Origin of the sequence: Thioclava atlantica (assembly GCF_000737065.1) — a bacterium.
Classification (GTDB): domain Bacteria; phylum Pseudomonadota; class Alphaproteobacteria; order Rhodobacterales; family Rhodobacteraceae; genus Thioclava; species Thioclava atlantica.
Genome location: NZ_AQRC01000003.1, coordinates 54,968 through 110,118 on the forward strand (window position 1 = coordinate 54,968; position 55,151 = coordinate 110,118).

The 55,151-nt window shown below is 66.5% G+C and carries 53 protein-coding genes and 1 tRNA gene (2 of these 54 running past the window's edge); 24 read left to right on the forward strand and 30 right to left on the reverse strand.

The window, feature by feature from the left end; translation table 11 throughout:
- The 4 genes from DW2_RS04525 to DW2_RS04540 form a co-directional block, all read left to right on the forward strand.
- On the forward strand, positions 1-383 hold the final stretch of the coding sequence (locus DW2_RS04525) for a UDP-glucuronic acid decarboxylase family protein (RefSeq protein WP_038144471.1). It extends 604 nt beyond the left edge of the window; 383 of the gene's 987 nt are visible here — the last part of the coding sequence; the start codon falls outside the window, past its left edge; its stop codon occupies positions 381-383.
- Positions 383-2,197 carry a glycosyltransferase gene (locus tag DW2_RS04530; RefSeq protein WP_051855414.1) on the forward strand — a complete coding sequence of 605 codons (1,815 nt, stop codon included), beginning with the start codon at positions 383-385 and terminating at the stop codon, positions 2,195-2,197. Before DW2_RS04525 ends, DW2_RS04530 begins: the two co-directional genes overlap by 1 nt.
- A gap of 34 nt (positions 2,198-2,231) precedes the next feature.
- Positions 2,232-3,143 (forward strand): glycoside hydrolase family 26 protein, encoded by a 912-nt coding sequence (locus DW2_RS04535; RefSeq protein WP_051855417.1) that lies wholly within the window; start codon positions 2,232-2,234, stop codon positions 3,141-3,143.
- Between the two features lie 244 nt (positions 3,144-3,387).
- On the forward strand, positions 3,388-3,690 hold the full coding sequence (locus DW2_RS04540; RefSeq protein ID WP_156102884.1) for a hypothetical protein: 303 nt from the start codon (positions 3,388-3,390) through the stop codon (positions 3,688-3,690).
- Positions 3,691-3,730: 40 nt separating this feature from the next.
- Here the strand turns inward: DW2_RS04540 and DW2_RS04545 are convergent, their stop codons facing one another.
- The 8 genes from DW2_RS04545 to DW2_RS04580 all read right to left on the reverse strand — a co-directional run bounded on the left by DW2_RS04545 (position 3,731) and on the right by DW2_RS04580 (position 16,450).
- Positions 3,731-7,123 (reverse strand): error-prone DNA polymerase, encoded by a 3,393-nt coding sequence (locus tag DW2_RS04545; RefSeq protein WP_081874854.1) that lies wholly within the window; start codon positions 7,121-7,123, stop codon positions 3,731-3,733.
- Positions 7,120-8,598 carry a Y-family DNA polymerase gene (locus DW2_RS04550; RefSeq protein ID WP_038144146.1) on the reverse strand — a complete coding sequence of 493 codons (1,479 nt, stop codon included), beginning with the start codon at positions 8,596-8,598 and terminating at the stop codon, positions 7,120-7,122. The genes DW2_RS04545 and DW2_RS04550 overlap by 4 nt, the downstream gene beginning before the upstream one ends.
- A gap of 95 nt (positions 8,599-8,693) precedes the next feature.
- Positions 8,694-9,920: a glycosyltransferase gene (locus DW2_RS04555; protein WP_038144149.1), complete on the reverse strand. Its 1,227-nt coding sequence runs from the start codon at positions 9,918-9,920 to the stop codon at positions 8,694-8,696.
- Entirely contained in the window at positions 9,917-11,527 is a 1,611-nt protein-coding gene (locus DW2_RS04560) for an ABC transporter ATP-binding protein (protein ID WP_038144150.1), read from the reverse strand. The genes DW2_RS04555 and DW2_RS04560 overlap by 4 nt, the downstream gene beginning before the upstream one ends.
- Positions 11,524-12,636, reverse strand: coding sequence for an ABC transporter permease (locus DW2_RS04565; RefSeq protein WP_038144475.1), 1,113 nt, complete (start codon positions 12,634-12,636; stop codon positions 11,524-11,526). Before DW2_RS04565 ends, DW2_RS04560 begins: the two co-directional genes overlap by 4 nt.
- On the reverse strand, positions 12,636-13,793 hold the full coding sequence (locus DW2_RS04570) for a microcin C ABC transporter permease YejB (RefSeq protein ID WP_038144151.1): 1,158 nt from the start codon (positions 13,791-13,793) through the stop codon (positions 12,636-12,638). The genes DW2_RS04565 and DW2_RS04570 overlap by 1 nt, the downstream gene beginning before the upstream one ends.
- Positions 13,794-13,817: 24 nt before the next feature.
- Entirely contained in the window at positions 13,818-15,716 is a 1,899-nt protein-coding gene (locus tag DW2_RS04575; protein WP_202900090.1) for an extracellular solute-binding protein, read from the reverse strand.
- Between the two features lie 176 nt (positions 15,717-15,892).
- On the reverse strand, positions 15,893-16,450 hold the full coding sequence (locus DW2_RS04580) for a c-type cytochrome (protein ID WP_038144154.1): 558 nt from the start codon (positions 16,448-16,450) through the stop codon (positions 15,893-15,895).
- 204 nt (positions 16,451-16,654) lie between these two features.
- Here DW2_RS04580 and DW2_RS04585 point away from each other — a divergent pair, with 204 nt between their 5' ends.
- Positions 16,655-17,512, forward strand: a complete 858-nt coding sequence (locus tag DW2_RS04585; protein WP_038144156.1) for a prephenate dehydratase — start codon at positions 16,655-16,657, stop codon at positions 17,510-17,512.
- A gap of 5 nt (positions 17,513-17,517) precedes the next feature.
- Here the strand turns inward: DW2_RS04585 and DW2_RS04590 are convergent, their stop codons facing one another.
- On the reverse strand, positions 17,518-17,994 hold the full coding sequence (locus DW2_RS04590) for an SRPBCC family protein (protein ID WP_038144158.1): 477 nt from the start codon (positions 17,992-17,994) through the stop codon (positions 17,518-17,520).
- A gap of 61 nt (positions 17,995-18,055) precedes the next feature.
- On the reverse strand, positions 18,056-19,081 hold the full coding sequence (nudC, locus tag DW2_RS04595) for an NAD(+) diphosphatase (RefSeq protein ID WP_081874855.1): 1,026 nt from the start codon (positions 19,079-19,081) through the stop codon (positions 18,056-18,058).
- A 219-nt stretch (positions 19,082-19,300) separates the two neighbouring features.
- Between nudC and DW2_RS04600 the strand changes: the two genes are divergently transcribed.
- Positions 19,301-21,232 carry a 5'-nucleotidase C-terminal domain-containing protein gene (locus DW2_RS04600; RefSeq protein ID WP_051855420.1) on the forward strand — a complete coding sequence of 644 codons (1,932 nt, stop codon included), beginning with the start codon at positions 19,301-19,303 and terminating at the stop codon, positions 21,230-21,232.
- An 18-nt stretch (positions 21,233-21,250) separates the two neighbouring features.
- On the opposite strand, the gene DW2_RS04605 is transcribed toward DW2_RS04600, so the two are convergent.
- From DW2_RS04605 to DW2_RS04620, 4 genes are all read right to left on the reverse strand, one after another.
- Complete coding sequence (locus tag DW2_RS04605; protein ID WP_081874856.1) at positions 21,251-22,558, reverse strand: MATE family efflux transporter; 1,308 nt, start codon at positions 22,556-22,558, stop codon at positions 21,251-21,253.
- A complete protein-coding gene (locus DW2_RS04610; RefSeq protein ID WP_038144162.1) occupies positions 22,551-23,075 on the reverse strand; it encodes a PaaI family thioesterase in 525 nt (174 codons plus the stop codon). Before DW2_RS04610 ends, DW2_RS04605 begins: the two co-directional genes overlap by 8 nt.
- Complete coding sequence (locus tag DW2_RS04615; protein ID WP_038144164.1) at positions 23,072-23,515, reverse strand: PaaI family thioesterase; 444 nt, start codon at positions 23,513-23,515, stop codon at positions 23,072-23,074. The genes DW2_RS04610 and DW2_RS04615 overlap by 4 nt, the downstream gene beginning before the upstream one ends.
- Before the next feature lie 144 nt (positions 23,516-23,659).
- A complete protein-coding gene (locus DW2_RS04620; RefSeq protein ID WP_038144479.1) occupies positions 23,660-24,109 on the reverse strand; it encodes a nucleoside deaminase in 450 nt (149 codons plus the stop codon).
- Between the two features lie 123 nt (positions 24,110-24,232).
- On the opposite strand from DW2_RS04620, the gene DW2_RS04625 reads away from it, so the two are divergent.
- From DW2_RS04625 to DW2_RS04650, 6 genes are all read left to right on the forward strand, one after another.
- Positions 24,233-25,831 carry a pseudouridine synthase gene (locus tag DW2_RS04625; protein WP_051855423.1) on the forward strand — a complete coding sequence of 533 codons (1,599 nt, stop codon included), beginning with the start codon at positions 24,233-24,235 and terminating at the stop codon, positions 25,829-25,831.
- A 236-nt stretch (positions 25,832-26,067) separates the two neighbouring features.
- Positions 26,068-26,979, forward strand: coding sequence for a 5-bromo-4-chloroindolyl phosphate hydrolysis family protein (locus DW2_RS04630; RefSeq protein WP_038144166.1), 912 nt, complete (start codon positions 26,068-26,070; stop codon positions 26,977-26,979).
- 52 nt (positions 26,980-27,031) lie between these two features.
- Positions 27,032-28,210 carry a toxic anion resistance protein gene (locus DW2_RS04635; protein WP_038144168.1) on the forward strand — a complete coding sequence of 393 codons (1,179 nt, stop codon included), beginning with the start codon at positions 27,032-27,034 and terminating at the stop codon, positions 28,208-28,210.
- The gene (locus tag DW2_RS04640; RefSeq protein ID WP_081874857.1) at positions 28,207-29,175 is read left to right on the forward strand and encodes a DUF2927 domain-containing protein; all 969 of its coding nucleotides are present in this window, start codon (positions 28,207-28,209) and stop codon (positions 29,173-29,175) included. Before DW2_RS04635 ends, DW2_RS04640 begins: the two co-directional genes overlap by 4 nt.
- 22 nt (positions 29,176-29,197) lie before the next feature.
- Positions 29,198-30,331, forward strand: coding sequence for an SPFH domain-containing protein (locus DW2_RS04645; RefSeq protein WP_038144169.1), 1,134 nt, complete (start codon positions 29,198-29,200; stop codon positions 30,329-30,331).
- A 4-nt stretch (positions 30,332-30,335) separates the two neighbouring features.
- Positions 30,336-31,469: a TFIIB-type zinc ribbon-containing protein gene (locus tag DW2_RS04650; protein ID WP_081874858.1), complete on the forward strand. Its 1,134-nt coding sequence runs from the start codon at positions 30,336-30,338 to the stop codon at positions 31,467-31,469.
- A 24-nt stretch (positions 31,470-31,493) separates the two neighbouring features.
- Here DW2_RS04650 and DW2_RS04655 read toward each other — a convergent pair whose 3' ends face one another.
- Positions 31,494-31,673: a hypothetical protein gene (locus DW2_RS04655; RefSeq protein WP_038144172.1), complete on the reverse strand. Its 180-nt coding sequence runs from the start codon at positions 31,671-31,673 to the stop codon at positions 31,494-31,496.
- Positions 31,674-31,742: 69 nt separating this feature from the next.
- On the opposite strand from DW2_RS04655, the gene trxC reads away from it, so the two are divergent.
- The 7 genes from trxC (at position 31,743) to DW2_RS04690 (ending at position 36,402) form a co-directional block, all read left to right on the forward strand.
- Positions 31,743-32,186, forward strand: a complete 444-nt coding sequence (gene trxC / locus DW2_RS04660; RefSeq protein ID WP_038144174.1) for a thioredoxin TrxC — start codon at positions 31,743-31,745, stop codon at positions 32,184-32,186.
- 72 nt (positions 32,187-32,258) lie between these two features.
- Positions 32,259-32,334 (forward strand) — tRNA-Ala (locus tag DW2_RS04665).
- 281 nt (positions 32,335-32,615) lie between these two features.
- Positions 32,616-33,119 (forward strand): type III secretion system chaperone family protein, encoded by a 504-nt coding sequence (locus DW2_RS04670; RefSeq protein ID WP_038144175.1) that lies wholly within the window; start codon positions 32,616-32,618, stop codon positions 33,117-33,119.
- A 27-nt stretch (positions 33,120-33,146) separates the two neighbouring features.
- Positions 33,147-33,959, forward strand: coding sequence for a pyrroline-5-carboxylate reductase (gene proC / locus DW2_RS04675; RefSeq protein WP_038144177.1), 813 nt, complete (start codon positions 33,147-33,149; stop codon positions 33,957-33,959).
- Complete coding sequence (locus DW2_RS04680) at positions 33,956-34,291, forward strand: tRNA-binding protein (protein ID WP_038144178.1); 336 nt, start codon at positions 33,956-33,958, stop codon at positions 34,289-34,291. Before proC ends, DW2_RS04680 begins: the two co-directional genes overlap by 4 nt.
- Positions 34,291-35,241: a 2-hydroxyacid dehydrogenase gene (locus tag DW2_RS04685; RefSeq protein ID WP_038144179.1), complete on the forward strand. Its 951-nt coding sequence runs from the start codon at positions 34,291-34,293 to the stop codon at positions 35,239-35,241. The genes DW2_RS04680 and DW2_RS04685 overlap by 1 nt, the downstream gene beginning before the upstream one ends.
- Positions 35,242-35,283: 42 nt before the next feature.
- Positions 35,284-36,402: a beta-ketoacyl-ACP synthase III gene (locus DW2_RS04690; protein ID WP_038144180.1), complete on the forward strand. Its 1,119-nt coding sequence runs from the start codon at positions 35,284-35,286 to the stop codon at positions 36,400-36,402.
- On the opposite strand, the gene DW2_RS04695 is transcribed toward DW2_RS04690, so the two are convergent.
- Positions 36,399-36,998, reverse strand: a complete 600-nt coding sequence (locus DW2_RS04695) for a thymidine kinase (protein ID WP_038144483.1) — start codon at positions 36,996-36,998, stop codon at positions 36,399-36,401. The genes DW2_RS04690 and DW2_RS04695 overlap by 4 nt on opposite strands.
- Positions 36,999-37,222: 224 nt before the next feature.
- Between DW2_RS04695 and DW2_RS04700 the strand changes: the two genes are divergently transcribed.
- A complete protein-coding gene (locus DW2_RS04700; protein ID WP_038144181.1) occupies positions 37,223-37,684 on the forward strand; it encodes a phage regulatory CII family protein in 462 nt (153 codons plus the stop codon).
- Positions 37,685-37,704: 20 nt separating this feature from the next.
- Here DW2_RS04700 and dtd read toward each other — a convergent pair whose 3' ends face one another.
- The 6 genes from dtd to DW2_RS04730 all read right to left on the reverse strand — a co-directional run bounded on the left by dtd (position 37,705) and on the right by DW2_RS04730 (position 45,896).
- On the reverse strand, positions 37,705-38,130 hold the full coding sequence (gene dtd / locus DW2_RS04705; RefSeq protein ID WP_038144182.1) for a D-aminoacyl-tRNA deacylase: 426 nt from the start codon (positions 38,128-38,130) through the stop codon (positions 37,705-37,707).
- Positions 38,127-39,050, reverse strand: a complete 924-nt coding sequence (locus tag DW2_RS04710) for a carbohydrate kinase family protein (RefSeq protein WP_038144183.1) — start codon at positions 39,048-39,050, stop codon at positions 38,127-38,129. The genes dtd and DW2_RS04710 overlap by 4 nt, the downstream gene beginning before the upstream one ends.
- Positions 39,051-39,125: 75 nt before the next feature.
- Entirely contained in the window at positions 39,126-41,240 is a 2,115-nt protein-coding gene (locus DW2_RS04715; protein WP_038144184.1) for a membrane protein, read from the reverse strand.
- Positions 41,237-43,975 carry a DUF4159 domain-containing protein gene (locus DW2_RS04720; RefSeq protein WP_038144185.1) on the reverse strand — a complete coding sequence of 913 codons (2,739 nt, stop codon included), beginning with the start codon at positions 43,973-43,975 and terminating at the stop codon, positions 41,237-41,239. Before DW2_RS04720 ends, DW2_RS04715 begins: the two co-directional genes overlap by 4 nt.
- Entirely contained in the window at positions 43,975-44,883 is a 909-nt protein-coding gene (locus DW2_RS04725) for a DUF58 domain-containing protein (protein WP_420340829.1), read from the reverse strand. Before DW2_RS04725 ends, DW2_RS04720 begins: the two co-directional genes overlap by 1 nt.
- Positions 44,880-45,896, reverse strand: a complete 1,017-nt coding sequence (locus tag DW2_RS04730; RefSeq protein WP_038144186.1) for an AAA family ATPase — start codon at positions 45,894-45,896, stop codon at positions 44,880-44,882. The genes DW2_RS04725 and DW2_RS04730 overlap by 4 nt, the downstream gene beginning before the upstream one ends.
- Positions 45,897-45,969: 73 nt before the next feature.
- On the opposite strand from DW2_RS04730, the gene DW2_RS04735 reads away from it, so the two are divergent.
- A complete protein-coding gene (locus DW2_RS04735; RefSeq protein ID WP_051855426.1) occupies positions 45,970-46,563 on the forward strand; it encodes a DUF1285 domain-containing protein in 594 nt (197 codons plus the stop codon).
- A gap of 16 nt (positions 46,564-46,579) precedes the next feature.
- On the opposite strand, the gene DW2_RS04740 is transcribed toward DW2_RS04735, so the two are convergent.
- Positions 46,580-47,491: a cation diffusion facilitator family transporter gene (locus tag DW2_RS04740; RefSeq protein WP_038144187.1), complete on the reverse strand. Its 912-nt coding sequence runs from the start codon at positions 47,489-47,491 to the stop codon at positions 46,580-46,582.
- Between the two features lie 190 nt (positions 47,492-47,681).
- Here DW2_RS04740 and DW2_RS04745 point away from each other — a divergent pair, with 190 nt between their 5' ends.
- Entirely contained in the window at positions 47,682-47,909 is a 228-nt protein-coding gene (locus tag DW2_RS04745) for a DUF2798 domain-containing protein (RefSeq protein WP_038144188.1), read from the forward strand.
- A gap of 3 nt (positions 47,910-47,912) precedes the next feature.
- Here DW2_RS04745 and polA read toward each other — a convergent pair whose 3' ends face one another.
- The gene (gene polA, locus DW2_RS04750) at positions 47,913-50,753 is read right to left on the reverse strand and encodes a DNA polymerase I (RefSeq protein ID WP_038144189.1); all 2,841 of its coding nucleotides are present in this window, start codon (positions 50,751-50,753) and stop codon (positions 47,913-47,915) included.
- A gap of 151 nt (positions 50,754-50,904) precedes the next feature.
- Between polA and DW2_RS20045 the strand changes: the two genes are divergently transcribed.
- Positions 50,905-51,081, forward strand: coding sequence for a hypothetical protein (locus tag DW2_RS20045; protein WP_038144190.1), 177 nt, complete (start codon positions 50,905-50,907; stop codon positions 51,079-51,081).
- A gap of 32 nt (positions 51,082-51,113) precedes the next feature.
- On the opposite strand, the gene DW2_RS04760 is transcribed toward DW2_RS20045, so the two are convergent.
- Entirely contained in the window at positions 51,114-51,320 is a 207-nt protein-coding gene (locus DW2_RS04760; protein ID WP_038144191.1) for a zinc-finger domain-containing protein, read from the reverse strand.
- Positions 51,321-51,402: 82 nt separating this feature from the next.
- Here DW2_RS04760 and DW2_RS04765 point away from each other — a divergent pair, with 82 nt between their 5' ends.
- Positions 51,403-52,335 carry an ABC transporter ATP-binding protein gene (locus DW2_RS04765; RefSeq protein WP_038144192.1) on the forward strand — a complete coding sequence of 311 codons (933 nt, stop codon included), beginning with the start codon at positions 51,403-51,405 and terminating at the stop codon, positions 52,333-52,335.
- Here DW2_RS04765 and DW2_RS04770 read toward each other — a convergent pair.
- From DW2_RS04770 to sdhA, 5 genes are all read right to left on the reverse strand, one after another.
- Positions 52,332-53,189 carry an urea carboxylase-associated family protein gene (locus tag DW2_RS04770; protein WP_038144193.1) on the reverse strand — a complete coding sequence of 286 codons (858 nt, stop codon included), beginning with the start codon at positions 53,187-53,189 and terminating at the stop codon, positions 52,332-52,334. The genes DW2_RS04765 and DW2_RS04770 overlap by 4 nt on opposite strands.
- A gap of 103 nt (positions 53,190-53,292) precedes the next feature.
- Positions 53,293-53,469: a hypothetical protein gene (locus tag DW2_RS19670; RefSeq protein WP_156102885.1), complete on the reverse strand. Its 177-nt coding sequence runs from the start codon at positions 53,467-53,469 to the stop codon at positions 53,293-53,295.
- Between the two features lie 168 nt (positions 53,470-53,637).
- On the reverse strand, positions 53,638-54,414 hold the full coding sequence (locus DW2_RS04775) for a succinate dehydrogenase iron-sulfur subunit (RefSeq protein ID WP_038144194.1): 777 nt from the start codon (positions 54,412-54,414) through the stop codon (positions 53,638-53,640).
- Positions 54,415-54,431: 17 nt separating this feature from the next.
- Entirely contained in the window at positions 54,432-54,719 is a 288-nt protein-coding gene (locus DW2_RS04780; protein WP_038144195.1) for a hypothetical protein, read from the reverse strand.
- Positions 54,719-55,151, reverse strand: the end of a protein-coding gene (gene sdhA / locus DW2_RS04785) for a succinate dehydrogenase flavoprotein subunit (RefSeq protein ID WP_038144196.1). It continues 1,373 nt past the right edge of the window; only the last 433 of its 1,806 coding nucleotides appear in the window; the start codon falls outside the window, past its right edge — the gene reads right to left on this strand; the stop codon is at positions 54,719-54,721. The genes DW2_RS04780 and sdhA overlap by 1 nt, the downstream gene beginning before the upstream one ends.

The window sequence follows — 55,151 nt, forward strand, 5'->3', positions numbered from 1 at the left end:
AAGCTATATCCGGATTGCCAATCACAATTTATGGTGATGGCATGCAGACCCGTTCGCTCTGCTATGTCGATGACCTTCTTGCGGGGATGATCGCGCTGATGGAAAGCGAAACCGTGGGCCCCCGGCCGGTCAATCTCGGGAATCCCGGCGAATATACCGTGGCCGCCATCGCCCGAATCGTGCGCGAGATTTGCGGCGCGCAGTCGCCCATCATCCACAAGCCGCTGCCCATCGACGATCCGCTGCAGCGCTGCCCCGACATCACGCGGGCCGGCGTGACGCTGGGCTGGGCCCCGAAGGTCGCGCTGCGCGCCGGGCTGCTGCCGACGATCACGTATTTTCGCGATGCCGTGCTCGGTCAGGAAATAGGAGGCGTCGCCTGATGCTGAGACCCGAGATACGCGCCGCCGAGGAGGCCGGCTATCTCGGGCCCGTGTTCACCCGCCAGCAACTTCTTCGCTACCGCGTCATGGTTGTCCTTTGGGGCCTGGGCGCGCTCTATTTCTGGACCTGGTGGCTCAACCCGTTTCACGTGCTGGGCTGGCTCCCCTATCTCGTGATCACCGGCACGCTGATCTGGCTCTTCGCGATGCAGGCCTATTTCATCGCCGTCTTCTTGCATGCGCGGCGCTCGACCTCGCCCGATCCGGAGCCGGGGCGCTGGCGGGTCGCGATGATCACCACGAAGACCCCGTCCGAGCCCTTTGCGGTGGTCCAGAAGACGCTCGAGGCGATGCTCGCGCAGGATTACCCGCATGACACGTGGCTGGCCGACGAGGATCCCTCGCCCGAAACCCTCGCCTGGTGCGCGGCGCATGGGGTGAAGGTGTCGTCGCGAAAGGGCGTGGCGGAGTATCACCAGACCGAATGGCCGCGGCGAACGCGCTGCAAGGAGGGAAATCTCGCCTATTTCTACGACAAATGGGGCTACCGGGATTACGACATCGTCAGTCAGCTCGACGCCGACCATGTGCCCCAACGGGGCTATTTGCTTGAAATGCTCCGCCCCTTCGACGACCCGGCGGTGGGCTATGTCAGCGCGCCCTCGATCTGTGCCGCCAATGCCGATCAGAGCTGGGCCGCGCGCACCCGCCTCTTTTCGGAGGCGGCGTTCCACGGCGTCCTTCAGGCAGGCTACACGGCAGTCTTCGCGCCGATGTGCATCGGGTCGCATTACACGGTGCGGACGAAAGCGCTGAAGGAGGCGGGCGGGCTCGGCCCGGAACTCGCCGAGGATCATTCGACGACGATGCTGATCAACGCCGCCGGGTGGCGTGGCGTCCACGCGATCGACGCGATCGCGATCGGCGACGGGCCGTCCAGCGTGACCGATCTCGTGACCCAGGAATTCCAATGGTCGCGTTCGCTCTTCACGCTTCTGCTGCGCTACACGCCCAATTACCTCTCCAGCCTGCCATTGCGACTGAAATTCCTCTTCGTCCTGTGCCAGACTTGGTATGTGGTCTTCGCCGTCGCGATGTCGGTGATGTATTTCGCACCGATCGTCGCCGTCAGCTTCGACATGCGGTTCGCGGATGTCACATATCCGGGCTTCATCGGCCACGCCTTCCCGGCCGGCTTCATGCTGGTGCTGATCGCCTATCAGCTCCGGCGCGACGGGCTGATGCGCCCGAGCACGGCGAAGGTCATCGCCTGGGAAAAGGCGCTTTTCGTGATGATGCAGTGGCCCTGGGTCTTCTGGGGCTGCGTGATGGCGCTGCGCGACCGGATCACCGGCAATTTCGTCGATTTCCGCATCACGCCGAAAGGATCGGCCGCCTCGGCGCGTCTGCCCGCGCGGGTGATCGGCGTCTATAGCGGGCTCGCGGTCGGGGCGGCGCTGCCGGTGATCTTCTCGGGAAACGTCACCGAGGCGCGCGGCTTCTACCTGCTCGCGCTGCTCAACACGCTTTTCTATTTCGTGCTGCTGAGCGTGATGTTCGGCTCCGTCGCACGGTCCGCATCTTTCGACGTCTCGCTCTGGTCGCGCGACATCGCGCTGCAGATGGGCGCGCTCAGCATGATTTTCATTCTCGGCTTCAGCGCGATCTGGCTGCGCGGGAACGAGAGCCTTCACGCGCTTCTGGTCGGCCTGAAGCCGCTGCACCTGACCCGCGTGGAGTATCTCGTTTCGGGCGCGGGCATCGGGGCGGCGGGAAAGGCCAAGTTCAGGATTTCTCCCGGCTGGACGAATTGATGTCCAGGGGGAGCTTAGAAGGAGGAACGGAAAAATGATTTTGTCGCTCTTACGGAAGGTCGGCCCCGCATTGGGAGCGGCGTCGCTTGGTTTGACCCTGCTCTGCGCGCCCGCGCAGGCAGCCACGGTCGAAGTGCCTCCCGGGACCCTGCCCTTCGGCGTCTACGATCCCGACGGGGATTTCGCCGACAAGCCGGGTGTGGTCATCGAACATCTCTTCCTGCCCTGGGAAGACGTGTACCTGCCCTCGCTCAATGACGCGGATGCATACGCACTCGAGCGCAACCGCGCGCTGCTCGTGACGGTCGAGCCCTGGACCTGGTCGCGCTCGGAACGCAACACCGCGCAATACCTGCGGCGTGGCATCGCCAGCGGGGAATATGATGCGAACATGACCGCGATCTGCGACGTGCTCGCCACGCTCAAGAGCCCGGTCACGCTCCGTTTCGCCCATGAGATGGACGATCAGAGCGGTCAGTTCATCTGGTCCGACTGGAACCCCGAGGATTACATCTCCGCCTATCACCGCATGACCGACCTGTGCAAAAAGTCCGCGCCCAACATCACCTTGATGTGGTCGCCGCTCGGGGACGAGAACATGGCCGAGTACTATCCGGGAGACGATTACGTGGATATCGTCGGCCTCACGGTATTCGGCCTCCAGGCCTGGGATCAGGCCAAATACGGTCATGACCGGACCTTCGACGAGATCTTCAAGCCGCGCTACGAGCGTGCGGCGGCTTTCGGCAAGCCGGTTTCGGTGGCCGAACTCGGCTATGTCGGGGATCAGGGCTATGTGGACATGTGGAAGAACCGGGTCCGCCAGGAGATGCCGGAATATCCCAATCTCGTCGGCGTCGTCTATTTCAACCAGGTCGAAGTCTATCCGTGGCCCGAGGGATTCGGCACGCCCGACTGGAGAATCAAGAACCAGGTTCTGAAATGACCTACCACGGGTAGTGGCGAATTTTCGCCGACCCCACCATATCCATACAAGATATTGACTCCGCGCAGGAAATCCTCCTGCGCGGAGTTTTTCAGGCCCGCCCAGGAATCGCCATCTTTACGCCACGGGAGGAGCCAACTTGACCCCCTAAGCTCGATCCCTCATTCCTGCGTCCAATGAGAACGGAAACGAACCGTCTCGCGGCACGCGGGTCGGTCCAGTGATCGCAAAAGGGCAGAGCACAATGAGTATCAGTTCCATGTTTTCGCGCACCGCGGCCAGCGGTCTGGTGGCGGCCACGCTCCTCCTCCCGGCCTCGTTCGGAACGGCGCAGGCACAACAGGCGCGCCTTCTGGAGTTTTCTCCGGTCAAGGTCACGGTCAAGAGCCATGCCGGCAAGGGCAGCGCCCGCTTCGACTGGCTTGCACGCCGCAACCCCGATCCGCGCCCGGTGGAGCGTACCGCGCAGGCGCGTTCGCTCGGCAATGGCAGCTGGGTCTGCTCGCCCTCCGGCTTCGGCTCGAAGTCGCGCTGCTACCAGCGCTGAACCTGCCCGCGCCGTGAAGGCGCGGGGCGACCCCAGGCCCTCAATGGAAATCGCGGCTCGGAAATAGCCGTTTCGCCTGCTCGCGCGGATGACGCGCTGTGGTCTGCGGGCGGGATCTGGGCGCATCGTCGGCCTGCGGCGCGGTGAGGCCCAACACGTCGTCCAGAGGGTGCCCGAGATCGGCCAGCCGGGGCGAAAGGTCCTCGATGACTTCGGCGATCAGGTGGACCACGATCCCCTCCCGCTCGAGCCGCCCCGAGACCCGCAGGAGCCGCCCTCCCATCACCGCCCGGCGGAAGCGTTCATAGAGCTTGGGCCAGACCACGACATTGCTCACCCCGGTCTCGTCCTCGAGGGTGAGAAAGATCACGCCCGAGGCGGTTCCGGGGCGCTGCCGGGTGATGACGAGGCCGCAGACGGTAACGCGGCTTTGCCTGATCGCGGCCAGGTCGGCATGGGGTGTGAGCCCCTCGATCGAGGGGCGCAGAAGCTCCATCGGATGGGCCCGGAGCGACAGCCTGAGCGCCACGTAATCCTCCACGACCTCCTCTCCCAGATGCATCGCGGGCAGCTCGACGGAGGGTTCGCGCCCCCCTTCCCCGTCCAGCGGATCGGCGAAGAGCGGCAGCGGCGCGGGCGCCCGGATCGCCTTCACCGCCCAGAGCGCATCGCGGCGCGTCAGCCCGATCCCGGCGAAACCGTCCGCCTCGGCGATCCGCTCGAGCACATGCGGCGGCGTGCCCGCGCGCAGCCAGAGGCTCTCCGGATCGGGATAGCCATTGCCGCGCGCGGCGGCGATCCAGCCGGCATCCTCCTCGCGAAATCCCTTGATCTGCCGAAAGCCCAGACGCAGCGCCAGCGCCCCGTCGGCGCGGCGCTCCAGCGTGTTGTCCCAGTCCGAATGGTTGATGCAGACGGGCCGCACCTCGACCCCGTGTTCGCGGACGTCCCGCACGATCTGGGCAGGCGCGTAGAAGCCCATCGGCTGTGAATTCAGCAGCGCGCAGGCGAAGATCGCGGGGTGGTGGCATTTGAGCCAGGACGAGACATAGGTGAGATGCGCGAAGGCCGCGGCATGGCTCTCGGGAAAGCCGTATTCCCCGAAGCCCTCGATCTGGGAAAAGCAGCGATCGGCGAAATCGGGCGCGTAGCCGCGCGCCAGCATCCCTTCCACGAACCGGTCGCGAAACGTGCCGATCGTGCCCATCTTGCGGAAGGTCGCAAGCGAACGGCGCAATCGGTCGGCCTCTTCGGGCGTGAAGCCCGCAGCCACCACCGCGATCTGCATCGCCTGCTCCTGAAACAGCGGCACGCCGAGGGTCTTGCCCAGCACGCCCTCCAGTTCGGCCGAGGGGAAATCGACCTTCTCGCGCCCCTGCCTTCGGTTGATGTAAGGGTGCACCATGCCGCCCTGGATCGGACCGGGTCGCACGATGGCGACCTCGATCACGAGGTCGTAGAAAGTGCGCGGGCGCATCCGTGGCAGGAAGTTCATCTGCGCGCGGCTCTCGACCTGGAACACCCCCACCGCATCGGCGCGGCACAGCATGTCATAGGTCGGCGCGTCCTCCTGCGGGACGGCGGCGAGGCTGAGCTCTGTCTTCTCGTGGGCTGCCAGAAGGTCGAACGACTTGCGGATGCAGGTCAACATCCCGAGGCTCAGCACATCGACCTTGAGGATGCCCAGCGTGTCGATATCGTCCTTGTCCCATTCGATGCAGGTCCGCCCCTCCATCGCCGCGTTCTCGATCGGGCAGAGCGCGTCGAGCCGGCCCTTGGTGATGACGAAGCCGCCGACATGCTGGCTCAGATGGCGCGGAAATCCGATGATCTCGCGGATCAGCTTGAGCGTCTGCGAGAGCCGCCGGTCGCTCGGGTCGAGGCCCACTTCGTGCAACCGCGCGTGGTCTGGCCCCTTGCCCGAAATCCCCCAGATCTGGCCCGCGAGGCTGGCGGCCACATCCGCGCTCAGCCCCATCACCTTGCCGACCTCGCGGATCGCGGCGCGGGTGCGGAAATGGATCACGGTCGCGCAAAGCCCGGCGCGCTCGCGGCCGTAGCGCTCGTAGATCCACTGGATCACCTCCTCGCGGCGTTCATGCTCGAAATCGACGTCGATATCGGGGGGCTCGCCGCGGTGTTTCGACACGAACCGTTCGAAGACCATGCCGATCTGGTCGGGGCTGACATCGGTGATGCCGAGCGCCCAGCAGATGATCGAATTGGCCGCAGAGCCCCGCCCCTGGCACAGGATGCCCCGGCTGCGCGCGTGCTGGACGATATCGTGGACGGTGAGGAAATAGGCGGCGAAACCGAGCTCGGAGACGAGGCGCAGTTCCTTGTCCAGAAGGGCCCCGTGGCGTTCGGGGATGCCCGCCGGGCAGCGCCGCGCCAGCCCCTCGCGGGCGAGCCGGTCGAGCCGGTCCTGCGCGGGCTCGTCTTGCGCGACCTCGTCGGGATATTCGTAGCTCAGTTCGGACAGGTCGAAGCCGCAGCGCGCGGCGATCTCGAGGGTGCGGCGCAGCGCGGCCGGGTGGCGGCGATAGAGCCGCGCCATGTCCTGCGGCCCCTTCAGCCGCCGCTCGGCATTGGGCAGCGCACGGGTACCGAGGCTGTCGATGGTACAGCCCTCGCGCATGCAGGTGAGCACATCGGCCAATTGGCGGCGGCTGGCGCGATGCATCAGCACGTCCCCCAAGGCCACCATCGGCGCCGAGGTCCTCAAGGCCAGCGCCGCGCAGGCATCGAACCAAGGCTGATCCGATCCGTCATAGCGCGGCGGCGCGCCGAGGAAGACCTGCCCCGGATAGCGCCGCCGCATCTCCTGCAACGGGCGCGCGGCACGGGCCAGATCGGCGGGCGGCAGCGCGATCAGGATCATCCCCTCGCAGCTTTCCAACAAATCCGCGCGGGTGAGATGGCACTCCCCCTTCCCCGCCCGGCGCTTGCCGCGGGTCAGCAATTGGCTGAGCCGGTGATAGGCCGCGCGGTCCATCGGCAGCGCCACCCATTCGACCGGGCAATCGCTCAGCACCAGCCGCGCGCCGGTGATCAGTTTCGGCAAGCGCGCGGTGGCGGGACGCGCCAGGTCCTGCGGCGATCCGATCGGCTGGCGCGAGCTCTCATCGCGCAGGGTCTCGGAGCGGATGCGCAGCGCCTCATCCGCCTCGCGCCTCAGCTCCTTGAGCGCGGAGAAGGCGCGCACCACGCCCGCGAGCGAGTTGCGATCGGTGATCGCGATGGCTTCGAGCCCCAGCTCGGCGGCGCGCACGATCAGTTCCTCGGGATGCGAGGCTCCGTTGAGGAAGGTGAAGTTGGAACGGGTGCAGAGTTCGGCATAGGCGGCGGAAAGGACGGGCGTGGAGGGGGCGCTGCCCCCGCGCCCCTCGGGCGCCCCCCGGGATATTTCCGTCAAGAGGAAGGGGCGGGTCATGCGAAGATCCCCTCGACGAACCAGCCCGGATCCTGCGGAGTGTGGAACATCCAGAGCCGCCAGCCCTGCCCGGTCTCCACCCGCCAGTAATCGCGCACCCCGCGCCGCCAGTTCGGATCGTCGAACCACCATTCGGGCGCGAGGCGCTCGGGCCCCTCGGCGCGTTCGGTGGTCAGGCTCAGGCGGCGCCAGCGGAAGCGGCGGGGCGGATCGGGACTGTCCGCACTGAGCGGTTCGGGCGCAAAGAGGCGCAGCGGGCGGGGCTGCGGCGGGTGCCAGTTTCCCTCGGGTTCGGAGAAGGCGGCCGGCGCGATCAGGAAGCTGCGTTCGGGGATATGGCTTTCGGCGGGCAGGCAGCGCTGGACATTCTCGAGCCCGATCCGCAACCCGATCCGGGTGATCAGATCGCCCAGCCGGTCGCGGGTTTCGGTGGCCACCGCGCCGATCTGGCGGATGGGGAGCGGCTCGACCTGCGTGGCCTCGAGCCGCATCTGGTCGATCCCGAAACCCGCATCGACATCCTCGAGCCCGCGCGCGAAGAGCGGCGCGATGCGCTGCGGGTCGCGCAGGGGGGCGGCGAGGCGCAGCTCGACCTGCTGGCTGGCCTGATCGACCCGGCGCAGGGTGAGCGCGAGCACCCGGGCCCCCGCCTCGCGCGCCTTGAGCTTGGCGCAGAGACGCGCGAGCAGGCGCCGCACGCCCTCCATGACGTCCTCCCGGGCCCCGATCGGCTCGGGCAGCGTGAGCCGCACTCCGTAATGGGGGGGATCGGCGCGCGGGGAGATCTGTTCGGGTGCGGCGCCCAGCGCCTGGTCGAGCCGCGCCATCAGCCCCTTGCCGAAGCGCCGTGCCAGAGGGGCACGCGGCGTCCGGGTCAGGTCCCCGATGTCGCGCAACCCGAGCCGTTGCAGGCCCGTCACCGTCTCGGGCGGCAGGCGCAGCGCGGCCACGGGCAGAGGCGCGAGCGCGCGCATCCCCGCGCCCGGCGCAGCCCGCCCGGGGGCGAAATGCGCCAGCGCCCAGGCCGCCCCTCGGGTATCGGCGAGCCCCAGCCGGGCGGTGATCCGGGCGCGGGCGAGCCGGCCCTGCATTTCGCCCAGCATCGCCTCCTCGCCGCCCCAGAGGTGATCCGAGCCGGTGATGTCGAGCACCAGGCCATCCGCGCCTTCCAGCCCCACCCAGGGGCAATAGCGGGTGGCCCAGCGGCGCAGGCTCTCCTGGAACCGGGCCTCGCGGGGCGGATCGGCGGGTGCGGTCCGGAGCGCGGGGCAGAAGGCGCGCGCCTCCGACAGTGCCATGCCACAGGCGAGCCCCTGCCCTTCGGCCGCCGCGTTGAGACAGGAGATGCGGTCGGTATTGCCCTCGCGCCAGATCAGCGCGAAGGGCGCCTCGAGCGGGCATGCGCGCAGAACCCGGTCGCTCGCCAACCGGGGAAACCAGATCGACATGATGCGCCGCGATCTCCCGTCGAACATCTCCAGACCCGTGTCTTCCGACTCAAATGTTCTTATTTTGTTCTTTTTAGGTCTGTCCGCATCCGGAGTCGAGTCATGCGCGGGCCCGGATGGGATCAGCCCTGCGCGGCCGCCTCTTCGACGAAGGAGATCAGGCGCGGCAGGCAGCGGCTCTTGAGATCATGATGCTCGCAGATGAAAGCCCGGGCGGAGGCCCGCATCGGCGCGAAACTCCCGGGCTCTGCCAGCCCCTCGGTCAAGGCGCGCGACCAGCCGGGGATGTCGAAGAAATCGACGAGCCGCCCGGTCTGGCCATCGGCGATCACCTCGCGCACCGGGGCGGTATCGGAGGCGACGATCGCGCAGCCCGCCGCCATCGCCTCCATCAGCGACCAGCTGAGCACGAAGGGATAGGTCAGATAGGCGTGGACCCGGCTCACATGGAGCAGGTTGACGTAATCGCCATAGGGGATCCGTCCGAGGAAATGGACGCGGCCGAGATCGAGCCGGTCCGCCACCTCGTCGAGGAATTTCCGTTTCCAGCTTTGCGCGTCCTTGGGCGGACCGCCATAGCTCTGGCCCTCCTCGCCGACGATGAGCACATGGGCGTCGGGGCGTGCGGCCAGAACGTCGGGCAGCGCGCGCAGGAAGGTATGATAGCCGCGATAGGGTTCGAGCGAGCGGTTGACGAAGGTCAGCACCTCGTCGCCCGGCCGGAAGGCGAGCGTGGTGCCGGGCACGGTGAAGCGGGCGCCCGGGTTCGGCGCGAGCCGTGCGCAGTCAATCCCGTCATGGCAGATGGTGAGCTTGTCGCGCAGCTCGGGCGGGAAGGTCGCGGCCTGGAACTCGGTCGGGGCGAGCCCCGCATCGGCCTGCACCATCGCCTGGATCAGATGGGCCGAACGCGCGGCGGTCGAGATCCGGCTCTCCAGGCCGGAACGGGCGAATTCCGGGTCGAAATCGGTGTCGAGCCCGGTCGTGCGATACATCAGCTCGGCATAGACGAGCAGCTTCGCCTCGGGCCAGACCTCGCGCAGAAACAGCGTCTCGCCCCAGCCGGAATGGCCGAAGATCACGTCGGGCACATACCCGTGACGCTCGCGCAATTGTCGCGCGGCGAAGGCGGCCTTCACGCCCCGCTCGGCGTTTTCGGCGTAAAGCCGGGTGAGGCGCGAGGAGAGCTTCACCTGCTCGGGTTTGCGATAGCGCACGACGTTCACCGGCGAGGGCCGTTCATTGGTCTCGGCGGTGAGCGCGAGCACGTCATGACCGCGCGCTGCCAGAGCCGGCGCCAGATGCACGAACTGGCCCGGGAAATTCTGGTGCACGAAGAGGATCTTCATGCGCTTTCGGGCTCGAGCGCGGTCTTGCCCAGAGCGGCGGCCATGAGCTGGCGCGTATACTCGGTCTGCGGGTTGGCGAAGACATCCTCGGCATTGCCCGCCTCGACCACGTCGCCGCGCTTCATCACCATGATCTTGTGGCTGAGCGCGCGCACCACCCGCAGGTCATGACTGATGAAGAGATAGGCGAGCCCGTGACGGCGCTGCAGGTTGCGCAGCAGGTCCACGATCTGCACCTGCACCGTCATGTCGAGCGCCGAGGTGGGTTCGTCGAGCACCACGACCTTGGGCCGCAGGATCATCGCGCGGGCGATCGCGATGCGCTGACGCTGGCCGCCCGAGAACTCGTGCGGGTAGCGCTCCATCATCGCCGGATCGAGGCCCGTCTCCTCCATGATCTCGGCCACCATCTCGCGGCGGTTGCGCCCCGGATCGACGCCGTGAACGGTCAACCCCTCGCCGATGATCTGCTCGACCGTCATGCGCGGCGAGAGCGAGCCGAACGGGTCCTGGAAGACGATCTGCATGTCGCGGCGCAGCGCGCGCAGGCGCCCCGCATGCCATTTCGAGATATCCTCGTTCTCGTAGACGATCAGGCCTTCGGAGGCGATGAGCCGCATGATCGCGAGCGCGAGCGTGGTCTTGCCCGACCCGGATTCCCCCACGATGCCGAGCGTCTCGCCCGCGCGCACCGAAAGCGAGGCGTCATTGACCGCCTTCACATGGCCGATCGTCTTGCGCAGCAGCCCGCGCTGGATCGGAAACCAGATCTTGAGATGTTCGGTGCGCACCAGTTCGGGCGCGGATGCGGGCACCGGATCGGCCATGCCGGTCGGCTCCGCCGCGAGCAGTTTGCGCGTGTAGGGATGCTGGGGATTGGCGAAGATCTCCTCGGTCGGGCCCTGCTCGACGATCTCGCCGTTCTGCATCACGCAGACCCGATCCGCGATGCGGCGCACCACGCCGAGGTCATGCGAGATGAACAGCAGGCTCATCCCCATGTCGCGCTTGAGATCGGCGAGCAGTTCGAGGATCTGCGCCTGGATCGTCACGTCGAGCGCGGTCGTCGGCTCGTCCGCGATCAGCAGGTCGGGCCCGTTGGCGAGCGCCATCGCGATCATCACCCGCTGGCGCTGCCCGCCCGAGAGCTGGTGCGGGTAATCCGCCAGACGGCTTTCGGGGTTCTGGATGCCGACCTTCGCGAGCAGCTCGATGACGCGCGCGCGCGCCGCCTCGCCGCGCAGGCCCTGATGCAGCGCGAGGCTCTCGGTGATCTGCTTTTCCAGCGTGTGGAGCGGGTTGAGCGAGGTCATCGGCTCCTGGAAGATGAAGCTGATATCGTTGCCCCGGACCGCCATCAGCTCGCGCTCGGAGGCGCCGATCATCTCGCGCCCCTCGTAGCGGATCGAGCCCTGGAGCGTCGCGTTGCCGCCGACCAGCGCCACGGTCGAGAGCGCGGTCACCGACTTCCCCGAGCCGGATTCGCCCACCAGAGCCACCGTCTCGCCGGCCCCCACGGTGAAGCTCACCCCCTTCACGGCGGGAATCTCACGCCCCTCCTGCCGGAAGGAGACCTTCAGGTTTTCGACCTCGAGAACCGTTTTCATCGGAACACCTTTCGGGGATCGAACGCGTCACGGATGCCCTCGAAGATGAAGACGAGAAGCGAAAGCATGATGGCGAAGGTGAAGAAGGCCGAGAAGGCGAGCCATGGCGCCTGCAGGTGCTGTTTGCCCTGCAGCGCCAGTTCTCCCAGCGACGGCGCGGAGGATGGCAATCCGTAACCCAGATAATCGAGCGAGGCGAGCGCCCCGATCGCACCGGTGATGACGAAGGGCAGCATGGTCAGCGTCGCCACCATCGCATTGGGCAGGATGTGGCGGAACATGATCACGCGGTCGGAGACGCCCAGGGCACGCGCCGCCCGGACATATTCGAAATTGCGCGCGCGCAGGAACTCGGCGCGCACCACGCCCACCAGCGCCGGCCAGCCGAACAGGATCGAGACCATCACCAGCAGCCAGAAGCTGCGCCCGAGGATCGCGAAGAGAATGATGATGACGTAGAGCGAGGGCGTGGAGGACCAGATTTCCAGAATCCGCTGGAAGAACAGATCCACCTTGCCGCCGAAATAGCCCTGCACCGCGCCCGCCGCGATCCCGATGAGCGAACCGATGCCGGTCACGATCAGTGCGAACAGGACAGAGGTGCGGAAGCCGTAGATCACCCGGGCGAGCACGTCGCGCGCGGTGTCGTCGGTGCCGAGCCAGTGCTGCGCATCGGGGGACGAAGGGGCGGTGCCCACATCGTTGATCGTGTTGTAGCTGTAGGGGATCGGCGGCCAGATCATCCAGCCCTTGTCGATGGCCTCGCCGTCGATCTCTCCCGTCTTCAGCGCGTCCTTCGCCAGCGCCTGCGGATCGTCGGCATCGAAACAGGTCTCGTTGCCGCCGGTCTCGATGAGGCATTGCACGACCGGGTCGCGATAGATCGCCTCGGTGCGGAAATCGCCGCCGAAGGCGGTTTCGGGATAGAACTTGTAGATCGGGAAATAGAGCTGCCCGCGATAGCTCACCACGATCGGCTTGTCGTTGGCGAGGAACTCCGCGAACAGGGCCGCGAGGAAGAGGATGCCGAAGATCACCAGCGACCACAGGGCCCGCCGATTGGCCTTGAAGTTGCGCCAGCGGCGCTGATTGAGAGGGCTCAGCCGCATCATCCGTCCCTCTTCTCGAAATCGATCCGCGGGTCGACGAAGACATACATCATGTCGGAGATGATATTCACCACGAGCGAGATCAGGCCGAACATGTAGAGCGTGCCGAAGATCACCGGGTAGTCACGCTCGACCGCCGCCTGGAAACCCAGCAGCCCCAGCCCGTCGAGCGAGAAGATCGTCTCGACGATGATCGAGGCCCCGAAGAAGATGCCGAGGAACTGCGCCGGGAAGCCCGCGATCACGATCAGCATCGCGTTGCGGAACACGTGCCCGTAAAGCACCTTCTTCTCGGACAGGCCCTTGGCGCGGGCGGTCATCACATATTGCTTGTTGATCTCGTCGAGGAAGGAGTTCTTCGTCAGCAACGTCATCGTGGCGAAGCTCGCGATCGTCGTCGCGGTCACCGGCAGCGCGATGTGCCAGAGGTAATCGAACGCCTTTCCCACCATCGAGAGCTGGTCGAAATTGTCCGATGTCAGGCCCCGGAGCGGGAAGATCTTCCAGTAGCTGCCGCCCGCGAGGAGCACCATCAGCATCACCGCGAAGAGGAAGCCCGGGATCGCGTAGCCCACGATGATCGCGCCGGAGGTCCAGGTGTCGAAGGGCGTGCCGTCGCGCACCGCCTTGCGGATGCCCATCGGGATCGAGATGATATAGGCGAGCAGCGTCGACCACAGTCCGAGCGTGATCGAGACCGGCATCTTGTCGATCACCAGGTTCACCACGGATTCGTTGCGAAAGAAGCTCTTGCCGAAATCGAAGGTCAGATAGCCCTTCATCATGATCGCAAAGCGCTGCCAGGCGGGGATCTTCTCCTTGTGACAGGCGGGATTCTTGAGATCGGGCGTGCCGGTGAACCCCGCGTCGCAGGTGATGCGCGCGAAGCCCATCTGCACTTCGAGCTGATTGAGCAGCTCGGGCGAGATGCCGCGCGCGCCCTGATAGCCGCTATCCTCGACCGCGCCCTGGTTCTGGCTGCCGGCATCGCCGCCGCCCGAGATGTTGCGCATCGAATCCGCCTCGCCCTGGACGCGGGCGATGACCTGCTCGATCGGCCCGCCGGGGACGAACTGGGTCAGCGTGAAGTTGATGATCATGATCCCCAGAAGCGTGGGGATCACCATCAGCAATCGCCTCAGGATATAGGCGCCCATTCTTGGCCCTCTGCTCGTTATCGCTTACGGCTTGAGCGCGCCGCTAGCTTCCAGTTTCTTGGCCTTCTCGGCGTCATACCACCAGAAATCCAGTTCTCCCAGCGAATAGGGCGGCAGGGTTTTCGGGTGGTCGTACTGATCCCAGTAAGCGACGGTGTAGGTCGGCTTGTACCATTGCGGCACCCAGAAACGCAGCGCCCGCAGCGCGCGGTCGAGCGCATGGACGCGCGGCACCAGCTCCTCATGGGTGCTGGCATGCTCGACCAGCGAGATCAGCTTGTCGATCGCCGGGTTCTTCAACCCCATCGCATTGAACACGTCATCGGTGTTCTTCGAGCCGAAATACTGCTGAAGATCGGCGCCCGGGATGTAGTCCTGCCCCAGATGGGTGGTGATCATGTCGAAGTCGTGGCTGCGGCGGCGGTTCTCGAACTCGCTGTCATCGACGCGGTCCATCCGCGCGTCGATCCCGAGCGCCTGCAGGTTCTGGACATAGGGATTGATCACGCGGTCGAAGGTCTGGCTGTCATTGAGGATCGAGACGCTCAGAACCTCGCCTTTCGCGTTGCGGCGTTTCCCGTCATCCCCGACCTTCCAGCCCGCCTCTTCAAGCAGCTTGGCCGCCTTGCGCATGTTCTTGCGATCGAGCTGACGCTTGCCCGAGACCGGCTGGATCACCGCCTCGTCGGTCAGGATGCCCTCCGGCAGGTCCTTGGCGAGCGGTTCGAGGATCTTGACCTCTTCGGGCGTGGGCTTGCCCTTGGCCTGAAGCTCGGAATTCTCCCAGACGCTCTCGACCCGGTCATAGAGCCCGTAGAACAGGGTCTCGTTCGACCATTCGAAGTTGAACATCAGGTCGAGCGCCTCGCGCACCCGGACATCGTCGAATTTGGGCCGGCGAAGGTTGATCACGAAGGCCTGCCCCGAGGCGATATTGCCGTTCGGAAGCTCCGCTTTCTGGATCTCTCCGGTCTGCATCGCGGGGAAATCGTAGCCGGTGGCCCAGATGATCGAGCTGGCTTCGTTGCGGAAGGTGTAGGTGCCGGATTTGAACCCCTCGAAAGCCGACTGGTAATCGCCGAAATACTCGATGCGGATCTTGTCGAAATTCGACCGCCCCTTGTTGATCGGCAGGTCCTTTCCCCAATAGTCGGGATTGCGCTTCCAGGTGATCGAGCGGTTGTTCTTCACGCTGTCGAACATGTAGGGGCCCGAGCCGATGAAAGGCTCGTCCGAGGTCTGCGACAGGTCGATCTTGTCTTTCTCGAACTGGGCCTTCGAAAACACCGGCAGAGTCGCTACCGACTGGATCAGGTCGCGGCGCGGATAGTCCGGCAGGAAGGTGAACTTCACATGGGTCGGGTCGATCACCTCGGCCGATTTCACCTGCTGAGAGATCACCGCGCGGAACGAGCTGAGCCCCTTGTCGCGCAGCTGCTCGTAGGAGAACACGACATCTTCGGCGGTCAGCGGCGTGCCGTCGGAGAATTTGATGCCGTCACGCAGGGTGAAGATCACCCAATCCTTCGACTTCGGATATTCGAGGCTCTTGCACAGCAGGCAGTAGAGCTCGCCCACCGTGTCGGCCGTCCCCTCCATCAGCGATTCCAGCGGCGCGGAAGCAAGCGCCGCGGCGCGCCCCTGGATCGAATAGGGATTGTAGTTGTCGAACCCGCCCGGCGCCCATTCCGAGATCTCGCCCCCCTTGGGCGCATCGGGATTGACGTAATCGAGATGCGGGAAATCCGCCGGGTACTTGAGCGAGCCGAGCGTGGCGATGCCGTAGGAGGTAATGGTGTCACCGCTCTGGTCCTGCGCATGGGCCCCGAGCGCAAGCGTGGTCCAGACGATGCCGCCCAGAAGCAGCGCTCCGAACCCGCGCATCCCGCCCTGCATCCAGCCGGTTCCGGCATCCCCGCTCATCACGCGCATTTCCCGCATACTCGGCTACTCCCTGCTCAAAGACCTCCGGCCGCGTCCACCCAAGCTAAAAGCCAAGGGCGTAACGGGGCAAGTTACGAATCTGTAAGGGTGCGGGCCGGAATGTGAAAGGGCCGCTCCTCACGAGCGGCCCTTTGAGCGAGTTCCGGCGTATCGCCTTAATTCGAGTGTTCCTGAAGATAGGCGATGACGTCGTTGCGGTCCTCGGCCTTCTTGAGGCCCGCGAAGGACATCTTGTTGCCCGGGATGTAGTCTTTCGGATTGGTCAGCCACTCGTTGAGCGCCTCGAGCGTCCAGGTGCCGCCATGCGACTTGAGCGCATCCGAGTAGTTGAACCCGTCGACGGCGGCCACTTCGCGATCCACCACACCGTCGAGATGCGGGCCGACGCCGTTCTTGCCTTCGAGACTGTGGCAGGCCTTGCACTTGCCGAAGATCTTCTCGCCCTTCGCCGGATCCCCGTCGCCAAGCGCGATCTGGGTCTCTTCCTCCGCAGCCGCGGCGTCGCCACCGGTGTCGTCCTTGGCCAGCAGATCACCCGGCGCGGCGGACATCATCGGCTTGTCGGACTGTGCCACCTCGTGATCGCCGCCCGAGGAATCCTCGGCCTCGCCGACATGGTAGAGCCCGCTGGAAGCCCAGGACGTGAGAAGGAAAAGCAAGAACGCACCCAAAAGCGCGCCCGCTGCCTTGGTGAAGGTCATGGTGTTGAACATGTCTCGTCCCTGATATGCGTCGTCCTCCCGCGCATCTATCCGCAGAGGCCTTTTCAGATCAAGGGAACTTTACCGGATGTGATCCGATTTCGGAACGCAATTGCGGGAATGACGCCGCGTGAGGCCGATCGGGAGGGCCCTCTTTTCTTTGCCGCGAGGGCAGGCTAGGCAGTCGATACGGCATCGAAAGCGGAGGGACGGGTGATGGGCGGACACAGCGAGGGACAGCGCACGGGCCGGATCGCCTTTCAGGGCGAACCGGGCGCCTATTCGCATCAGGCCTGCCGCGACGCCCGCCCGGGGCTCGAGGCGATCCCCTGCCGGACATTCGAGGACGTGATCGACACGGTGAAGCGCGGCGAGGCGGATCTCGCGATGCTTCCGGTCGAGAATTCGACCTATGGCCGGGTCGCCGACATCCATTACCTGCTGCCCTCCTCCGGGCTGCATATCGTCGACGAGGCCTTCGTTCGGGTGCATATCAACCTGCTCGCGGTGCCCGGCGCCCAGCTTTCCGACATCAAGCAGGCCATGAGCCACACCGTGCTCCTGGGCCAGTGCCGCGCGTTCCTCACCGAGCATGGCATTCACCGCATCACCGGCGCGGATACGGCAGGCTCGGCGCAGATCGTCGCGGAGAAGGGCGACAAGTCGGTCGCCGCACTCGCCTCGGAACTCGCCGGCGAGATCTATGGCCTCGAGGTGCTCGCCCGCCATATCGAGGATCATTCGCGCAACACCACGCGCTTCCTGATCATGGCGCGCGAGCCCGACCTGACGCGCCGCGGCGACAAGATGATGACCACCTTCGTCTTCCGCGTGCGCAACATCCCCGCCGCGCTCTACAAGGCAATGGGCGGGTTCGCGACCAACGGCGTGAACATGACCAAGCTCGAAAGCTACATGGTGGGCGGCAATTTCACCGCGACCCAGTTCTATGCCGATGTCGAGGGTCACCCCGACGACCCCGCGCTCGCGCGCGCGCTCGAAGAGCTCGACTATTTCACCGACTATCTCGAGATCCTCGGGGTCTACCCGGCCGATCCGCGTCGCGACGGCTGAGCGCGTCAGGCCCCGCGCGCGCGTCGCTCGGCCTGAAGCTCGATATCTTCCGCGAATTGCTGGACCCGCTCCTGGAAGCGGCGTTCGAGATTGCCCTTGCCGAGCTTGGCGGACTGGATCATCAGTCGCGCCCCGAGCGAGCGCGGCCGCACATCGAGCCCGATCTGAAGCCGCGTCCGGGTCTTCGAAAGCTCGGTGAGGACGAATTCGAGCCCCGCCTCGAAACTGTTCGACACACCCGCGTATTCGAGAAACTCCGGCTCCTCGTAGCGGCGGATATCGGTGAGCACCTGTCGCTGCTTGCCGCGAAACCGGAAGCCCACCTCCCAGGACATGCCGGCGCCCGGAACCGAAAGCGCGTCGAGCCGCCTGAGCGTGACCCCGCGCCGCATCGCGTCGCGTTCGAAGGACCCGAAATCGGCCAGACGCTCGAAGACGAAGTCCTGCGGAGCGGCGATGTCGGTGCGGGTCGAGAGCTTCATTCCAATGTCCTTGGGCGGGGGCGGTACTTGAGGGGGCGACGCTGTGCGCCGCAAAGTGGCGTCAATCGAGCCGGTCCGCAAGCCACTCGCGCATCAGCCAGCCCGCGATCGCACCCGTCCGCGGCGGGCTGATCTCGGGATCGCGCCCGGCCATCACGCGCACCAGCCGCTCGCGGGAGATCCAGCGCGCATCCGCGATCTCCACCGGGTCGATGGTGATCTCGGTCGTGGTGGCGATGCCGTGACAGCCCAGCATCAGCGACGCCGGAAAGGGCCAGGGCTGCGAGGCGATGAAGCGCACCGGTCCGACCCGCACCCCCGCCTCCTCAAAGACCTCACGGCGCACCGCGGCCTCGAGCGTCTCTCCCGGCTCCATGAAACCGGCCAGCGCGGAATACATCGTCTCGGGCCAGTGCGGCCCGCGTCCCAGAAGAAGTTCGTTGCCGCGGGTGATCAGCATGATCACGACCGGATCGGTACGCGGGAAATGGCGCCGTTCGCAGGCCGGGCAACGCCGCTGCCACCCCGCCTCCTCAGGGTCGCTCTTCACCCCGCAGGCTGCGCAGAAACCATGCGTCCGGTGCCATTCGAGCATCGCCCGCGCCGTCGCGGCGATCTCGGCCTCGAGCGGGGTCAGAACCGCGAGCCGCCCGCGCAGTTCAGCGAAGACGACGCCGTGGGGCAGGCCCGGATGGTGCTGTTCGCTCGGATCGAAGAAGGCCGCGCCGCTGGGACGGTCTCCGTCGGGTTCGAGCGCCGAGACATCCCGCGCGAAGACCGGCCGCCCCTGTGCGCAGCCAAGGAACAGTTCCAGCCCCTCGGCCTCGTCCAGCAGCGGATGATCATGGGGCAGGAGATGCAGCGCGCCGCCCTCGAAGAGCGGCCGTCCGCGCCACAGAGCGAGCACGTGCGTATCCTTCCGGCGCCGCAGCGTCGCGACCCTCTCGGGGTCGGCGCGCAGATGCGCCGCACGCTCCAGCAGGCCCGAGCGTTCGGCAAAGGCGAGACCGCTCGGGTCTGTCCGTCCCCAACCCCAGGCATCGGGCGCAACCTCCGGGATCGGCGTCCGGCGGGAAAGATCGGTCATGCGAACACCTCCATTCGGCAATTGCTTCGCATGGGGCAGACGGGGAAACCAGAGCCCAAACGTGAAATTGACAGCGCAGGGGCGCCCGCCCTGCCCGCGCGACGCATATATTTTCTAGGTAAATAAGCGTTTCTACTTTAAGTTGACGAGCAGGGAGCAATAAAGACCGGGTCCCGGTCGCCACGGATCGCGCAGGAAAAGCGCGGCGAAGGGAAGGGAATGGGATATTTGCCTGACCGGCTGGGGGCCGGGCAACATATCGAGCTTGAACCGACGCAGGTCACCCTTGCCCTGCGCCTCATCGAGACGACCGATCTTCACGGGCAGGTCCGAAGCTACGACTACTTCAACGACCGGCCCGCGCCCTGCACGGGGCTCGCAGCCCTCGCCCCCGAGATCGCGCGCGCCCGCGACGAAGCCTCCAACTCGCTCCTCTTCGATTGCGGCGATTTCCTGCAAGGCACGCCGATGACCCAGATCTGGGGTGAGGCCGAGCCGCATGTGGAGGGCATCGCGAACCCGATGATCGCGGTGATGAATGCGGTCGGATACGATGCGGCCGCGCTCGGAAATCATGAATTCGACTTCGGAACGGCGCGCCTCGAACAGGCCCGGAACGAGGCGCGCTTTCCTTTTCTGGGCGCCAATCTCGCGGCGCGCGGAGGGTCCGAGGGGAACTTGCCGAAGGGGATCGCACCTTGGGTGCTGCTCGAGCGGGACATGACAGATGATGCGGGCCGCACTCACCGGCTGCGCATCGCGGTGATCGGCTTTCTGCCGCCGCCGATCCCGCCGCTGCCGCAGATGCCCCCGAACGCCGGGCTTCACACCACCTGCCTGCTCGACGCCGCAAGTGACCATATGCCCGATATCCGTCGTGCGATGCCCGATCTGGTGATCGCGCTCGCGCATACGGGGATCGCACCGATCCTCGGGCAGGACATCTCTCATGCCTCGCAACCCGCGCGCCTTGGCCCGCAGGGCCTCGCCCAGATAGACGGGATCGACGTGATCCTCTTCGGGCATGACCATCGCACCTTTCCCGCCCCGCAGCAGACGGGAGACGGCGGGATCGATCCGCATGCGAGCACCCTGCATGGCAAACCCGCGATCAATGCGGGAACGGGAGGAACGCATATCGGGGTTCTCGACCTCTCGCTGGAAAAGCGCGACGGCCGCTGGTCGATCCGGAACCACGCCGCGAACCTGCGGCAGGCCGGAGATGTCCGGGATTGCGAATGCCCCGCGATCCTCGAACTGAGCGCCGATGCCCATACGCGTACGCTTACCCATATCCGCCGGGAGATCGGGGTGAGCCTGCATCCGCTGCACAGCTATTTCGCGACGCTCGGTCCCGACCCGACATTGGCGCTGATCGCGCGGGCCAAATTGCGCCACGCCCGAGACTGCCTGGTGGACCGGCCGGAACGGCACCTGCCGATGATCGCGGCGGTTTCGGCCTTCAAGGCGGGGGGCTTGGGCGGGCCCGGGAACTATGTCGACATTCCGGCCGGGAAATTGCGCGCGAACCATCTCGATGACCTCTACCTCTACAACAATGCGATCGGGGCGGTTGAGATCTCGGGCACGGAGTTGCGCGACTGGCTCGAACTGGCCGCCTCGGTTTTTCAGCGCCAGCTCCCCGGCGGAACGGGCGCAAAACTTCTGGATCCGACCTTCGCCAGCTACCAGTTCGACGTCTTCCCGGGCCTCACCTACGAGATCGACCTGTCTGCCCCGGCCCGCTACGACTCGACGGGCAGGCTGATGGCGTCCGGGACGGGCAGGATCCGGGATCTCCACCACGCGGGACGCAAGATCGCCGACGAGGAACGGTTTGTCGTCCTGAGCAGCGATTTCCGGCTCGCGGGCGGGGGCGGTTTCCGACCGAGAGGACGCCCGGTTTCCCTGACCAGAGAACCGGCACCTATCCGCGATCTTCTTCTGGCCGAGATCCAGCGCCCGCACGCCGATCCCGCACCCGCTGCGCGTCCGGTCTGGCGCTTCGCGCCGATACCCGGCGCCCGCGTGATCTGCCAGACGGGTCCGGGGGCGGTCTCTCATCTGTCCGACTTGCGGCGCGCGGGGATGTCGGTGACGCCGCTTCCGCTCGACGACGAGGGGTTCCTGCCACTCGAAATCGCGCTGTGAGCGGGCACGCCTGATCGCTCAGACGGCGCGGGCCTTCGCCTCGGCCCTCGGATAGAGCCGCGCCATCGTGATCCCGCGCGTCGCGTTGAGCACCATCAGCCCCGCCCAGAGCCCGTGATTGCCGAAGGCCGGGATCAGAAGCGACAGAGCCGCTGCGTAGATCGCGACCGAGACCAGCATCGCATTGCGCATCTCGCGCGTCAGCGTGGCGCCGATGAAGATCCCGTCGAGCATCCAGCTCGCGATGCCGATCAACGGGGCCGCCGCGATCCAGGGCAGATAGGCGCGCGCCTCGACGCGCACCTCGGGTGCGGTGGTCATCACGTCGATGATCGACGGCCCCGCGAAGAAGAATGCGGCTCCCAGCAAGACGGCCCCTAAGACGCCCCATTGCGACGACACGACCGCCGCGCGGCGCAGGCGCCCGACCGCCCGCGCGCCCACCGCCTGACCGACGAGGCTTTCGGCCGAGAAGGCGAACCCGTCGAGCGCGAAGGCCGTGATCTGCAGGAACTGCACCAGCACCTGATTGGCCGCGAGCGTCACATCGCCCTGCCCCGCACCGAGGAACAGGAAGGCGGTGAAACTTGCCTGCAGCAGGACCGAGCGGATCATGATGTCGGTATTCACCCGCGCCATCGTCACGAGCTTGAGCCGGTCGAAGATCGCCCGCGCCCGCCACAAGCCCCCCAGAAAGGCCCCGCGCGCCAACCAGAGCGCGAGCGTCACGCCGCCGATCTCGGAGATCAAGGTCGCCGCGGCCACGCCCTTCACGCCCCAGCCGAGGCCGAGCACGAACCACAGATCGAGCAGCACGTTGAGCCCGTTCATCGTGACCTGCAGCGCCAGAACCCCGCGGGTGCGCTCGAGCGCGATCAGCCAGCCGGTGAAGGCATAGAGCGAGATCGTCAACGGCGCACCCCAGATCCGGATCTGGAGGTAATCGCGCGCGAGCGACTCGACCTCGGCGCTCGCGGGGGCGATCTTGAAGGCAGCCCAGAAAAGCGGGATCTGCAAGGCGATCAGTGACAGCCCGGCGATCCCCGCCACGATCAGCGCGCGCAGAAGCCCCGCCGAGACCTCGCCGGTATCGCCCGTGCCATGCGCCTGCGAAACAAGTCCCGTGGTGCCCATCCTGAGGAAGCCGAAGACCCAGTAGATCGAGGACAGGATCACCGCACCGATCCCGACCGCGCCGATCGGGGCGGGCAGGCCAAGCTGGCCCACCACCCCGGTATCGACAGCGCCGAGGATCGGGATCGTGGCGTTGGAGAGAACGATCGGGCCCGCGATCTTCAACACGCGGGCATGGGTGATCTCAGCCATTCTCACCCGAGACATCGCGCGCAGGCATCAGGAAATGCCCCGTCGCCTGGGCGAACAGACGGGAACGGTTGTCCTGCCAGGCCTCGACATGCACGGAGGCATAGCGCCGCCCCGAACGGTTCACCCGCGCCCGCGCATAGGCGTCGCGCGGCAGGCCCGAGCGCAGGTAATCGACGGTGAAATCAATGGTCTTTGGCAGCCGCGGCATATGCTTCGGATCGAGCGTCGCCGGGTCGATCCGGCCGGCCTCGATATCTTCCCAGAGATAGGACCAGCTCAGTTCGATGATCGCGGTGACTTCGAGGAAGGCCGCCGTCACGCCGCCGTGCAGCGCGGGCAGCATCGGGTTGCCGATCAGTTTGTTCTCGAAGGGCAGGATAGCGGTGAGTTCGTCGCCGCGCCGGTCGAAATGGATGCCGAGGAACTGCGCATAGGGCACGCCCTCGACGAGCATCTTGAGCGCACCATCGCGGCGTTGCTTAACGGCCTGGACGGGTTCGGGCTTGCCACGGTTCATTTGCGCACCTCCCGGCGATCCACGGTGAAGGCGCCGGTGGCGGCAGCGACCGGCAGCCCCTCTTCCTCGTCATGGGCGGTGGCGCGCACGAAGGCGACCGAACGGGTGACATGGTAGCATTCCGCGCGCGCGGTGATCCGCTGGCCCGGCTTGGCGGGGCGCATGTAGTCGATACGCAGATCGAGGGTGGCGGTTACGCTTCCCGCCTCCGGATGGCTCATCACCGCCGCCCCCGCGCAGGTATCCATCAGCGCCGAGACCGCGCCGCCATGAATGACGCCGGTGCGCGGATCGCCGATGAAGCGGGGATCATAGGGCATCGAGAGGGTGGCTGTGCCGGGGCCGATCGCGTCGAGCTCCATCGAGAGCGCCCGCGCATGGGGGATCGCCTCGATGAACTGGCGAGCCTGCTTGAGGAGGTGGTCGTCGGAGACGCTCATGAAATTGTCCACTGGTTCGGGTCGAGGTGACTATCGACGAGGGGACGGACGGGTTCAAGGGGAGACGCTGGGTCGTTCCCGCCCGGATGATCGAGAACCCCCTCGGGTCGCTCGATGATACGGGCATCGGCCGCGCGCTGCGCCTCAGCGTTTCGCGGCGAAGAACGCCTTCAGCAACGCCTCGGCCTCCGCCGCCCCGATCCCGTCATAGACCTCGGGCACATGATGGCTCTGCGGATGGGTGAAGACCCTTGGCCCATGCGCGACGCCGCCCGATTTCGGGTCCGCCGCCCCGTAATAGAGCCGCGCGATCCGGGCCTGGGAGATCGCCGAGGCGCACATCGGGCAGGGTTCGAGCGTGACATAGAGATCATGCCCCGGCAGGCGCTCCGAGCCGAGCGCCTTGCAGGCCGCGCGCATCGCGAGGATCTCGGCATGCGCGGTCGGGTCGGCAAGCTCGCGGGTGCGGTTGCCCGCCCGCGCCACGACCTCGCCCATGGGCGACACGACCACCGCGCCGACGGGGACCTCGCCGCGCGCCGCCGCCGCCCGCGCCTCGTCGAGCGCCTGTTGCATGAAGGACCGGAATACCATGCCTCTACATCGCTTGCCGACGCGTTCTTATCAAGACGCTTCCCAAGCGGGTGCGAAAGGTGTAGAGCGCGGCCTTCGCGCCCGAGCGACTCCGGCGCCCCCTCCCCCAGAAGGAACCGACAGATGACCGACACCCCCGCCCCGAAACCCGTCCAGACCGAACGCGTCGCCAAGGTGATCGCGCGCTCCGGCGTGGCCTCGCGCCGCGACGCCGAGAAGATGATCTTTGCAGGCAAGGTCGCCGTGAACGGCAAGCAGATCGACACGCCAGCGCGCGACGTGGCGCCCGGCGACAAGATCACCATCGACGGCAAGCCGATCGACGCCCCGCAGGAAACCCGGCTCTGGCTCTATTACAAGCCGCTCGGGCTGGTGACGACCGAGAAGGACGAACTGGGCCGCCGCACGATCTTCGACGAGATGCCCGAGGGGATGCCGCGAGTGCTCAACATCGGCCGGCTCGACCTCAATTCCGAAGGGCTGCTGCTGCTGACCAATGATGGCGGGCTCAAGCGCCGGCTGGAACTGCCCGAGACCGGCTGGCTGCGCAAATACCGCGTTCGCGTGAACGGCCGCCCGACCGAGGCCACCTTCGACCCGCTGCGCCGGGGCATCACCATCGAGGGCGAGGAATTCCTGCCGATGGAGGTCACACTCGACCGACAGCAGGGCGCGAATGCCTGGCTGACCGTGGGGATCCGCGAGGGTCGCAACCGCGAGATCCGCCGCGCGATGACCGAGATCGGCCTGCAGGTGAACCGCCTGATCCGCATCAGCTACGGCCCGTTCCGGCTGATGGACATGAATCCGGGCGACGTGATGGAGGTGAAGCGCCGGATGCTGCGCGACCAGCTCGGCGGGCTTCTCGAGGAGGCGCCCCAGCAGGGCGAGCCCGAGCGCCATGACCGCAAGCCCCGTCGCGACGGCGACGCGCGCCCCGAGCGGGGACCGCGTGGCGAGAAGCCGCGTTTCGGCAAGCGCGAGGACGGCCCGCGCGAGGACCGGCCGCGCAAGCCGCGCGCGGGTGGGGTCAAATCGCATCGCGACGAAGGCGACAAGCCGCGTTTCAACCGGGATCGTGACGACCGCGGCCGGGACGACAAGCCGCGCTTCAATCGTGACCGGGATGACCGGGGCCGCGAAGACAAGCCGCGCTTTGACAAGAAGCGCGACGACCGTCCGCAGGGCGACCGCCCCCGTTTCAGCCGCGACCGCGACGATCGCGATCAGGGCGGCAAGCCGCGCTTCGCCAAACCGCGCACGGATGGACCGCGCGACGGCGCTCCGCGCAAGCCGCGCTCCGGCGGGTTCAAATCGAACCGCGACGGCGACGACAAGCCGCGCTTCTCGCGTGATCGCGACGACCGCCCGCAGGGGGACAAGCCGCGTTTCCGCAAGGATCGGGACGACCGTCCGCAAGGCGACCGCCCCCGTTTCAACCGCGACCGCGACGACCGCGATCAAGGCGACAAGCCCCGCTTCGGCAAGCCGCGGGGCGACCGTCCCGAAGGTGATCGGCCGCGCTCGGAAGGGTTCCGCTCGCGCGGGGACAAGCCGGGTGGCAAGCCGCGCGCCGAGGGTTTCAAGTCGCATGGCGGAAAGCCGGGCGGGAAACCGCGCGCGGGCGGGTTCAAGTCGCATCGCGACGGAGACGACAAGCGCGGCGGACGCGGACCGGGCAACGGGCCGAAAGGCGCACCGCGCGGCAAACCGCGCGGCTGACCGGCCAGGACATATCCGTCGAGGGGAAAATTCCACGCGAATTCCCTCGGCGGGTTTACGCGAATTTCACAGCCCACCTCTGGCGCAACTCCGCCGCTCTTCCTATAAATTCAGGTATGGTGCGAAAAATCCCGCGCCGGGCGGAGGCTCGCGATGTCGCGTAATGCGCAAAAGACGATCGCTTTCTGGTTGATGATCGCGCTGACGCTGTCGGTCGCGCTCACGGGGAGCGTCTGATGGCCCAGCGATATGGCGGCAAGTACAGCCCCGAGGGCGGTTCGACCAAACCTGACCTCAATGATGCGCTCTCGGTCCCGCCGCATCGGCGTCCCGGCGCGCGCCATCCCCACGAGGGACGACCGTTCTGGATCGTGGCCGCGGCCCTTCCCTTCCTTCTTGCCGCCTTCGGCAACGGCCCCGTTACACTCGCACGCGCGCTCGGGGCGTTCGCGCTGATCGCGGGCGCGGCCTGGACGATCCGCGAGGGCCTGCGCGCCGAGTTCGCCTATGCCGCCCGCGCCGCGTCCCGGCGGCCGGCCTTTCCGCGCAAGATCGCAGGCTCGGCGGTGTACGGGCTCGGTCTCGCGCTCGGGGCGCAGGCCCCGGAACTCGGCCTCTTCGGGGCGGCGGCCATCGGGCTCGTCGGTGCGGTGATCTCGCTCGTGGCCTTCGGGCTCGATCCGCTCGAGGACAAGGGCATGGAAGGCATCGACCGGTTCCAGCAGGATCGCGTCGCCCGGGTGGTGAAGGAAGGCGAGGCCTATCTCGCGCAGATGCGCAGTGCCATCGCCCCGTCGGGCGAGCGCGCGCTGGTCTCGCGCGTCGATGCTTTCGCGACGACCGCGCGCGATCTCTTCCGCGCGGTCGAGGAGGACCCGGGCGATCTCGCTCAGGCGCGGCGCTACATGACCGTCTATCTCGAGGGCGCGCGCGACGCGACGATCAAGTTCGCCGATCTTTGGCGCACCACCCGCGATCAGAAGGCGCGCACGGATTACGAGGCCCTGCTTGCCGATCTCGAGGCGAATTTCACCGCCCGCACGAAGAAGATGCTCGAGGACGGGCGCGAAGGGCTCGAGATCGAGATCGAGGTCCTGCGCGACCGGCTTGCGCGCGAGGGCGTTGCACCGCGCGCCGCTCGCGAGTGATAGTGGAAGAAACAAGGGCCACGCGCCCGGATGAGCCCAAGGGAGGCCAGCGATGACCGAGACGACCCGCCAGAAGGCGACCGAGCTGATGACCGAGGTGGAAGGGCTGACCGGGGCGCTCTTGCCGGAACCGGGCCCGGCCGAGGCGGTGACGCCGCTCGATCAGGCCCCGCCGGAGACGGCCGAACAGATCCGCGCGCGCATGGCCGAGCTCGATCTAGGCGATACCGGCTCGATCGTGCAATTCGGCTCGCGGGCACAGACCGACCTGCAGGCGATCAGCCAGGAGATGCTCTCGGGGGTGAAGAACAAGGATGTCGGCCCGGCCGGCGACAGCCTGCGCCAGATCGTGACCACGATCCGGGGCTTCGCGGTGAGCGAGCTCGACGTGCGCCGCAAGCGCAGCTGGTGGGAGAAGCTTCTGGGCCGCGCCGCGCCCTTCGCCAATTTCGTCGCCCGCTTCGAGGAGGTCCAGGGCCAGATCGACCGCGTGACCGACGAGCTTTTGAGCCACGAGCACAAGCTGATGAAGGACATCAAGTCGCTCGACATGCTCTATGACAAGACGCTGGATTTCTATGACGAGCTCGCGCTCTATATCGCGGCGGGCACCGAGAAGCTGCGCGAGATCGACGAGACCGACATCCCCGCGCTCGAGAAGGCCGTCGCAGACGCTCCCGAAGACGAGAAGGTGCTCAAGGCCCAGGCCCTGCGCGACCTGCGCGCGGCACGCGACGATCTGGAACGCCGCGTGCATGACCTGAAGCTGACCCGGCAGGTGACGATGCAGTCCCTGCCCTCGATCCGGCTGGTGCAGGAAAACGACAAGAGCCTTGTCACCAAGATCAACTCGACGCTGGTGAACACCGTCCCGCTCTGGGAGACCCAGCTTGCGCAGGCGGTGACGATCCAGCGCTCGCGCGAGGCGGCCGGCGCGGTGCGCGAGGCGAATGATCTGACCAACGAGCTGCTGCGCTCCAACGCCAAGAACCTGCGCGAGGCCAATGCCGAGATCCGCACCGAGATGGAGCGCGGGGTCTTCGATATCGAGGCGGTGAAGGCGGCCAATGCGGATCTGATCGCGACGATCGAGGACAGCCTGCGCATCGCCGACGAGGGCAAGCGCAAGCGCGCCGACGCCGAAAAGGATCTGGTCGAGATGGAACACAAGCTGCGCGACACGCTCGCTGCGGCGAAATCCTCCGCTCAGGCGGGTGGAGCTGCCGGATGATGCAGATGCGGGCCTTGCGCTGGTTGGCGGGAATCGCGGGGTGCCTCGCGCTGTCGGGCTGCATCACGAGCTTCGGCACCTCACCGAACGCGCCGCGCAAGGCGCCGCGGCCGCTCCAGCCCCCGGCGGAATTCGAACGCGGACCGGTCGTGCCTCAAAGCGCTCTCTCGCGCGAGATGCAGTCCTATTACACGAAGACCGCGACCGAGATGGAAGCCCGCGGCCAGCTGCGCACCGACGTCGCCCCGCGCGATGCGCCCTTCACGACCCGGCAGCTGGTAGAGGATTTCGTCAAGATCGCGCTTTACGACGAGTACACGCCCCGCGGCGGCGGGTTCATTGCGCGCCAGACCCCGTCGCGGCTGCGCCGCTGGGAAAAGCCGGTGCGGATGGATATCGCCTTCGGCCCCTCGATCCCGCGCGCCGACCGGATCTCGGACCGCGCCGAGGTGACCGCCTATGCCAGCAAGCTCGCGCGCGCCTCGAAACACCCGGTCAGCGTCGTGCATGCGCATGGCAATTTCCACGTGCTCTTCCTCAACGAGGACGAGCGCCGCGATATCGGCCCGCGCCTGCGCGAGTTGGTGCCGGGGATCGACAATGCCAGCGTCGATGCGATCACCGATCTGCCGCTCTCGACCTATTGCGTCGTCTTCGCCTTCTCGGAGGGTGACAGCCCGATCTACACCGAGGCGGTTGCGGTGATCCGTGGCGAGCACCCGCCGGAACTGCGCACGAGCTGCATCCACGAGGAGCTCGCGCAGGGGCTGGGGCTTGCCAACGACTCGCCGCGCGCGCGGCCCTCGATCTTCAATGACGACGAGGAATTCTCGCTGCTCACCCATCACGACGAGCTGCTGCTGCGCATGCTCTACGACCCGCGCCTGCGCCCCGGCATGACCGAGGCCGAGGCGCGCCCGATCGTCGAAAAGATCGCCGCCGAACTGATGGGCGGCGAGAGCTGAAACAGCGGAAAGGAACCGCAACATGGGCATTCTCGATTTCCTCTCGGGCGAGTTCATCGACGTCATCGGCTGGACCGACGACACGCGCGACACGATGGTCTGGCGGTTCGAGCGCGAGGGCCATGCGATCAAGTATGGCGCCAAGCTGACGGTGCGCGAGGGTCAGGCGGCGATCTTCGTCCATGAGGGGCAGCTCGCCGATATCTTCGGCCCCGGCCTCTACATGCTCGAGACCAACAACCTGCCGATCCTGACCACGCTCCAGCACTGGGATCACGGGTTCCGCTCGCCCTTCCAGTCCGAGATCTACTTCGTCAACACGACCCGGTTCAACGACCTGAAATGGGGCACGAAGAACCCGGTCATCGCGCGCGATCCCGAATTCGGCCCGGTGCGCATCCGCGCCTTCGGCACCTATTCGATGCGCGTCACCGATCCGGGCAAGTTCCTGACCGAGATCGTCGGCACCGATGGCGAATTCACCTCCGACGAGATCAGCTACCAGCTGCGCAACGTGATCGTGCAGGAATTCTCGCGCGCAATTGCGGGCTCGGGCATCCCGGTGCTCGACATGGCCGCGAACACCGCCGATCTGGGCAAGCTCGTGAGCAAGGCGATCGCGCCGACGATCGGCAATTACGGGCTGGAACTGCCGGAATTCTACATCGAGAACGTCTCGCTGCCCGAGGCGGTCGAAGCCGTACTCGACAAGCGCACCTCGATGGGCATCGTGGGCGATCTGGGCAAGTACATGCAGTTCAACGCCGCCGAGGCGATGGGCCAGCCGGGCTCCGGCGCGGGTGCCGGGATGGGCGCTGCCATGGGCGCCGGGATGGGTGCGGGCGTGGGCATGGCGATGGGCAACCAGATGGGCTGGGCCGGCCCCTGGGGGCAGCCCCCCACCCAGCCGGCAGCCGCCGCCCCGCCTCCCCCGCCCCCGCCGGTCGAGAAGGTCTGGCATCTGGCCGTGAACGGGCAGACGCAGGGGCCCTATGGTCGCGGCCATCTGGGCCGGATGGTCTCGGAGGGCACGCTTACCCGGGACAGCCTCGTCTGGACGCCCGGTCAGGACGGCTGGAAGCGCGCCGAGGACGTGACCGAACTCGCGCAGCTTTTCACCATCGCCCCGCCTCCGCCACCACCGCCCGCGGGCTGAGACCATGATGCAGATCCCGAAAGTGGGCCGCTCGTCCGGGAGCGGCCCCGCCGATCCACGCGGCGAGAGCCACTATCAATGCGAAAGCTGCGGCGCGGATCTGCGCTTCGCGCCGGGTCAGACCCGGCTCGTCTGCGACCATTGCGGCCATGTGCAGGACATTCCCGCCGCCACCGGGCGCGGCATGGCGCGACTGCGGGAAATCCCGCTCGCGCAAACGCTCGCCAAGGGCCTGCCCGAGCCGGAGATGGAAGAGCTCCGGACGCTCTCCTGCCCGAATTGCGGCGCGACGATCGAATTGCACAATGGCGAGCACGCCACCGAATGTCCCTTCTGCGCCACGCCCGTGGTGACCGATACCGGCACGCGGCGTCTCATCAAGCCGCAGGGCGTGCTGCCCTTCCAGCTGACCGAAGATCAGGCCCGGGCGGCGCTGTCGAAATGGCTCGGGAGCCTGTGGTTCGCGCCCAACGGCCTCACCAGATACGCCCGCAAGGGACGGAGGATGAGCGGCATCTACGCGCCGTTCTGGACCTTCGATGCCGCAACCCGCACGCGCTATACCGGCCAGAGGGGCGACGCCTATTATGAATCGCGCACCGTCCAGACCGACAAGGGCCCGCGCACCCAGCAGGTCCGGCGGATCCGCTGGACGCCGGTGGCCGGACAGGTCGCGCGCGATTTCGACGATGTCGTGATCTATGCCGCGCGCTCGCTGCCGCCGGGTTACGTGCAGGCGTTGCAGCCCTGGGATCTGAGCGCACTCGAACCCTATCGGCGCGACTATCTGGCAGGCTTCTCCGCCGAGGGCTACACGGTCGAGCTGCACGAGGGCCATCATGCGGCGCAGGCCGAGATGATCCGCGTGATCCAGACCGATATCCGGCGCGATATCGGCGGGGACGAGCAGCAGATTGCCTCGATGGATCCGCGTTTCTCGGACGAGACCTTCAAGCATATCCTGCTGCCGGTCTGGACCGCCGCCTATCGGTTCCGGGACCGATCCTACCGGTTCGTGGTCAACGCCCAGACCGGCCGTGTGCAGGGCGATCGGCCCTGGTCGGCCTGGAAGATCGCCTTCGCGCTGCTTCTGGCCGTCATCGTGATCGGGGCCATCGCCTATTTCCAGTCGCGGTGACGGGTGTCGGGCGCCAGCGCGCGCTCAGCAACGCGCGGCCAGATCCTCGAAGTCGAAGGCGATCCCTTGCGGCGCGAGCCACTCGGCGAAGCGGGCCACCTTCTCGTCGAGCGAGCAGGTCTTGCTCTGCTTGGCCATCTCGATCTCATAGGCGGCGCGCAGGTCCATCTGGCGTTCCGCACTCAGGTCTTTCCAGCGGATCATGTCGTCTCCTTGCATTCTTGCGGACGGTTCCCGATATCTTTTGCAACGTGAATGCAACGGAGGGGTGACATGGCCCAATCCTATCGTGTGACCTGCCTCGACTGCGGGCAGGCGAACCGGGTGCCTGCCGACAAGCTCAGCGCGGGGCCCAAATGCGGAACCTGCGGCGGCAAGCTCGTCTCGGGCAAAGTGGCCGAGGTCGATTTCGCCACCCTCGCCAAGGCCGAGAAGGACGACCTGCCGCTGCTGGTGGATTTCTGGGCGCCCTGGTGCGGCCCCTGTCGCGCGATGGCGCCGCAATTCCAGCAGGCCGCGGGCCAGCTGAGCCCGCATGTGCGGCTCGCCAAGATCAACACGCAGGTGAACCCGACCGCGACGCAGCGCTACAGGATCCAGGGGATCCCCGCCTTCATCCTGTTCCGCAAGGGCCGCGAGGTCGCGCGTGCCGCGGGCGCCCGCCCTGCCGCCGAACTGGTGTCCTTCGTGAAAACGCATCTCCCCGTGGCTGCGTAAAAATTTTCGTGCCGCGAGGGGCGGGCCGCTTGACAAAGCCCGTCCCTTGCGCGAAATACCCGGCCACGGTGAGGGGCTGTAGCTCAGATGGGAGAGCGCGTCGTTCGCAATGACGAGGTCAGGGGTTCGATCCCCCTCAGCTCCACCAAACCGTCCCTTGAAGGCGCCCGCTCAGGGCGCTTTTTCATTTCCCTGCCCTGACAGTGACTTACCCACAGAAACGGTCCCCCGCGAGACAGCCTGTGGACAGACTATCCCCAGATTTCGGGGGTGAGGGGTACCTTATCCACCAGAAATTGCTTTACAGAATCCCATAGCGCCTACACGATATCTAGTAGGGAACGGCATGACTGACGCCGATCCTTGTTAAGCCGCCGAACCCTAGGGGAGCTGCACTCCAGGGCTGCAAACAGGCAGGGGGATACGAGCATGGCGCTGAGCGAAGACTATCTGTACGCCGAGGACGTCCATCCGATCGACATCGTCGAGACGCTGGCCGAGGCCCATGAATGGGAATTCGACCGGGTCACCGACGACCAGATCGCGATGGCGGTCGAGGGTCAGTGGCGAACCTACTCGATCACGCTGGCCTGGTCGCAGATGGACGAGACCCTGCGGTTGATCTGCACCTTCGAGATGGATCCGCCCCCGCGCCGCGAGGGTGCTCTCTACGAGCTCCTGAACCGGATCAACGATCGCGTCTGGACCGGCGCCTTCACCTTCTGGCCCGAACAGAGGCTGATGGTGTGGCGGCACGGTCTGGTGCTCTCGGGCGGGCAGATGCCGGGGCCCGAGCAGATCGACCGGCTGATCGGCGCCGCGGTCGTCGCCTCCGAGCGGTTCTACCCGGCCTTCCAGCTCGCGACCTGGGGCGAACGCGATCCCGAAGATGCGATGCAGGTGGCCATTGCGGAGGCTTATGGCCGCGCCTAATCTGCCCCCCGAACCAAAGGGGGAAGCATGAGTTTCGAGACGATTTCCGAACGTGGTCTGGTCATTCTGGGATGCGGTCGCATGGGCGGCGCGATCCTCGAGGGCCTTCTGAAGGGCGGTCTGCCCGCGAACGCCGTCTGGGTCATCGACCCGAATCCCTCCGGCTGGCTCACGGGCACCGGCGTTCATCTCAACACCGAATTGCCGGCCGAGCCTGCGGTCGTCCTGCTCGCGGTGAAGCCGCAGATGATGGCCGATGCGCTGCCGCAACTTCAGGCGATGGCGGGAGGCGATACGCTCTTCGTGACGGTGGCCGCCGGGATCACCATGGAAGGATATGAGCGGATGCTCGGGGGCGAGACCCGCCTCGTGCGCGCCATGCCCAACACCCCGGCCGCGATCGGGCGCGGCGTGACCGCGATCGTCGGCAACCCGAAGGCGATGACGGGCGATCTCGATACGGCCGAGGCGCTGATGTCGGCGGTGGGCCAGGTCGTGCGGCTTGAAAACGAAGGGCAGATGGATGCGGTGATCGGGGTCTCGGGCTCGGGGCCCGCCTACGTCTTCCACCTGATTGAGGTGATGGCCGCGGCGGGCGAGGCCGAAGGGCTCGCGCCCGAACTGGCGCTGCAACTCGCGAAGGCCACGGTGGCGGGCGCGGGCGCGCTGGCCGAGCAAAGCGACGAGACGCCCTCGAAGCTGCGCGAGAACGTCACCTCCCCGGGCGGCACGACCGCGGCCGCGCTCGAGGTGCTGATGGACCCGCAAACCGGGATGCCGCCGCTGATGCGCCGCGCCGTCGCGGCCAATATCGCGCGCAACCGGGAGCTGGGGAAATGACAATCAGCTTCGACGATTTCCTGAAGGTCGATATCCGGGTCGGCCGTATCGTGAAGGCAGAGCCCTTCCCCGAGGCGCGCAAACCCGCGATCAAGCTCTGGGTGGATTACGGCGACGAGATCGGGGTGAAGAAAAGTTCGGCCCAGATCACCACCCATTACAGCCCCGACGACCTCGTGGGCCGTCAGGTTCTGGGCGTCGTCAATTTCCCGCCGCGCCAGATCGGCCCCTTCATGTCCGAGGCTCTGGTGCTCGGCATCCCGGATGCCGATGGCGAGGTGGTTCTGCTGCGTCCCGATCAGGACGTGCCGATCGGTGGAAGGATGTTCTGATGAAATTGCTGGTGACCCGAAAACTGACCGACGCGGTCGAGGCCCGAGTGGCCCGCGAATTCGACGCAACCTTCCGCAACGGCGCGGCCCCGATGAGCGAAGAGGAAGCGCATCAGGCGCTTGCCGATTACGATGCGCTTCTCGTGACGTTGGGCGACAAGCTCAGCGCGACCGCCTTTGCCGACATGCCGCGCGCGAAGATCGTCGCGAATTTCGGCGTCGGTTACAATCATATCGACGTCGCTGCGGCGCAGGCGAAGGGCCTCACCGTGACCAATACGCCCGGCGCCGTGACCGATGCGACCGCCGATATCGCGGTGATGCTGATCCTGATGAGTGCGCGGCGTGCCAGCGCGGGGGAACGCTTCGTACGCCGGGGCGACTGGACCGGCTGGACGCCGACGCAATTCCTTGGCCATCACGTCTCGGGCAAGCGCGTGGGCATCGTCGGCATGGGACGGATCGGCACGGCGATCGCGAAGCGCTGCCATTACGGCTTCGGCATGGAGGTTCTCTTCACCAAGCGCACCCCCCTGCCCGACCCGGGCCTGCCCGCCCGCCAGGTGGAACAGGACGAATTGTTGAAATCCTGCGATTTCGTCGTCGTCGCCGTGCCCGCAAGCCCTGCGACGCATCACCTGATCGGCGCGGAGGAGATCGCAAAAATGCAATCTCACGCCCACCTCATCAACATCGCCCGCGGCGATATCGTGGACGAGGCCGCGCTGATCGCGGCGCTGCAGGAAAACCGGATCGCAGGCGCGGGGCTCGATGTCTATGAGCGTGAGCCCTATGTGCCCGAGGCTCTGCGCGAGATGGAGAACGTGACGCTGCTGCCCCATCTGGGCACCGCGGCGCTTGAGGTGCGCGACGCGATGGGCCATATGGCGGTCGACAATCTCGTGGCCTTTCGCGACGGCAAGGAGCCTCCCAACCGGGTGAGCGCTTGACCTTTGCCCTCCTTGGCCGGACTGTCGGTCAAGGAGGAAGCGATGCATCAAGCCGTCATCACCGGAACCGGGGTCTTCACCCCCGAGAACGTCATCACCAATGCGGAACTGGTCGCGGCCTTCAACGCCTATGCCGACCGGTTCAACGCCGAGAACGCCGAGGCGATCGCATCGGGAGAGATCGCGCCGAAGGAGCACAGTTCCGAGGAGTTCATCCTCAAGGCTTCCGGCATCGAACAGCGCTACGTGATGGACAAGGAAGGCGTGCTCGATCCCGCACGGATGTATCCGCGACTGCGCCAGCGCTCGGATGACGAGCCCTCGATCATGGCCGAAATCGCGCTGGATGCCTGCCACAAGGCGCTCGAGATGGCGGGCCGCAACGGGGAGGACGTCGACCTCGTGATCTGTGCGGCGTCGAACATGGAACGCCCCTACCCGGCCATCGCAATCGAGATCCAGAAACTGCTCGGCGCGGGCGGCTTTGCCTTCGACATGAACGTGGCATGTTCCTCGGCCACATTCGGTATCCAGGCCGCGGCCGACATGGTCCGGACTGGCTCGGTGCGCCGCGCGCTGGTGGTGAACCCGGAGATCACCTCCGGGCATCTCGAATGGCGCGACCGCGACTGCCATTTCATCTTCGGCGATGTCGCGACCGCCACCCTGATCGAACGGCGCGAGGATGCGCCCCACGGTTTCCTGATCCGCTCGACCCGCTGCGCCACCGAATTCTCGAACAACATCCGCAACAATAACGGCTTCCTGCGCCGCAGTCGGCCCGACGGCGTGGCCGACCGGCGCGACATGCAGTTCATGCAGGAGGGCCGGAAGGTCTTCAAGGAAGTGATGCCGCTGGTCGCCGGGCATATCCTCGGGCACCTGTCGGAAACCGGCGTGAAACCCGAAGACCTGCGCCGTCTGTGGCTCCATCAGGCGAACAAGACGATGAACGATTTCCTGGGCCGCAAGGTTCTGGGCCGCGAGCCGGAGCCGGGCGAACAGCCCAACATCCTGCAGGATTACGCCAACACCTCTTCGGCCGGGTCGATCATTGCATTTGCCAAGTATTCCGACGATTTCACGCCCGGCGATCTGGGTGTGATCTGCTCCTTCGGTGCGGGCTACTCGGTGGGGTCGATCGTGGTCGAACGGATCTAGCGGCCGGTCTCGGCCAGGTCCTCGCCCATCGCGGCGCGCCAATGCCGGCGGCACAGGCTGACATAGGTCTCGTTGCCGCCGATCTGGACCTGATCGCCGTCGCGAAGGGCCTGCCCGTCCGGTCCCATACGCACCACCATCGTCGCCTTCTTGCCGCAATGGCAGATCGTGCGAACCTCGCGCATCTCGTCGGCCAGAGCGAGAAGCGCGGCGGAGCCGGGGAAAAGCTTGCCCTGGAAGTCCACCCGCAGCCCGTAGCACATCACAGGCACGTGCAGATCGTCGACCGCGCGGGCCAGTTGCCAGACCTGCTCCTCAGTAAGAAATTGCGCTTCATCGACAAAAATGCAGGCACAGGGGCCCGCATCGAGCTTCGACTTGATCATTTCGAACATATCGGTCTCGACATCGAACGAGGCAGCCTCCGCCCCGATTCCGATCCGGCTCGCGATCCGGCCGGCCCCCGCGCGATCATCGAGGCGGGCCGTGACGAGCAGAGTCTGCATCCCGCGCTCGATATAGTTATGGGAGGCCTGCAAGAGGATCGTGCTCTTGCCTGCATTCATGGTCGAGTAGTGGAAATAGAGCTTGGCCATGGCCTGAAATAGCCCGTGCATCAGGGCGGGGCAAGGCTCCACCGGGCGGCATTTCTTCCGCCCGGCGGAGCCCGCCGCCCCGGGTTTGAAGGGGTTGATGCCCGGGGCGAACTCGCAATTCGCCGTCGGCTTTCTCCGCGCCGTCCGACAGTAATCATGTGACAAATTTTCGACTTCGGCTTTAATGGGAAAGCAGTGACAGCTTTCCCCCTCGGAGACACAGAATGAGCGACCGCATCGGCTCCTACCTCAAGAAACACAGCGAAGCTCTGGTGAAGGAGATCGGGATCGAGAAGGCTGCGGAGATCTGCGGCAAGTCGAAAGCGACGCTCGGCCGGTACTACTCGAACGACCCGGACAATGCCGAGAGGTACATGCCGGTCGACGTGGCGGCGCGGCTCGAGGCGGAAGCGGATTTCCCTCACATGACGGTGGCGCTCGCCGATCTCGCCGGTGTCACCGTGAGCTGGAACGAGGCCAACCGGAATGCCTCGGAGGGCAATATAAATTCCGACGTCGTTGCGCTGAGCCAGCGCTTCGCGATGCTGATGGCCGAATATCACCTCTCGATCGCCGACGGGACGATCAGCCTCAACGAGGCCAAGCGGATGCTGAAGGAAGCGCAGGCGCTGCAGGAGGTCCTGCTCCAGGTGAAGCTGAAGCTCGAGGAAGGCGCGACCCTCTAGGGCCGGTCGGCGCTGTCCATTCAGATCGTGACGGGGCCGTCATTGAGCAGCGCGACCTTCATGTCCGCGCCGAATTCACCGGTCCCGACCGGCAGGCCGAGTTTTCCCAGATGGTTCGCGAACTGCTCGTAGAGATGCTTGCCCTCCTCGGGCGGCGCGGCGGCGGAAAAGCCCGGACGGTTGCCGCGCGACGTGTCGGCGGCGAGGGTGAACTGGCTCACGACGAGGCAGGCCCCACCCACATCACCGACCGACAGGTTCATCTTCCCCGCCTCGTCCTTGAAGATGCGCAGCTTGGAGACGCGCTCGGCGAGTTTCATCGCCGCAGCCTCGTCATCGCCCGCCATCGCACAGACGAGGATCAGCAGCCCCTGTTCGATTTCTGCAATTCTTTGCCCCGAAACCGTCACCGAGGCACTGGAAACCCGTTGGATCAGTGCTCTCATGCGAGCTCCTCGGCCCAGGGCGGGTTGGCCCCGGCGCGGCTCACGACGACGGCCGCGGCCGCGACGCCCAGTTCGAGGCAGGCGCGCATCAGGCTCTCATCGGCGGCGGCGATCGCCGCCTTGTCGAGCGCCCCGGCGCGCTCAAGCGCCGCGAGCACGCCGGCATTGAACGTATCCCCGGCGCCCACCGTGTCGACCACCTCGACCTTGCGCGCGGGCACGAAGACCTCCTGCCCGGCCGCGAAGCCATGCGCGCCGGTGGCGCCCTCGGTGACGAAGACCAGCTTGGGACCGCGTTCGAGAAGACCCCGCGCGAGATCGGCGATGGTGCCCGATCCGTCGAGCCAGCGCAGATCCTCGTCGGAGAGCTTCACGATATCGGCCACGGCGATCATCCGGTCGAGCCGCGCGCGATAGGCGGCCTCGTCGCGGATGAAACCGGGCCGGATATTCGGGTCGATCATTGTGAGCCGCCTCGGCGCCTCGCGCAGCATCAGCGCCTCATAGGCCGCCCCGCAGGGATCGACGGGGAGCGAGATGCCCCCGAAGAACATCGCGCTCACCTCGGCCGGGATCTCGGGAATATCCTCGATCCGCAGCATCCGGCCGGCGGTATTCTCGTCGTAGAAAGCATAGCTCGCATGGCCGTCCGTCAGCGTCACGAAAGCAAGCGTGGTAGGCCGGTCGGAACGCACCGCAAGCCCGGCATCGACGCCGCTTTCAGACAGCGAGCGGATCAGCATCTGGCCGAACAGATCCTCGGAGAGCCCCGACAGGAAGCCCGACCGCGCACCAAGGCGCCCCAGGGCGATCGCGGTGTTGAACACCGCCCCGCCCGGATAGGGCGCGAAACCCGCCTCTCCTTGCGCCGTCTCCCGCGGCAGCATGTCGATCAGCGCTTCGCCACAGCTCAGGATCATCGGGGCCTCCTCGCCTTGATATCGCTAACACAGCTACACGCACGGGGTGCGACGGGCAATCCCCTGCCCCTCGGATCAGGCTTTCGTAGGGCCGCCGGTCGGACGGTTGCGCCCTTCGACGAGCCATGCGCCGAGGGTGAGGAGCCCGGCGAGCAAGAGCCAGGCCCAGGCGGGCAGCACGGGCTGGACACGGATATCCGTCGTCGCGCTCGCCCCGCGCGGGGTGATCCCGATCCAGCCGCGCCCCGCCGAGGGACGCCCGGCGCGCACCTCGCGGATACGCGGGATGCCCTCCTCGAGCCGGGTCACGCCACCCCCCGAGGCCTCGACGGCCTTGGCGAGCGGATCGCCGCTCGCGATGGTCTGCTCGAATTCGCGCGGGCTGGCAGGGCCCATCGCGACGACCCGCTCGAGATCGCCGTCGCGCAGGCGGTAGAGCCCCGGCTCGGGCGCGGTCCAACGCGTGGTGAAACGGCCCGGTGCGGTTTCCGAAAGCGTGACCTCTTCGGTCGATCCATCCGGCAGCGTGATCGTGACCGGGGGAACCGTGTCCTTCATCGACCGCCGCACGATCCGCATCGAAAGCGCGCCCGGGTCGATCTCGGCATAGAGCGCCTCTTCCTCCAGCTCGGGTTCCTTCATCTCCCAATGGGCGATCCGGCGCAGCAATTCGAGCTGCGGCCCGCCCCCGTCATAGCCCCGATCCCAGAGCCAGGCCTGATCCGAGGCGAGAAGGGCCACGCGCCCCTTGCCCTCGCGCGACAGCACGAGGAGCGGCTTTCCCTCCGCCCCCGACATAACGACCTCGCCGGTCGGGTCGGAAAGCTCGATCTGGCGCAGCCAGTGGCCCCAATGCGGCCCCTTGTCCTCGCCCTCCCCTTCGGGTTTCGGCGCCCCCTTGAGGCCCGCGGTGACCGGATGGCGCAGACCCAGTTCGGTCGGGCGCGGCAGGAAGCTTTCGGACATCACGCGGCCGGTGGGGCGCGCGGGCATGATGGTGCCGAGACTGGTCTGGAAGAGGCTCTCGACGGTCGCGAATTCCGGCCCGGCGGCGACGAGGATCGCGCCCCCGCGCTCGACGTAATCCTTGATATTGTCGAAATAGGCCGAGGGCAGGATACCGCGCGCGCCGTAGCGGTCGAAGATGATCAGGTCGAACTCGTCGATCTTGTCGATGAAGAGTTCCTGCGTCGGGAAGGCGATCAGCGAGAGCTCCGACACCGGCACGCCGTCCTGCTTCTCCGGCGGGCGCAGGATGGTGAAATGCACCAGATCCACGCCGGCATCCGACTTGAGAAGATTGCGCCAGGTACGCTCGCCCGCATGGGGTTCGCCCGAGACGAGAAGCACCCGCAACCGGTCGCGTACCCCGTTGATCTGCACGGTGGCGGTGTTGTTGCGGTCGGTCAGCTCGCCCTTGGTAGGCGCAAGCGTGAACTGCACCACGTTCTGTCCGCCATGTTCGAGCGTCAGCGGCAGTTCCAGATCGCGATTGGTGCGCACCGTATATTTCTTCGGGTTCTTGCCATCGATCGAGATCGTCAGATCGGCGGTGCCATTGGTCGAAGAGGGCACCGCGCCCATATCCTCGATCTTCAGCTTGATCGAGGTTTCCTCGCCGATGATGCCGAAGGTCGGCGCGGTCTCGATCAGGACGCGGCGGTCCCAGTCGGTGCGCTTGCCGGTCAGCAGCAGTTGCAGCGGCGCGGGAAGATCCGGCGCGAGTTGCGCATCATGCGCCTGACCGTCGGTGACCATCAGCGCCCCCGCCACCCGCGCGCGCGGCTCGGAGGCAAGCGCCTCGGCGAGTGCGGAGCCCAGCTCCGTGCCCGCATTGTCGGCCCCGTCCGGTACCGTGATCCGGCGCGTCTCGACATTGGGCATCGCGTCGAGCTGGGCCTGAAGGGAAGCCACCGCCTGATCGGTCTGCTGCGCCCGGTCCGAGAGCCGCTGTGAGGCGGATCGGTCGTCGATCAGCAGCACGATATCGGACAGCGGCGTCGTTTCCTCGCGTTGCAGCGAAGGCTGCACGATCGCGGCAAGCAGAACCAGCGCGGCGAGCGCGCGCAACGCCCAGCCCCGCAGCCCGCGCCAGAGCGCGAGAACGAGGAAGACGCCCGCCACGGCAGCCGCGCCCCAGATCACCGGCCAAGGCAGCAGCGGCGCGAAGATGATCGACAGCCCGTTCATTGCCCCAGCCTTTCCAGCAGCGCGGGCACATGGACCTGGTCGGATTTGTAGTTGCCGGTGAGCACATGCATGATCAGGTTCACCCCGAACCGGTTCGCGATCTCGCGTTGACGCTCGCCGGTGCGGCCGCGCCCGACCGGGAACATCGGCAGCCCGCGATCGTCGATCGCCCAGGCCTCGGCCCAGTCATTGCCCCCGATCACCACCGGGGTTACCCCGTCATTGAGGTTGCGAAACGGCATGCCCTCGGCACGCACCGCATCGGGCGGCGGTGCCTCGACCCAGATCGTGCCGTCATAGCGGCCGGGGAAATCCTGCAGCAGGTAGAAGGTGCGGGTGAGCACATGATCGGCGGGGATCGGCGCGAGCGGCGGGATGTCGAGCGGGGCGGCGAGCGCCTGCAAGCGTTTGCCCGCGGGCGTGGCCGTCCCGAAGCCCGAGACATCGGCATCGCGCGTGTCGAAGAGGATCATGCCGCCCCCGCGCAGATAGCGATTGAGCTTGGCATATTCGGTCGGCGAGGGTGCGGGCTGATCGGCGGTGATCGGCCAGTAGATGAAGGTATAGACGGCCAGATCGTCGTTCTGCAGGTCCACCATCATCGGGGTCGAGGGTTCGACCGTGGTACGGCGGTTGAGCACCTCCGAGAGCCCCTTGAGCCCCGCGATCGAGATCCGGTCCACCTCGGCATCGCCGGTGGGCATCGCGGCCAGCACCACATTCGAGGCGGCCTCGATCGCGCGGGCCTCGCTCATCTCCGCCCGCGCCTGCGGCGGCGCCAAACCGGCAAGCGCGAGCGCGGCCGCAAGGCTCGCCACCTTCACCGCGCGCGGCCCCCACAGCTTGCCCGACAGCGCGAGCGTGGCGAGGATGTCGAGCAGAAGCGCCCCGAGCGCCGCCCCCAGAAGCCACCCCTTGAACGGCATCTCGCGCTGTTCGGCGGCACCTTCGACGGGCACATTGGCGGGCCAGCTCGCAGGCTCCAGAGTCGCATCGCGCGGCACCGCATTGAGAGCGACCGAGCGTTCCTCGGCGGTGTAGATCCCCGGGCGCAACTTCGGGCCGGGCAGGCCCTTCGCCAGCTCTTCGCCGGGCACGCCCGCAGCATCGCCGGCATCCTGCAACCGCCCGAAGCCGTCGAGCAGCTTCTGCGGCACCCAGGTCTGCCCGGCGAGATCGGCTACTTCGGGAACCGCCGGGCGCGCCGAGACCGCGAGCCGTTCGAGCATCTGCGGGAACAGCACCGAGAGCGGCAGCGAGGACCATTCGGCATTCGCGCTGACATGGAACAGCACGACCGCGCCCTGCCCCATCTTCGCGCGGGTCACGAGCGGCGTGCCATCGGTCAGCGCCGCGATCGTATGTTCGGCAAGATCGGGGGCGGGTTCGGCCATGACCTGCGCCTTCACCGTCACGTCCCCGGGCACCTCGAGCCCCGCGAAGGGCGAGCCCTCGGGAAAGGGCGCGATGGCGCGCGGATCGCCCCAGCTCATCGTCCCCCCGATCGAGCGGCCGCCCGCGCGCAGTCGCACCGGCAAGAGCGTGTCGGTTTCGAGATCGGCATTGGCCATGCGCGGCCCGGCGAAGCGGATCAGCAACCCGCCCTTCTCGACCCAGTCCTTGAGCTTCGCCTGTTCGGGCAGATCGGCCATGTCGGCGAGGATGATCACGTCGGGATCGGCCCCCAGCACGTCGGCGAGCGTGCCGTCGATGAGGTCGGCGCTCGGCGCGAGGGCCTGATGCAGGTAATGCGTGGGCGAGAGCAATTCGAGCCCTTCGCGGTCGCGCGCGCCCGACAGGATCGCGACCTTGCGCCGCTTCACCGCGTCGTCGGTCAGGCTCACCGCGCCGGCCGAGCGGATGCCGGTGATCTCGAAGCGGGTGATCCGGTTGCGCAGCTCGGGCGGCAGCTCGAAACGCAATTCAGCCTCGGTCTTGCCGCCGAAATCGAGCGGCAGGCGGGCCAGTTCGCGCTCCACCCCGGCCGGATCGCGCCCGATCGCGGCGACCTCGCGCGGGGTGGAGAGCACACTGGAGGCGCGCGCGGGCAATATCAGCGCCCCGTCCTCCACCCGCGCCGCACCGAGCGCCAGAACCGGAAGCTGGGGCTGCCAGACCTTCACCGGGCCATGACCTTCGAGCGCCGCGAGAAGCCCAGCGCGCCCGTCCCGCGCCAGACCGTCCGACAGCCAAAGCGTCTCGAAACTCCCCGACGGCAGGTTCGCGCTGTCGAAGCCCTGCGGCGCCCAAGGCTGCGGCTTCAGGCCCGGCAGGCTCTGGATCAGCGCCGCAGGGTCACTGAAGCTGACCTGGGTGGGCGGCGGGTCGGAGAGCGAGATCACCGCGGCCGGGCGCCCCGCCTGCTGCGCCTCCTTCAGGGCCGAAGTCATCCGCTCGAGCCGGCGCGGCCAGTCGCGCGCCGAGGCCCAGCTCCCGTCGGCGATGATCAGGAGCGGCCCGGAACCCGGCTCCGCGCGCTGCGGGTTCAGGACCGGTCCGGCGAAACCGATGATCGCGGCCGCCAGCGCGAGCAGCCGCAGCGCGAGAAGCCACCACGGTGTGCGCGCGGCCTCGACCTCTTCATCCTTGAGCCCTAGGAGCAGCGCGACGCCGGGGAAGCGGCGGCGGATCGGGGCGGGCGGCACCGCGCGCAGGATCAGCCAAAGGATCGGCAACGCGCCGAGCCCCAGCAAGAGCCAGGGCGCGGTGAAACCGACGGGGCCGAGCATCCACATCAGCGCCCCCTCTCCAGCGCGGAATAAAGCCATAGAAGCGCGGCCTGCGCCGGGTCGCCCGTGTGATGGGTCGAGAATTGCCAGCCGGCATTGCGCGCCATCGTGGCGAGCCGGTCCCGTCGCTCGGCCAGGCGTTCCAGATAGCGGCCGCGCAGATCGCCCGCCTTGCGGGTTTCATGCACGAGCCCGCCCGCCATCGACTGGAAGATCGTCCGGCCGTCATAGGGAAAGGCCTCTTCGTCGGGGTCGAGCACCTGCATCATCACGCCCTGCACCCCGCGATCGGCGAGCTGGCCGAGCGCAATTTCCAGCGCGCCGAGATCGCCGAGGAAATCCGACAGGAAGACCGCGCGCGCCTGCGCCGAGATACCCGCGGTTTGCGGCACACCGTAATCCTGCCCGCTCTCGTCGCGTGACAGAAGCCCCGCCAGGGTCATCAATTGCGCGCGTCCGGGACGGGGCGGGGCCATCATGCCCGTCAACCCGACCCGTTCGCCGCCCCGGACCATCAGCACCGCGAGCGCAAGCGCCAGAAGCCGGGCGCGTTCGGATTTCGTCGCCCGTGCGTCGCGTCCGCTCTCGGCCCCGGTGAAGCTCATCGAGGCCGCGTCATCGACCCACAGATGCACCGATTGGGCAAGCTGCCACTCGCGTTCGCGCACATATTGGCTGTCCGAGCGCGCCGAGCGGCGCCAATCGACGAAGCGCAGTTCGTCGCCCGCATGGGCGGGGCGATATTGCCAGAATTCTTCCCCCGTGCCCGCGCGTCTGCGGCCATGCGCGCCCATCTGCACCGTCGCGGCCAGATGTTCGGCGGCCACGAGGAGGGGCGGCAGCGCCGAGGCGGCGAACTCGGCCTCGCGCCGCAGCCCCAACGCGCGCGTCGGGTTATCGGGCAGCGCGGTCAAGCTGCGGCACCGGCCGCTTCCGGACCGGTGACCTCTGCGAGAACATGACCGATCAACTCGGGCAGGGTCTCGCCACGGGCACGCGCGGCGAAGCTCAGCGCCATGCGGTGGATCAGAACCGGGCGTGCCATCGCCTGCACATCCTCGATCGTCGGCGCGAGACGGCCGTTGATCAGCGCCCGTGCGCGCACTGTGAGCATCAGCGCCTGCGCCGCGCGCGGTCCCGGCCCCCAGGCCAGCGCATCGCGCACCGCCGACGAGGCTTCCGCCTCGCGCGGACGGCAGGCCCGCACGAGATCGAGAATCGCATCGACCACCTTCTCGCCGACCGGCATCTGCCGCACGACACCCTGCGCCTCGATCAGTTCCTGCGGGGTGAAGACCGCATGGGCGGCCTCGCTGAGCACGCCGGTCGTCGCGAGCAGGATGTTCTTCTCGGTTTCGCGGTCGGGGTAATCGACATCGATCTGCACGAGGAAGCGGTCGAGCTGCGCCTCGGGCAGGGGATAGGTGCCCTCCTGCTCGATCGGGTTCTGGGTCGCGAGAACGTGGAACGGAGGGCCGAGCGGGCGGTGCTGCCCGGCGATCGTCACCGCGCGCTCCTGCATCGCCTGCAAGAGCGCCGACTGGGTGCGCGGTGAGGCACGGTTGATCTCGTCCGCCATCAGCAACTGGCAGAAGACCGGGCCTTCGAGGAACCGGAAGGCGCGCGAGCCATCCGGCGCGGTTTCCAGCACTTCGGAGCCGAGAATGTCGGCGGGCATCAGGTCGGGCGTGAACTGGATCCGGTTCGAGTTCAGCCCCATCACGGTGGACAGGGTCTCGACCAGAAGCGTCTTGCCGAGCCCCGGAAGCCCCACCAGCAGCGCGTGACCGCCCGAGAGCATCGCCGCGAGCACCAGCTCCACCACCCGGTCCTGCCCGATGAATCGGCGGTCAATCGAGGCCCGCGCCTGCGCCAGCTTCGCGCCGAGGCGCTCGATATCGTTCATCAGCTGTTCGGGCTCGGCCATGACAATCTCCCTGTCGTTCCCTATTCTCTCCAGCAAAGCAGATTACCGCGTTTCAACCAACGGCAAAGATCAGATGACGGATCACAAAGCGACCCCGCCGACACCTTCCCCCACGGCAGAAGGACTGGCCGATGCCGCGCGCAAGGCCACCCGGAAAGGGCCCCCGCCGGTCCATCTGTGGAATCCCCCCTTCTGCGGCGATCTCGACATGGAAATCCGCCGCGACGGCACCTGGTTCTATCTCGGAACGCCCATCGGGCGGGCGCCTCTGGTCCGGCTTTTCGCCTCGATCCTCAAGCTGGAGGACGGCAAGTATTTCCTCGTCACGCCGGTCGAGAAGGTCGGCATCCGGGTCGAGGATGCGCCCTTCATCGCGGTGGATTTCGAAGCGACGGGCAGCGGCGACGCGCAGACGATTCGCTTCGTGACGAATGTCGGCGACGAGGTCACCGCCGATGCCGATCACGCGATCCGGGTCGAGCATTCACCCGAGGGCGAGCCCCGCCCCTATCTCCATGCGCGCCGCGGGCTGGAGGCGCTGATCGACCGCAAGAGCTTCTACCGGCTCGTCGATCTCGCGGTCACCCGCGCCCATGAAGGGCAGGACTGGCTGGGCGTGATCTCGGCAGGCAGTTTCTTCCCGATCCTGCCTGCCGCCGAACTTTGAGACGATCAACCCGCGCTCAATGCGCGGGCTGATCGGCGCATCCCAGACCCGGACGCTCGGGCTCGAGGGTGGCGTGGTGGATCTCGAAACGGTCCGCGAGCATGTGTTTCGCGCGCGAAATCACCGGCGCGTAGTCATGCCCCTCCGCGAGCACCAGATGCGCCTCCACCGAAACCCGGCGTTCGTCGATCTGCCACAGGTGGACGTGATGGACGCTCTCCACCCCGTCGATTTCACCCAGGGCCTGCGAGACCTCGTTGCGATCGGATTCGGGCGGTGCACCGAGCATCAGGATGCGCAGGACCGGCTTCAGGTCGGACAGGACATGCCAGAGGATGAAGACCGAGATCCCGACCGTCAGCACCGGATCGACCAGGCGCCAGTCATAGAGCAGGATCAGGACGCCGCCCACGATCACCGCGACCGAGGCCCCGGCATCGGCGAGATTGTGCAGGAAGGCCGCCCGGATGTTGAGCGAATGCTTCGAGAGCGCGAAGGTCAGCGCCGCGGTGGCCAGGTCGACCACCAGCGCGAGCGAGGCCAGCCAGACCACGATCCAGCCATCCACCTGCGGCGGCGAGATGATCCGACCCACGGCCTCGAAAACGAGCCAGACCGAGATCAGGATCAGCGCGATATAGTTGACGAAAGCGGCGAGCACCTCGGCGCGCGACCAGCCGAAGCTCATCGCGGCATCCGCGCCGCGCCGCGCCAGCCGGCGCGCCCCGAAAGCCAGCACGAGCGCCGCGGCATCGGAGAAATTATGCACCCCGTCGGCCACGAGCGCCATCGAGCCGGCGATCCAGCCGCCGAAGACCTGGGCGAAGGTGAGAACGACGTTCACCACTACCGCGAAGAGAACCCGCCGATCGCCCACATCATCGTTCAGGTGATGGTGGTGGTGATGATGATGGTGGTCATGTGGCATTCCGGCCCGCGCCTTTCCTGTTGCCTCGCGCCCGCTTGGGCGGGGTGAATCTCATTGCTCCTGCGCCGCAAGGTCAATGCGGCTCGGCGCCCGCTCATTGCCGCACCGATACACAGAAGGTTGTGCGTTGTCAGAGCAAGGCAAGTTCACCAAACTGCGAGCAACCGTGACCGCCAGCAAAGACACGCCCATGATCCCTGCCCGCTATGCCCATCTCGTCTTCAGTTTCTTTCTGTCCTGCATCATGTCCCTGCTCGTCTCCGGCATCGCGACCTTGCGGCTGACGGGACTGAGCGCAGATTTCCACGTGCTCTGGGTTTCGGCCTGGCTGTCGAGCTGGATGTTCTCCTACCCGGCGGTGCTGCTCGTCGCCCCGATTGCCCGCCGCGCCACCGCGAAGGTGACGCGGGCGGACTGAGGCTCAGTGCGCGGCAGCCCAGCTCGCGCCCTGCCCCGCATCGACCACGAGCGGCACCGAGAGTTTCACCGACGGCTCCGCCGACCCTTCCATCGTCGCGCGCGCCGCGTCGATCAGCTTGTCGACCGCTTTCTCCTCGACCTCGAAGATCAGTTCGTCATGGACCTGCAGCAGCATCGTCGCGGGCAGCCCCTCGATCGCCGCGGGCATCCGCACCATGGCGCGGCGGATGATATCGGCCGCCGCCCCCTGGATCGGCGCGTTGATCGCGGCGCGTTTGGCAAAGCCCGCGGCCGGCCCTTTCGAGACAATATCGGGCGTGTGGATCTTGCGGCCAAACAGGGTCTGGACGAATTTGTGCTCCTTCGCGAAGGCCACCGTGTCGTCCATGTATTTCCGGATGCCGGGGAAGCGCTCGAAATAGCGGTCGATGAAGCCCTGCGCCTCGGCGCGCGGAATGCGCAGGTTGCGCGCAAGCCCGAAGCCCGAAATGCCGTAGATCACCCCGAAATTGATCGCCTTGGCCTGACGCCGGATCTCGGGCGTCATCTTCTCGAGCGGCACGTCGAACATCTCGGACGCGGTGGCCGCGTGAATGTCCAGCCCCTCCTTGAAGGCCTCGCGCATCTCCGGAAGGTCGGCCACATGGGCCAGGATACGCAATTCGATCTGGCTGTAATCGAGCGAGACGATCTTCATCCCCGGCCCGGCCACGAAGGCCTCGCGGATGCGGCGGCCCTCCTCCGAGCGCACGGGGATGTTTTGCAGGTTCGGATCGGTCGAGGCGAGGCGACCCGTGTTCGCGCCCGAGATGACGTAAGAGGTATGCACCCGGCCGGTCTCGGCGTTCACATGGGTTTGCAGCGCATCCGTATAGGTCGATTTCAGCTTCGAGATCTGCCGCCAGTCGAGCACGCGCGCGGCCAGTTTCGCAGCCTCGGGATTGGTGTCCTCCATCGTGGTCACGTCTTCAAGAACGTCCGCCCCGGTCCCGTAGGCTCCGGTCTTGCCCTTCTTGCCGCCCTCGACGCCCATCTGGTCGAAAAGGATCTCGCCCAGCTGCTTGGGTGAGCCGACATTGAAGGGTTGGCCCGCGATCTTGCCGATCTCGTCCTCGAGCTGCGCCATCTTCTGCGCGAAGGCGTTGGACATGCGCGAGAGCACCGCAGTCTCGACCTTCACGCCGGCCATCTCCATATCGGCCAGTACCGGCACCAGCGGACGCTCGAGCGTCTCATAGACGGTCGTGACCTGCTCGCGATGCAGGCGCGGCTTGAACATCTGCCACAGCCGCAAGGTGATATCGGCATCCTCGGCGGCGTAGCGCGTGGCCTTCGCGATATCGACCTTGTCGAAGGTGATCTGGCTCTTGCCCGACCCGATCAGCTCCTTGATCGGGATCGGCTGGTGGTTGAGATAGCGGTCCGAAAGCGCATCCATGCCGTGGCCGTGCAGCCCGGAAAACATCGCGTAGCTCATCAGCATCGTGTCGTCGATCGGGGCCACGCGGATACCGTGACGGGCGAAGATCTTGAAATCGTATTTCATGTTCTGCCCGATCTTGAGGATCGCGTCGTCCTCCAGAACGGGTTTGAGCAGGCTCAGCGCCTCCTCGAGATCCATCTGCCCTTCGACGCGTTCGGCGCCCCCGAACAGATCGCCCTCGCCGCTCGTATGCCCGAGCGGGATGTAAGCCGCCTTGCCCGGTTCGATGGACAGCGACACGCCCACGAACTCCGCCTTCATCTCATCGAGCGAGGTGGTCTCGGTATCGACCGCGACCCAGCCCTTGGCGCGGGCCTCGTCGAGCCATTTCGCGAGTTCCTCGGCATCGCGGATGCAGACATAGCTGTCGGGATCGAAGGGAACCTGCTCCGTTTCAGGCTCCGGCTCTTTCGTTGCCGAGGAAGAGGAGGCCGCCGGGGCGGCGACGGTTTCGATCACCGGCGGCGGCTCGACGCCGAATTTCTCGGCGACGCGGCGGGTGAGCGTGCGGAATTCCATCTGGTTGAGGAACTCCATGAGCTGCTCGGGCTCGGGCTCGCGCAGTTCCAGATCGTCGAGAGTGAATTCGAGGGGCGTCTGCTCGTCCAGCGTCACCAACTGTTTCGACAGCCGGATCTGGTCGGCCTTCTCGATCAGGGTCTGGCGGCGCTTGGGCTGTTTGATTTCCCCGGCCCGTGCCAGCAGGGTTTCCAGATCGCCGTATTCGTTGATCAGAAGCGCCGCCGTCTTCACCCCGATCCCGGGCGCACCGGGAATGTTGTCGACCGAGTCGCCCGCAAGCGCCTGCACGTCGATCACGCGTTCCGGGCCGACGCCGAATTTCGCCTCGACCTCCTCGGGGCCGATCGCGCGGTTCTTCATCGCGTCGAACATCTCGACGCCGCCGCCCACGAGCTGCATCAGATCCTTGTCCGAGGAGATGATGGTCACGCGCCCGCCCGCCTCGCGCGCTTGCCGCGCAAGCGTCGCGATGATGTCGTCGGCCTCGTAACCGGCCATTTCCTCGCAGGCGATGTTGAAGGCCTTGGTCGCCTCGCGGGTGAGCGGGATCTGCGGGCGCAGCTCCTCGGGCATCTCCTCGCGATTGGCCTTGTAGAGATCGTAGAGATCGTTGCGGAAGGTATGGCTGCCCTTGTCGAAGATCACCGCCGCATGGGTCGGCGCGTCCGAGCCCTTGGCGTCCTCGATATATTTCCACAGCATGTTGCAGAAACCCGAGACGGCGCCGATCGGCAAGCCGTCGGATTTGCGCGTCAGCGGCGGCAGCGCGTGATAGGCGCGGAAAATGAAGGCCGAGCCGTCGATGAGATGCAGGTGACAGCCTTTGCCGAATGCCATGTGGAAAGCCTCCTTCGCGTTGGGCCCGGTTGTGCCACAGGGGGGTGCGGAGGGGAAGAGCGTCGAAGCGGAGAGCCGGGCCCGCCGCCTTCGCCCTTGCCAAAGGCACGGATATCTCCCATCTCCCCTTCAATCTCCAAGGAGCGCAATGATGGACTATTCCAAGATGGGTGGCGCACGTTCGCCGAAGAACACCCCGAAACATGCCGAGCACAACGCCTATGGCAGCGAGAAGACGCCCTATGGCAAGAAGGACCCCAAGGCCGAGCTGCTCGCACGGATGAAGGCCGCCGCCGGGAAGACGGCGGAAACGAAAAAGGGCGGCTGAACGCCGCCCTTCTTTCGTGAAGCCCTCAGGGCTCAGTGATCGTCATGCGCGTGGTCGCGGTCGATCACGTATTTCTTGTCGCAATAGGGGCATTCGACGAAACCGGTATCACGCGGGATCGACAGCCAGACCCGCGGATGGCCCAGAGCGCCTTCGCCCCCGTCGCAGGCGACCTTCCAATGGGTGACGATCTCGGTTTCCGGCGCGTCGGGCGCCTGGGTCGAAGAGGTGGCAGTCATTGTCGCTCCGTCTATATAAGGGCACGAGACGCCGTGCCCGAGATCCGGGCGCCATTCTAGCAATCGCGAAAGGCGGGGCAAGTTGGAACAGCAGGCAATTGAAGTCACCGGGCTGCGCAAGACCTATGCGGGCTCGAAGAAACAGGAACCGAAAGAGGCGCTGAAAGGTCTCGACCTGACGATCCCGGCGGGGTCGATCTTCGGGCTGCTCGGGCCCAATGGCGCGGGCAAGTCGACGCTGATCAATATTCTCGCGGGGCTGGTGAAGAAGACCGAGGGCCAGGTCGTGATCTGGGGCTTCGACCAGGATGTGAACCCGCGCCAGTCGCGCGCCGCGATCGGGGTGATGCCGCAGGAACTGAACATGGACCCGTTCTTCAGCCCCCGCGCGGCGCTGGAGATGCAGGCGGGGCTCTACGGCGTGCCGAAATCCGAGCGCTGGACCGACGAGATCCTCGAACTCGTCGGGCTGAGCGACAAGGCCGAGGCCTATGCGCGCAATCTCTCGGGCGGGATGAAGCGGCGGCTGTTGCTCGCCAAGGCGCTGGTGCACCGCCCGCAGATCCTTGTGCTCGATGAACCGACCGCGGGCGTCGATATCGAGCTGCGCGCGATGCTGTGGCGCAATGTGCGCAAGCTCAACGAACAGGGCATGACGATCATCCTGACCACCCATTACCTGGAGGAGGCCGAGGAGATGTGCGACGAGATCGCGATCATCAACCACGGCCAGCTGATCGTGCGCGACACGACGCCGAACCTGCTCAAGCGGATGGATCGCAAGGCGCTGGTGGTCGAGCCGCGCAATGCCGTGTCGCAGGAGATCCGGCTGCCCGAGGGCGTGACGCTGGAGACCCGCGCGGGCGGGCAGATGGCGTTCACCTATTCGCGCAACGAGACCTCGGCCGAGGATATCCTCGATGCGCTGCGCGCGGCCGGCGTCCAGATCAGCGACATCGCGAGCGAACAGCCGGGCCTCGAGGAGGTCTTCGTGTCGCTGACCTCGAACGCCTAGAGCCCGTGGCTGCGATCGTAGCGGTTGGGCGCGGGCGGCGCCCAACCTTCGGGCGCGCCTTGCGGGCGGTAGATCTCGACCCCGAGGGGAAAACAGGCGGCAGCGTCCGAGCTGTGCTCGGAGGAGCAATCGCCCCCCGGACAGGCCGAGAGCACGCCCAGCAGGTCGATCTCGGCGAAGAATTCGAGGTAATCGCCCGGGCGCACGGGGCTCGCCTTCATGAAATACTGCCCCGTCTCGCGGGTGAAGCCGGTGCACATGAAGACGTTCAGGACGTCATGCACCAGCGTTTCGGCCTCCTCGAGCGGTAGACCGCGCGCTTCAGCCAACGCCCGGGTCAGGTTCGAATGACAGCAATGGTGATATTGGCCACCCTCCGACAGCAGGGAATGGGTGTAGGGATCGCAGCGCGTGCCGATCACGTCGTGGACCGAGCCGCCATGCGGGTCGATTCCATACCAGTCGAGCGTGTCCTCGGTGATCGTCGCCATGGGCCGCAGCATGGGAAAGCCCGACCACATGCGGTCTCCGCGGCTCAGATGCGAGCCATGCAGCGCGCGGGTCTTGCCCGAATAGAACCGCTCCGACAGATCCGCCGAGAACAGGTTGAGATCGCCGACCTGGGGGCCCTCGACCGAAGTGATCCGGAAGAAATGCCCCGCGGGCACTTCGAAAGCCACCGCCTCGCGCGGGGGCACGCGCAGGTCGTCCACCTTTTCCCACCCATCACGCGCGGCCAGATAGGCCGGTAAATCGGGCTGCGGCAGGGTCTCGACCGGATAGCAGATCACCGGCGCGAGCGCGCGGCGTGCGTCGGCGTCCTTCGGGGCGTCATGGCGGGGCTTGGGATGCATGAAACGGCTCCTGTGTTGCGGTCATACTCGCAGGAGCGGTGCAAAAGAAAAGCCCCGGCCGTCGGACCGGGGCAGTCGCAGAAAGCGCACTCGGATACGGCGCTCAGGCAGCGCCGTAATATTCGTACATCAGCTCGAGGGCCTCGAGGCCGGTGACCTGGGGGGCCGGTTCGGCCGAGACCAGAACGGGCGAGGGTTTCTCGGGGGTGTAATAGGCCAGATGCTCTTCGGCCACCTGAACGGGTTGCACCCCTTCCGGGATCTTGAACATTTCCACCATGGAACTCTCTCCGGGTTACGAGTTCCTCCCTGCGCCCCTAATTAGTCATCCCGCCCCGGTTTCAAACCCCCTTTTGCGCAACCGCGCCATGCAATTGCTGCAACGCAGCAAAAAGGGCGGCCCGAGGCCGCCCTTTCGCGTTTGGCAGAGGCGCCCGCGGATCCGCGATCACACCACGCGGTTGACCATCATCCGCTTGATCTCGGCAATGGCCTTGGCCGGGTTCAGACCTTTCGGGCAGGTCTTGGTGCAGTTCATGATCGTGTGGCAGCGGTAGAGCTTGAACGGGTCCTCGAGCTGGTCGAGACGCTCGGGCGTCGCCTCGTCGCGCGAGTCGATGATCCAGCGATAGGCATGCAGCAGTGCCGCCGGGCCGAGATACTTGTCGCCGTTCCACCAGTAGCTCGGGCACGAGGTCGAGCACGAGGCGCACATCACGCATTCATAAAGACCGTCGAGCTTCTTGCGATCCTCGATCGACTGGCGCCATTCCTTCTCGGGACGGTTCGTCTTGGTCTCGAGCCAGGGCATGATCGAGGCATGCTGGGCGTAGAACATGGTGAGGTCGGGGATCAGGTCCTTCACCACCGGCATATGCGGCAGCGGGTAGATCTTCACGTCGCCCTTGATCTCGTCGAGACCGTAGATGCAGGCCAGCGTGTTGATCCCGTCGATATTCATCGCGCAGGAGCCGCAGATCCCCTCGCGGCAGGAGCGGCGGAAGGTCAGGGTCGGGTCGATCTCGTTCTTGATCTTCAGGAGCGCGTCCAGAACCATCGGACCGCACTTGTCCATATCAAGGAAATAGGTGTCGAGACGCGGGTTCTCCCCGGTATCCGGATCCCAGCGATAGATCTGGAACTTGCGGATATTCTTGCCATCCGGCTTCGGCCAGGTCTTGCCGACGCGGATCTTGGAATTCTTCGGAAGCGTGAACTGAACCATTATGGTCCCCTTTTCCGTCAGTACGAATAGAGCGGCCGCGTGGGCATCCGGCCGGATTTTCTGTAAACGCAGGCGTTGTAGGCCTTCGAGGGATCGCCATGCGCGGTGACGCCGAGATTGACCTCGACCTTCATCTGCGAACGGAACCCCTCATTCGTGACGCCCATCCCCGCCTCGCCCGTGAGGGGCGCTTTCGGGGCATACTGGGCATAGCACTGGCGTTCGGCCTGCTCGACCGGCATGGGGCCGCAAGCGGCGAGGGTGAGCCCCGCCGCCATCAGCCCATATGCCGGTGCGCGCCGCATCAGTAGACCCGCTTCTTGGGCGCGATCTTGGCAAGCTTGATCCCGCCCGCATCCTCGGCGGTCAGGGGATCGAGATGCACCGGACGGTAGGTGAGCTTCACCTCGTTGCCTTCCAGATGCATGATCGAATGCTTGCGCCAGCTCTCGTCGTCGCGGTCCGGGTAATCCTCGTGCGCATGCGCGCCGCGCGATTCCTTGCGGGCCTCGGCACCGACGATGGTGGCGAGCGCGTTCGGCATCAGGTTCTCGAGCTCGAGCGTCTCCATCAGGTCCGAGTTCCAGATCAGCGACCGGTCGGTGACCTTGAGATCGTCGAGCTTCGCGGCCACGGCCTTCATCTTCTCGACACCCTCGGCCAGCGTCTTGTCGGTGCGGAACACCGCCGCGTCGGCCTGCATCGTGCGCTGCATCTCGAGGCGCAGCTCGGCCGTG

Excerpts from the sequence above, each read along its gene's own strand:
- DW2_RS04570 (WP_038144151.1), bottom strand. The coding sequence starts at position 13,793 with ATGGGCGCCTATATCCTGAGGCGATTGCTGATGGTGATCCCCACGCTT.
- DW2_RS04550 (WP_038144146.1), bottom strand. The coding sequence starts at position 8,598 with ATGTTCGACGGGAGATCGCGGCGCATCATGTCGATCTGGTTTCCCCGG.
- DW2_RS04560 (WP_038144150.1), bottom strand. The coding sequence starts at position 11,527 with ATGAAAACGGTTCTCGAGGTCGAAAACCTGAAGGTCTCCTTCCGGCAG.
- DW2_RS04555 (WP_038144149.1), bottom strand. The coding sequence starts at position 9,920 with ATGAAGATCCTCTTCGTGCACCAGAATTTCCCGGGCCAGTTCGTGCAT.
- DW2_RS04545 (WP_081874854.1), bottom strand. The coding sequence starts at position 7,123 with ATGACCCGCCCCTTCCTCTTGACGGAAATATCCCGGGGGGCGCCCGAG.
- DW2_RS04600 (WP_051855420.1), top strand. The coding sequence starts at position 19,301 with ATGGGATATTTGCCTGACCGGCTGGGGGCCGGGCAACATATCGAGCTT.
- DW2_RS04625 (WP_051855423.1), top strand. The coding sequence starts at position 24,233 with ATGACCGACACCCCCGCCCCGAAACCCGTCCAGACCGAACGCGTCGCC.
- DW2_RS04775 (WP_038144194.1), bottom strand. The coding sequence starts at position 54,414 with ATGGTTCAGTTCACGCTTCCGAAGAATTCCAAGATCCGCGTCGGCAAG.
- DW2_RS04735 (WP_051855426.1), top strand. The coding sequence starts at position 45,970 with ATGACGGATCACAAAGCGACCCCGCCGACACCTTCCCCCACGGCAGAA.
- DW2_RS04640 (WP_081874857.1), top strand. The coding sequence starts at position 28,207 with ATGATGCAGATGCGGGCCTTGCGCTGGTTGGCGGGAATCGCGGGGTGC.
- DW2_RS04540 (WP_156102884.1), top strand. The coding sequence starts at position 3,388 with ATGAGTATCAGTTCCATGTTTTCGCGCACCGCGGCCAGCGGTCTGGTG.
- DW2_RS04690 (WP_038144180.1), top strand. The coding sequence starts at position 35,284 with ATGCATCAAGCCGTCATCACCGGAACCGGGGTCTTCACCCCCGAGAAC.
- DW2_RS04740 (WP_038144187.1), bottom strand. The coding sequence starts at position 47,491 with ATGCCACATGACCACCATCATCATCACCACCACCATCACCTGAACGAT.
- nudC (WP_081874855.1), bottom strand. The coding sequence starts at position 19,081 with ATGACCGATCTTTCCCGCCGGACGCCGATCCCGGAGGTTGCGCCCGAT.
- DW2_RS04635 (WP_038144168.1), top strand. The coding sequence starts at position 27,032 with ATGACCGAGACGACCCGCCAGAAGGCGACCGAGCTGATGACCGAGGTG.
- DW2_RS04700 (WP_038144181.1), top strand. The coding sequence starts at position 37,223 with ATGAGCGACCGCATCGGCTCCTACCTCAAGAAACACAGCGAAGCTCTG.
- DW2_RS04605 (WP_081874856.1), bottom strand. The coding sequence starts at position 22,558 with ATGGCTGAGATCACCCATGCCCGCGTGTTGAAGATCGCGGGCCCGATC.
- DW2_RS04575 (WP_202900090.1), bottom strand. The coding sequence starts at position 15,716 with ATGAGCGGGGATGCCGGAACCGGCTGGATGCAGGGCGGGATGCGCGGG.
- DW2_RS04685 (WP_038144179.1), top strand. The coding sequence starts at position 34,291 with ATGAAATTGCTGGTGACCCGAAAACTGACCGACGCGGTCGAGGCCCGA.
- DW2_RS04610 (WP_038144162.1), bottom strand. The coding sequence starts at position 23,075 with ATGAACCGTGGCAAGCCCGAACCCGTCCAGGCCGTTAAGCAACGCCGC.
- DW2_RS04590 (WP_038144158.1), bottom strand. The coding sequence starts at position 17,994 with ATGAAGCTCTCGACCCGCACCGACATCGCCGCTCCGCAGGACTTCGTC.
- DW2_RS04615 (WP_038144164.1), bottom strand. The coding sequence starts at position 23,515 with ATGAGCGTCTCCGACGACCACCTCCTCAAGCAGGCTCGCCAGTTCATC.
- trxC (WP_038144174.1), top strand. The coding sequence starts at position 31,743 with ATGGCCCAATCCTATCGTGTGACCTGCCTCGACTGCGGGCAGGCGAAC.
- DW2_RS04535 (WP_051855417.1), top strand. The coding sequence starts at position 2,232 with ATGATTTTGTCGCTCTTACGGAAGGTCGGCCCCGCATTGGGAGCGGCG.
- DW2_RS04710 (WP_038144183.1), bottom strand. The coding sequence starts at position 39,050 with ATGATCCTGAGCTGTGGCGAAGCGCTGATCGACATGCTGCCGCGGGAG.
- DW2_RS04630 (WP_038144166.1), top strand. The coding sequence starts at position 26,068 with ATGGCCCAGCGATATGGCGGCAAGTACAGCCCCGAGGGCGGTTCGACC.
- DW2_RS04565 (WP_038144475.1), bottom strand. The coding sequence starts at position 12,636 with ATGCGGCTGAGCCCTCTCAATCAGCGCCGCTGGCGCAACTTCAAGGCC.
- DW2_RS04780 (WP_038144195.1), bottom strand. The coding sequence starts at position 54,719 with ATGCGGCGCGCACCGGCATATGGGCTGATGGCGGCGGGGCTCACCCTC.
- DW2_RS04655 (WP_038144172.1), bottom strand. The coding sequence starts at position 31,673 with ATGATCCGCTGGAAAGACCTGAGTGCGGAACGCCAGATGGACCTGCGC.
- DW2_RS04670 (WP_038144175.1), top strand. The coding sequence starts at position 32,616 with ATGGCGCTGAGCGAAGACTATCTGTACGCCGAGGACGTCCATCCGATC.
- DW2_RS04620 (WP_038144479.1), bottom strand. The coding sequence starts at position 24,109 with ATGGTATTCCGGTCCTTCATGCAACAGGCGCTCGACGAGGCGCGGGCG.
- polA (WP_038144189.1), bottom strand. The coding sequence starts at position 50,753 with ATGGCATTCGGCAAAGGCTGTCACCTGCATCTCATCGACGGCTCGGCC.
- DW2_RS04720 (WP_038144185.1), bottom strand. The coding sequence starts at position 43,975 with ATGTGGATGCTCGGCCCCGTCGGTTTCACCGCGCCCTGGCTCTTGCTG.
- DW2_RS04580 (WP_038144154.1), bottom strand. The coding sequence starts at position 16,450 with ATGTTCAACACCATGACCTTCACCAAGGCAGCGGGCGCGCTTTTGGGT.
- DW2_RS04645 (WP_038144169.1), top strand. The coding sequence starts at position 29,198 with ATGGGCATTCTCGATTTCCTCTCGGGCGAGTTCATCGACGTCATCGGC.
- DW2_RS04715 (WP_038144184.1), bottom strand. The coding sequence starts at position 41,240 with ATGAACGGGCTGTCGATCATCTTCGCGCCGCTGCTGCCTTGGCCGGTG.
- DW2_RS04680 (WP_038144178.1), top strand. The coding sequence starts at position 33,956 with ATGACAATCAGCTTCGACGATTTCCTGAAGGTCGATATCCGGGTCGGC.
- DW2_RS04650 (WP_081874858.1), top strand. The coding sequence starts at position 30,336 with ATGATGCAGATCCCGAAAGTGGGCCGCTCGTCCGGGAGCGGCCCCGCC.
- DW2_RS04695 (WP_038144483.1), bottom strand. The coding sequence starts at position 36,998 with ATGGCCAAGCTCTATTTCCACTACTCGACCATGAATGCAGGCAAGAGC.
- proC (WP_038144177.1), top strand. The coding sequence starts at position 33,147 with ATGAGTTTCGAGACGATTTCCGAACGTGGTCTGGTCATTCTGGGATGC.
- dtd (WP_038144182.1), bottom strand. The coding sequence starts at position 38,130 with ATGAGAGCACTGATCCAACGGGTTTCCAGTGCCTCGGTGACGGTTTCG.
- DW2_RS04585 (WP_038144156.1), top strand. The coding sequence starts at position 16,655 with ATGGGCGGACACAGCGAGGGACAGCGCACGGGCCGGATCGCCTTTCAG.
- DW2_RS04770 (WP_038144193.1), bottom strand. The coding sequence starts at position 53,189 with ATGCATCCCAAGCCCCGCCATGACGCCCCGAAGGACGCCGACGCACGC.
- DW2_RS04530 (WP_051855414.1), top strand. The coding sequence starts at position 383 with ATGCTGAGACCCGAGATACGCGCCGCCGAGGAGGCCGGCTATCTCGGG.
- DW2_RS19670 (WP_156102885.1), bottom strand. The coding sequence starts at position 53,469 with ATGGTGGAAATGTTCAAGATCCCGGAAGGGGTGCAACCCGTTCAGGTG.
- DW2_RS04730 (WP_038144186.1), bottom strand. The coding sequence starts at position 45,896 with ATGGCCGAGCCCGAACAGCTGATGAACGATATCGAGCGCCTCGGCGCG.
- DW2_RS04745 (WP_038144188.1), top strand. The coding sequence starts at position 47,682 with ATGATCCCTGCCCGCTATGCCCATCTCGTCTTCAGTTTCTTTCTGTCC.
- DW2_RS20045 (WP_038144190.1), top strand. The coding sequence starts at position 50,905 with ATGGACTATTCCAAGATGGGTGGCGCACGTTCGCCGAAGAACACCCCG.
- DW2_RS04760 (WP_038144191.1), bottom strand. The coding sequence starts at position 51,320 with ATGACTGCCACCTCTTCGACCCAGGCGCCCGACGCGCCGGAAACCGAG.